General features: G+C 42.0%; 59 protein-coding genes (2 of these 59 only partly in view). 35 read left to right on the top strand and 24 right to left on the bottom strand.

What is annotated here, in order from left to right; translation table 11 throughout:
- Positions 1-292 carry the 5' end (the start) of a tellurite resistance TerB C-terminal domain-containing protein gene (locus HUW51_RS01235; RefSeq protein ID WP_228466582.1) on the bottom strand. The gene continues 1814 nt to the left of window position 1, outside the view, so 292 of the gene's 2106 nt are visible here — the first part of the coding sequence; its start codon is at positions 290-292; its stop codon lies off the left edge, out of view.
- A 420-nt stretch (positions 293-712) separates the two neighbouring features.
- On the opposite strand from HUW51_RS01235, the gene HUW51_RS01230 reads away from it, so the two are divergent.
- The 3 genes from HUW51_RS01230 (at position 713) to HUW51_RS01220 (ending at position 4803) form a co-directional block, all read left to right on the top strand.
- Positions 713-1048, top strand: coding sequence for a PadR family transcriptional regulator (locus HUW51_RS01230; protein WP_185269970.1), 336 nt, complete (start codon positions 713-715; stop codon positions 1046-1048).
- Entirely contained in the window at positions 1045-3720 is a 2676-nt protein-coding gene (locus HUW51_RS01225; RefSeq protein WP_228466580.1) for an ABC transporter permease, read from the top strand. Before HUW51_RS01230 ends, HUW51_RS01225 begins: the two co-directional genes overlap by 4 nt.
- 789 nt (positions 3721-4509) lie before the next feature.
- Positions 4510-4803 carry a putative quinol monooxygenase gene (locus tag HUW51_RS01220; protein WP_185269969.1) on the top strand — a complete coding sequence of 98 codons (294 nt, stop codon included), beginning with the start codon at positions 4510-4512 and terminating at the stop codon, positions 4801-4803.
- Positions 4804-5261: 458 nt separating this feature from the next.
- On the opposite strand, the gene HUW51_RS01215 is transcribed toward HUW51_RS01220, so the two are convergent.
- Positions 5262-6251, bottom strand: a complete 990-nt coding sequence (locus HUW51_RS01215; protein ID WP_185269968.1) for an IS110 family RNA-guided transposase — start codon at positions 6249-6251, stop codon at positions 5262-5264.
- A 498-nt stretch (positions 6252-6749) separates the two neighbouring features.
- Between HUW51_RS01215 and HUW51_RS24490 the strand changes: the two genes are divergently transcribed.
- Entirely contained in the window at positions 6750-7016 is a 267-nt protein-coding gene (locus HUW51_RS24490) for a hypothetical protein (protein WP_228466578.1), read from the top strand.
- 459 nt (positions 7017-7475) lie between these two features.
- On the opposite strand, the gene HUW51_RS01205 is transcribed toward HUW51_RS24490, so the two are convergent.
- A complete protein-coding gene (locus HUW51_RS01205; RefSeq protein ID WP_185269967.1) occupies positions 7476-7817 on the bottom strand; it encodes a winged helix-turn-helix transcriptional regulator in 342 nt (113 codons plus the stop codon).
- A gap of 169 nt (positions 7818-7986) precedes the next feature.
- Here HUW51_RS01205 and ilvB point away from each other — a divergent pair, with 169 nt between their 5' ends.
- The 3 genes from ilvB to HUW51_RS01190 all read left to right on the top strand — a co-directional run bounded on the left by ilvB (position 7987) and on the right by HUW51_RS01190 (position 10665).
- A complete protein-coding gene (ilvB, locus tag HUW51_RS01200; protein WP_185269966.1) occupies positions 7987-9726 on the top strand; it encodes a biosynthetic-type acetolactate synthase large subunit in 1740 nt (579 codons plus the stop codon).
- 124 nt (positions 9727-9850) lie between these two features.
- Complete coding sequence (locus HUW51_RS01195; protein WP_185269965.1) at positions 9851-10501, top strand: Rossmann-fold NAD(P)-binding domain-containing protein; 651 nt, start codon at positions 9851-9853, stop codon at positions 10499-10501.
- A gap of 98 nt (positions 10502-10599) precedes the next feature.
- Positions 10600-10665 (top strand): hypothetical protein, encoded by a 66-nt coding sequence (locus HUW51_RS01190; RefSeq protein WP_262891279.1) that lies wholly within the window; start codon positions 10600-10602, stop codon positions 10663-10665.
- Between the two features lie 41 nt (positions 10666-10706).
- Here HUW51_RS01190 and HUW51_RS01185 read toward each other — a convergent pair whose 3' ends face one another.
- The gene (locus HUW51_RS01185) at positions 10707-11546 is read right to left on the bottom strand and encodes an AraC family transcriptional regulator (protein WP_185269964.1); all 840 of its coding nucleotides are present in this window, start codon (positions 11544-11546) and stop codon (positions 10707-10709) included.
- A gap of 108 nt (positions 11547-11654) precedes the next feature.
- Here HUW51_RS01185 and HUW51_RS01180 point away from each other — a divergent pair, with 108 nt between their 5' ends.
- From HUW51_RS01180 to HUW51_RS01115, 14 genes are all read left to right on the top strand, one after another.
- Positions 11655-12224: a DapH/DapD/GlmU-related protein gene (locus HUW51_RS01180; protein ID WP_185269963.1), complete on the top strand. Its 570-nt coding sequence runs from the start codon at positions 11655-11657 to the stop codon at positions 12222-12224.
- Between the two features lie 48 nt (positions 12225-12272).
- Positions 12273-13391 carry an alpha/beta hydrolase gene (locus HUW51_RS01175; protein WP_185269962.1) on the top strand — a complete coding sequence of 373 codons (1119 nt, stop codon included), beginning with the start codon at positions 12273-12275 and terminating at the stop codon, positions 13389-13391.
- Positions 13392-13421: 30 nt separating this feature from the next.
- Entirely contained in the window at positions 13422-13907 is a 486-nt protein-coding gene (locus tag HUW51_RS01170; protein WP_185269961.1) for a cupin domain-containing protein, read from the top strand.
- Positions 13908-14010: 103 nt separating this feature from the next.
- On the top strand, positions 14011-14496 hold the full coding sequence (locus tag HUW51_RS01165) for a cyclophilin-like fold protein (protein ID WP_185269960.1): 486 nt from the start codon (positions 14011-14013) through the stop codon (positions 14494-14496).
- Between the two features lie 110 nt (positions 14497-14606).
- Complete coding sequence (locus tag HUW51_RS01160) at positions 14607-15356, top strand: SDR family NAD(P)-dependent oxidoreductase (protein ID WP_185269959.1); 750 nt, start codon at positions 14607-14609, stop codon at positions 15354-15356.
- Positions 15357-15391: 35 nt separating this feature from the next.
- Entirely contained in the window at positions 15392-16030 is a 639-nt protein-coding gene (locus HUW51_RS01155; protein WP_185269958.1) for an NAD(P)H-binding protein, read from the top strand.
- 140 nt (positions 16031-16170) lie between these two features.
- Complete coding sequence (locus HUW51_RS01150; protein WP_185269957.1) at positions 16171-16566, top strand: (R)-mandelonitrile lyase; 396 nt, start codon at positions 16171-16173, stop codon at positions 16564-16566.
- Between the two features lie 78 nt (positions 16567-16644).
- Positions 16645-18273 (top strand): DUF1593 domain-containing protein, encoded by a 1629-nt coding sequence (locus HUW51_RS01145; protein ID WP_394353932.1) that lies wholly within the window; start codon positions 16645-16647, stop codon positions 18271-18273.
- A gap of 265 nt (positions 18274-18538) precedes the next feature.
- A complete protein-coding gene (locus HUW51_RS01140; protein WP_185269956.1) occupies positions 18539-19180 on the top strand; it encodes a (2Fe-2S)-binding protein in 642 nt (213 codons plus the stop codon).
- Complete coding sequence (locus HUW51_RS01135) at positions 19177-20160, top strand: FAD binding domain-containing protein (RefSeq protein WP_185269955.1); 984 nt, start codon at positions 19177-19179, stop codon at positions 20158-20160. The genes HUW51_RS01140 and HUW51_RS01135 overlap by 4 nt, the downstream gene beginning before the upstream one ends.
- Before the next feature lie 5 nt (positions 20161-20165).
- On the top strand, positions 20166-22415 hold the full coding sequence (locus HUW51_RS01130) for a xanthine dehydrogenase family protein molybdopterin-binding subunit (RefSeq protein WP_185269954.1): 2250 nt from the start codon (positions 20166-20168) through the stop codon (positions 22413-22415).
- Between the two features lie 288 nt (positions 22416-22703).
- Entirely contained in the window at positions 22704-23603 is a 900-nt protein-coding gene (locus HUW51_RS01125; RefSeq protein WP_185269953.1) for an IS982 family transposase, read from the top strand.
- 636 nt (positions 23604-24239) lie between these two features.
- Positions 24240-25019 (top strand): hypothetical protein, encoded by a 780-nt coding sequence (locus tag HUW51_RS01120; RefSeq protein WP_185269952.1) that lies wholly within the window; start codon positions 24240-24242, stop codon positions 25017-25019.
- 632 nt (positions 25020-25651) lie between these two features.
- Entirely contained in the window at positions 25652-26905 is a 1254-nt protein-coding gene (locus tag HUW51_RS01115) for a DUF1036 domain-containing protein (RefSeq protein ID WP_185269951.1), read from the top strand.
- 186 nt (positions 26906-27091) lie between these two features.
- Here the strand turns inward: HUW51_RS01115 and HUW51_RS01110 are convergent, their stop codons facing one another.
- The 4 genes from HUW51_RS01110 to HUW51_RS01095 all read right to left on the bottom strand — a co-directional run bounded on the left by HUW51_RS01110 (position 27092) and on the right by HUW51_RS01095 (position 29121).
- Positions 27092-27781 (bottom strand): recombinase family protein, encoded by a 690-nt coding sequence (locus HUW51_RS01110; protein WP_185269950.1) that lies wholly within the window; start codon positions 27779-27781, stop codon positions 27092-27094.
- Positions 27782-27796: 15 nt separating this feature from the next.
- Positions 27797-28219: a hypothetical protein gene (locus HUW51_RS01105; RefSeq protein ID WP_185269949.1), complete on the bottom strand. Its 423-nt coding sequence runs from the start codon at positions 28217-28219 to the stop codon at positions 27797-27799.
- A 112-nt stretch (positions 28220-28331) separates the two neighbouring features.
- Positions 28332-28778, bottom strand: a complete 447-nt coding sequence (locus tag HUW51_RS01100) for a helix-turn-helix domain-containing protein (protein WP_185269948.1) — start codon at positions 28776-28778, stop codon at positions 28332-28334.
- Positions 28779-28788: 10 nt separating this feature from the next.
- Entirely contained in the window at positions 28789-29121 is a 333-nt protein-coding gene (locus tag HUW51_RS01095) for a type II toxin-antitoxin system HigB family toxin (protein ID WP_185269947.1), read from the bottom strand.
- Positions 29122-29381: 260 nt separating this feature from the next.
- On the opposite strand from HUW51_RS01095, the gene HUW51_RS24485 reads away from it, so the two are divergent.
- Genes HUW51_RS24485 through hxsC form a run of 4 tightly spaced genes read left to right on the top strand, consistent with a single transcriptional unit; the run spans position 29382 to position 33134 of the window.
- Complete coding sequence (locus HUW51_RS24485; RefSeq protein WP_228466577.1) at positions 29382-30140, top strand: peptidoglycan-binding domain-containing protein; 759 nt, start codon at positions 29382-29384, stop codon at positions 30138-30140.
- Positions 30130-30492 (top strand): His-Xaa-Ser system protein HxsD, encoded by a 363-nt coding sequence (hxsD, locus tag HUW51_RS01085; RefSeq protein ID WP_185269946.1) that lies wholly within the window; start codon positions 30130-30132, stop codon positions 30490-30492. The genes HUW51_RS24485 and hxsD overlap by 11 nt, the downstream gene beginning before the upstream one ends.
- Positions 30489-31994: a His-Xaa-Ser system radical SAM maturase HxsB gene (gene hxsB, locus HUW51_RS01080; RefSeq protein ID WP_185269945.1), complete on the top strand. Its 1506-nt coding sequence runs from the start codon at positions 30489-30491 to the stop codon at positions 31992-31994. The genes hxsD and hxsB overlap by 4 nt, the downstream gene beginning before the upstream one ends.
- Positions 31995-33134, top strand: coding sequence for a His-Xaa-Ser system radical SAM maturase HxsC (hxsC, locus tag HUW51_RS01075; protein WP_185269944.1), 1140 nt, complete (start codon positions 31995-31997; stop codon positions 33132-33134).
- Positions 33135-33245: 111 nt separating this feature from the next.
- Here the strand turns inward: hxsC and HUW51_RS01070 are convergent, their stop codons facing one another.
- Entirely contained in the window at positions 33246-36743 is a 3498-nt protein-coding gene (locus HUW51_RS01070; RefSeq protein WP_185269943.1) for a GEVED domain-containing protein, read from the bottom strand.
- A gap of 957 nt (positions 36744-37700) precedes the next feature.
- On the opposite strand from HUW51_RS01070, the gene HUW51_RS01060 reads away from it, so the two are divergent.
- Together HUW51_RS01060 and HUW51_RS01055 are read left to right on the top strand one after the other, a co-directional pair.
- Positions 37701-37904, top strand: a complete 204-nt coding sequence (locus HUW51_RS01060; RefSeq protein ID WP_185269941.1) for a hypothetical protein — start codon at positions 37701-37703, stop codon at positions 37902-37904.
- Between the two features lie 494 nt (positions 37905-38398).
- Complete coding sequence (locus tag HUW51_RS01055; protein ID WP_185269940.1) at positions 38399-38785, top strand: response regulator; 387 nt, start codon at positions 38399-38401, stop codon at positions 38783-38785.
- 18 nt (positions 38786-38803) lie between these two features.
- On the opposite strand, the gene HUW51_RS01050 is transcribed toward HUW51_RS01055, so the two are convergent.
- From HUW51_RS01050 to HUW51_RS01035, 4 genes are all read right to left on the bottom strand, one after another.
- Entirely contained in the window at positions 38804-39187 is a 384-nt protein-coding gene (locus HUW51_RS01050; RefSeq protein ID WP_185269939.1) for a response regulator, read from the bottom strand.
- Between the two features lie 136 nt (positions 39188-39323).
- A complete protein-coding gene (locus HUW51_RS01045) occupies positions 39324-39818 on the bottom strand; it encodes an RNA polymerase sigma factor (RefSeq protein ID WP_228466575.1) in 495 nt (164 codons plus the stop codon).
- 485 nt (positions 39819-40303) lie between these two features.
- A complete protein-coding gene (locus HUW51_RS01040; RefSeq protein WP_185269938.1) occupies positions 40304-40495 on the bottom strand; it encodes a cold-shock protein in 192 nt (63 codons plus the stop codon).
- 80 nt (positions 40496-40575) lie between these two features.
- A complete protein-coding gene (locus tag HUW51_RS01035) occupies positions 40576-41697 on the bottom strand; it encodes a fatty acid desaturase family protein (RefSeq protein ID WP_185269937.1) in 1122 nt (373 codons plus the stop codon).
- 349 nt (positions 41698-42046) lie between these two features.
- Between HUW51_RS01035 and HUW51_RS01030 the strand changes: the two genes are divergently transcribed.
- From HUW51_RS01030 to HUW51_RS01010, 5 genes are all read left to right on the top strand, one after another.
- Positions 42047-42322: a hypothetical protein gene (locus HUW51_RS01030; RefSeq protein ID WP_185269936.1), complete on the top strand. Its 276-nt coding sequence runs from the start codon at positions 42047-42049 to the stop codon at positions 42320-42322.
- Positions 42323-42337: 15 nt separating this feature from the next.
- Positions 42338-42589 (top strand): hypothetical protein, encoded by a 252-nt coding sequence (locus HUW51_RS01025; RefSeq protein WP_185269935.1) that lies wholly within the window; start codon positions 42338-42340, stop codon positions 42587-42589.
- A gap of 61 nt (positions 42590-42650) precedes the next feature.
- A complete protein-coding gene (locus HUW51_RS01020; protein WP_185269934.1) occupies positions 42651-42938 on the top strand; it encodes a hypothetical protein in 288 nt (95 codons plus the stop codon).
- A 221-nt stretch (positions 42939-43159) separates the two neighbouring features.
- The gene (locus tag HUW51_RS01015) at positions 43160-45913 is read left to right on the top strand and encodes a T9SS type B sorting domain-containing protein (RefSeq protein ID WP_185269933.1); all 2754 of its coding nucleotides are present in this window, start codon (positions 43160-43162) and stop codon (positions 45911-45913) included.
- 390 nt (positions 45914-46303) lie between these two features.
- Positions 46304-46969, top strand: a complete 666-nt coding sequence (locus HUW51_RS01010; RefSeq protein ID WP_185269932.1) for a recombinase family protein — start codon at positions 46304-46306, stop codon at positions 46967-46969.
- Between the two features lie 72 nt (positions 46970-47041).
- Here HUW51_RS01010 and HUW51_RS01005 read toward each other — a convergent pair whose 3' ends face one another.
- Positions 47042-47878: a hypothetical protein gene (locus HUW51_RS01005; RefSeq protein ID WP_185269931.1), complete on the bottom strand. Its 837-nt coding sequence runs from the start codon at positions 47876-47878 to the stop codon at positions 47042-47044.
- A gap of 117 nt (positions 47879-47995) precedes the next feature.
- On the opposite strand from HUW51_RS01005, the gene HUW51_RS01000 reads away from it, so the two are divergent.
- Together HUW51_RS01000 and HUW51_RS00995 are read left to right on the top strand one after the other, a co-directional pair.
- A complete protein-coding gene (locus HUW51_RS01000; protein ID WP_185269930.1) occupies positions 47996-48361 on the top strand; it encodes a GIY-YIG nuclease family protein in 366 nt (121 codons plus the stop codon).
- 27 nt (positions 48362-48388) lie between these two features.
- Positions 48389-48547, top strand: a complete 159-nt coding sequence (locus HUW51_RS00995) for a hypothetical protein (RefSeq protein WP_185269929.1) — start codon at positions 48389-48391, stop codon at positions 48545-48547.
- On the opposite strand, the gene HUW51_RS00990 is transcribed toward HUW51_RS00995, so the two are convergent.
- Genes HUW51_RS00990 through HUW51_RS00980 form a run of 3 tightly spaced genes read right to left on the bottom strand, consistent with a single transcriptional unit; the run spans position 48540 to position 50782 of the window.
- Complete coding sequence (locus tag HUW51_RS00990) at positions 48540-48983, bottom strand: beta-barrel fold lipoprotein (protein ID WP_185269928.1); 444 nt, start codon at positions 48981-48983, stop codon at positions 48540-48542. The two genes, HUW51_RS00995 and HUW51_RS00990, sit on opposite strands and share 8 nt — an antisense overlap.
- Positions 48984-49001: 18 nt before the next feature.
- Positions 49002-50108 (bottom strand): DUF3991 domain-containing protein, encoded by a 1107-nt coding sequence (locus HUW51_RS00985; protein WP_185269927.1) that lies wholly within the window; start codon positions 50106-50108, stop codon positions 49002-49004.
- 11 nt (positions 50109-50119) lie between these two features.
- A complete protein-coding gene (locus HUW51_RS00980) occupies positions 50120-50782 on the bottom strand; it encodes a DUF4099 domain-containing protein (RefSeq protein ID WP_185269926.1) in 663 nt (220 codons plus the stop codon).
- Positions 50783-50931: 149 nt separating this feature from the next.
- On the opposite strand from HUW51_RS00980, the gene HUW51_RS00975 reads away from it, so the two are divergent.
- The gene (locus HUW51_RS00975) at positions 50932-51552 is read left to right on the top strand and encodes a M23 family metallopeptidase (protein ID WP_185269925.1); all 621 of its coding nucleotides are present in this window, start codon (positions 50932-50934) and stop codon (positions 51550-51552) included.
- Here HUW51_RS00975 and HUW51_RS00970 read toward each other — a convergent pair.
- The 7 genes in view from HUW51_RS00970 to HUW51_RS00940 are tightly spaced (at most 20 nt apart) and all read right to left on the bottom strand, a layout consistent with a single transcriptional unit that may run on beyond the window.
- Positions 51549-51914, bottom strand: a complete 366-nt coding sequence (locus tag HUW51_RS00970) for a helix-turn-helix domain-containing protein (protein ID WP_185269924.1) — start codon at positions 51912-51914, stop codon at positions 51549-51551. The two genes, HUW51_RS00975 and HUW51_RS00970, sit on opposite strands and share 4 nt — an antisense overlap.
- Positions 51911-53878, bottom strand: coding sequence for a type IV secretory system conjugative DNA transfer family protein (locus HUW51_RS00965; RefSeq protein ID WP_185269923.1), 1968 nt, complete (start codon positions 53876-53878; stop codon positions 51911-51913). The genes HUW51_RS00970 and HUW51_RS00965 overlap by 4 nt, the downstream gene beginning before the upstream one ends.
- 7 nt (positions 53879-53885) lie before the next feature.
- Positions 53886-54677 carry a conjugative transposon protein TraN gene (gene traN, locus HUW51_RS00960; protein WP_185269922.1) on the bottom strand — a complete coding sequence of 264 codons (792 nt, stop codon included), beginning with the start codon at positions 54675-54677 and terminating at the stop codon, positions 53886-53888.
- 1 nt (position 54678) lies between these two features.
- Positions 54679-55839 (bottom strand): conjugative transposon protein TraM, encoded by a 1161-nt coding sequence (gene traM, locus HUW51_RS00955; RefSeq protein WP_185269921.1) that lies wholly within the window; start codon positions 55837-55839, stop codon positions 54679-54681.
- Entirely contained in the window at positions 55826-56212 is a 387-nt protein-coding gene (locus HUW51_RS00950) for a hypothetical protein (protein ID WP_185270020.1), read from the bottom strand. The genes traM and HUW51_RS00950 overlap by 14 nt, the downstream gene beginning before the upstream one ends.
- Positions 56190-56798 (bottom strand): conjugative transposon protein TraK, encoded by a 609-nt coding sequence (gene traK, locus HUW51_RS00945; RefSeq protein ID WP_185270019.1) that lies wholly within the window; start codon positions 56796-56798, stop codon positions 56190-56192. The genes HUW51_RS00950 and traK overlap by 23 nt, the downstream gene beginning before the upstream one ends.
- Positions 56799-56818: 20 nt before the next feature.
- On the bottom strand, positions 56819-56824 hold the end of the coding sequence (locus HUW51_RS00940; protein WP_185270018.1) for a plasmid transfer protein. Its footprint extends 987 nt past the window's final position; 6 of the gene's 993 nt are visible here — the last part of the coding sequence; its start codon lies off the right edge, out of view; its stop codon occupies positions 56819-56821.

The following is a 56824-nucleotide window of genomic DNA, read 5'->3' as shown; positions in this document are numbered from 1 at the left end:
TAGAATTAGACATCACTCCATTATCAACTTTTTTAACCCATTCTTCTTTGGCTGGCTGTTCCGTGCTAGGTTTTTCGACGAAAGGCGGATTATGGATAATATTGGATCTAACCTTAGAATCTTTTTTACGCTTTCTTCTGAAAACAGCTTTTGCTATTGGTGGCAAAAGGAGTAAGCCAAGTGTTAACATGAATAAAGCAGGTCCAATATCCCCACTAGCAAAACCTCCAATGGATACTAGGCATAAAAATATTCCCAAGATCCAGCGGAAAATAATTAATAAAATCTTCATTAGTTAATTAGGAAGGTGTAAAAGTATTTACAAATCCCAATATAAATGAAAATTAGATATTTACTATCTACTTATTGAAGAATAAAGGTAATTGCATTTACTTTTAAAAATTGCAGCGTAAAATAGTGTGGAACATTACATTGATTAGAAAAGAAACATCCTGTGTATTTAACATAAAATTAGTTATCAGGACAAATATAACCTTCTACTCATCTTACCCTCACAGTTTCCTTTTTTATTCTTGGGCTGCCTCAGTATCGAACAACTAAGTGTTCGTTTTTGGAACAACCTGGTTGTAATCTCACTCCATAAAACAGGCTTTAGGGGAGCCTAATAGCTGTTTTATCTTCTTGGTTCAGTATTTGGTATGCAAATGAGTAGGATATTAAATATTTTACATCAACCCGCATAACTAGTAACATGAAAGGAGAACAGTTAGGGGAATTCGAAGAATTAGTTCTGCTCACCATTGCCTACCTCTATGAGCGTGCTTACAGCGTTGCGGTAGTAGAAGAGCTCAGTCAACGCCTGGAGCGGCCGCTCAGCTTAGGGGCCGTGCACCGGACCATGCAACGGCTCGAAGAAAAAGGCATGGTCTCCTCCCATTTAGGAGAAGCCACCGCCGAACGGGGTGGACGGAGGAAACGATTATTTACCGTCACGGCTGCCGGCGAGCAAGCCTTACGCGACCTGCGGCGGATTCGCCACGAGCTATGGACCGGTATTCCTACAGCCGCTTGGGGAGGACGTTTATGAACCGGAAAGACTCTTCTCCCCTAGATTCCCAAGACAAACCAGGTGCTTTACCTTCCTGGGCCGAACGTCTTTTGAAACGAATCATGGCGCCCCACTTACGGGAGGAGCTACTCGGGGACCTCCAGGAGATGTTCTACCAACGAAGACAACAGCACGGCTCCTTCAAAGCTCGCTTGTTTTACCTGTGGGAAGTGCTGCTCTTGTTGCATCCCCGACTCTGGCGCCGGGAAGCTGCCGTAACTTCTCCTTCTTATCTGTCCCATTTAAATCACTATCCTAAACCTGCTTTAACTACCATGTTCCAAAACACTTTTCTAGTTGCCTGGCGAAAGCTCCGCCGGCATAAATCTTATACCTTGATCAATGTTCTGAGTCTGAGCCTGGGTATGGCCAGTGTGATCCTGATCTTCACGCTGGTGAAATATCACCTGAGTTTTGATAACTTCCACGCCAACAAAGACCGGATCTATCGCATTACGACCGAGTTTCACGAAGATAAAATTCGCTTGAATACGGGCGTACCCTCCCCCTTGGGCGAAGCTTTTCGCCAGGATTATCCAGTAGCTGAAAAAGTAGCCCGAGTGGCTTTTTTAACCAAACGGGTGGTGACTCCATCGCCACAGAAGAGATTTGAAGAAGATGTGGCCTTTGCCGAACCGGCTTTTTTTGACATTGTCCACTTGCCGCTGGTACTAGGTAGCCCAATGGGCAGGTTACAAGAACCGCATACTGCCCTGATCACCGAGCGCTTGGCTAAGAAATATTTTGGCGAGCAGAACGCCGTGGGGCAAACCATCCGCATCGATGATTCGCTAGTGGTGGCAGTGGCGGGTGTTCTGCAAGATCTACCCCGCAACACTGATTTTCGCAGCGAAATCTACGTGCCTTTTTCGCACTTAAAGGAACACAGTCCGGGCTTAGTAGAAAAAGACTGGTGGTTTAGCGTCAACAAACAGATGCAATGCTTCATCCGGTTAAAACCCGGTGTATCCGCCGCTGCGGTTAATGATCAGGTGCTGGCAGCTATTTCCAGTTCGTATTATGATGAAAAGATGGCCAAGTTTTTCCGGTTTAAACTTCAGCCGCTGGCCGACCTGCACTTCAACCCTAAGTTAGGGGGTTATACCGAAAAGAAGAATTTGTGGGCTTTTGCTTTCATTGGTTTTATTTTGATTGTCACCACCTGCGTCAACTTTGTCAACCTGGCGACGGCCCAAGCATTAGGAAGGGCCAAAGAAATTGGCATCCGCAAAGTTCTGGGCAGTCAACCCCGTACCTTATTTTGGCAGTTTATTGCTGAGACAACTCTGCTCACGGGATTTGCCTTGCTGCTGGCGGGTACGGTGGCCTACTTGACTTTGCCCTTGGTGAACCGGCTCTTTGAGCTGGAGCTAGCGTTAAACCCCGGGCAGGATGTTTCCTTGCTCGTCTTTCTAGCGGTGTTGATGCTAGTGGTTATCTTTTTAGCGGGTTCTTATCCCGGTTTAATTCTGGCCCGCTTTCAACCCATCGCGGCGTTAAAAGGAAAACTTTCCCAGAAACAAATTGGTGGTTTCTCTTTAAGAAAAGGATTGGTAATTACCCAATTTGCCATTTCCCAGCTGCTGATCATGGGTACTTTGACCATTGCTCATCAGATGCGGTACGCCCGTCGGGCGGATCTGGGTTTTGATAAGGAGGCCATCGTGTTGTTACCGGTGCCGGATGTGAATAAAGCGAAAAGCAATGCTTTAGGAGTGCAGTTCTCGCGGGTAGCGGGCGTGGAAAAAGTAACCTTTTGTTACGAAGCCCCTACCTCTGAATATTCTCCCACGACTAGCATACAGTTTGATGCCCGTCCGGAAGCCGAAAAGTTTTCCATTATCCTCAAGCACGGCGATCACCAGTACGTACCAACCTTTGGCTTAAAAATCGTTGCGGGTCGAAATCTATATCCCGCCGATACCACCCGGGAATATTTGCTGAACGAAACCGCGGTAAAAGCCTTGGGACTTACTTCCAACCAACAGGTGCTGGGCAAGCAGGCCAGCATTAATGGCCGCAGCGGCACCGTAGTGGGAGTGGTAAAAGACTTTCATAATAAATCTTTTCACGCGGCCATTGATCCGCTTTGTATTACGACGCTTTCAGAAAACTATGCCATGTACGGTATAAAAGTAAACCTAAGCAGTCTGGCCACCAGCTTGCCGCAATTACAAAAAGCGTGGGATTTGACTTTCCCCAGCGCTATCTTCACCTATCGTTTCTTAGACGAAGACATTGCCCGTGCTTACCAACTCGACACCATGATTCAGTGGCTCATTCAGGCTTTTGCGGGCATTGCTATTTTCATAGGGTGTTTGGGTTTGTACGGTTTAGTGTCGTTTATGGCCGTGCAGAAAACCAAAGAAATCGGGGTGCGGAAAGTATTAGGGGCTAGTCTAGGAAACATCCTGTGGCTATTTTACCGGGAATTTTTCCGCTTGCTCTTGTTGGCTTTCATCGTAGCGGCTCCGCTGGCCTGGTGGCTCATGAATGATTGGTTGAATAACTTTGTCTACCGGATAGAGCTCGGCAGCAGTATTTTTATTCTAGCTATTGTACTAACCGGTGGGATAGCCCTCTTAACAGTGGGTTACCAATCGCTGAAGGCCGCTTTAACGAACCCGGTGCAATCGCTCCGTTCTGAGTAAGAGAGTGTAAGAATGAATCTCATCCTTTGATCTCAGCAATCAAATTAGTGCCTTGATTGCTGAGATAGGTAATTAAGATAAAACTAAAGCTAGAAAAGGCCTATTGTGAGTAGGTCTTTTTTAGCTCTTTATTCCGTCGTTTAGTGAGACAGCTGGTCAACGTATTTCCGGATTAAATAAGGTCTGGTACTTACCAAATTTTCCTTCCACAAGGCACTTAGCCGATTACTATCCGTTTATTAAACGTTTATAAACGGATATATCCGCTTATAAACGCGGCTCTGGCTTTTAGAAGGGCTATTGCAACCCCTTTATTCCCTTTCGTTCGGATGAAACACCTTTTTAACTGCGGAGAAAAGCTATCCAGCAAGCAGTGATAAACCTTAAAAAGAGAATATGTTCCAGGTAGAAGCGGATTTTGAAACAAAATGCGTAGCTGGCAGGATAATTGGATAATTATATATATATTAGATATTAGATGGAAAAACTAGCTTTAAACCGTACAAAAGCCATTACAAGCCTCATTAAAGCAGGTATACCTACTCCATCCATAGTGCAGATAACCGGAATAACTCCGTTTATCCGGTAGTTGGTGGCAATTTCCGTGAACGTGTAGACCAATATTGTACCCAACTTAAACCAATCTTTTCATGTCGTCATTACTACTTTGTTTTAAAAACAGTCAATATGAACTTCATTTTCTGTCTTTTATATGTTTAATACATATTTAAAGGTTACCTTTAGTAAGAGATTGATTTTCAACTTTTAATAACATTTAAATTTTAACTCATGGAAAAGTTTGCAATATTAGCTAGATTAGAAGCAAAGCCAGGTAAAGAAAGCGAAGTAATGGAATTCTTGAAGTCAGCTTTACCGCTAGCCCAAGACGAGCCTGGAACGATCCGATGGTATGCTTTACAAATTGGACCTTCAACTTTTGGTATATTCGACACGTTTGAAACGACAGATGGTAGAACGGCTCACTTAAATGGGGAAATAGCAAAGGCATTGATGGCGAATGCTTCTGAGCTACTGGTTAAAGACCCAGTACTCGAAATGGTAGATTTATTAGCGATAAAATAAAAAATTAAACATTAATTATTAATTTTAAAAACTTCAAATAGATGGGGCCAGCGATAGCTTGAGCCCCTCTTTTTGCAGATACATTTGTGCAAGGTGGAAGTTAAGTTATTTGAAAAAGGTCAACCGTAAGACTTCTCGGCATCGCCGCCTGAAACGATAAGCGAATAAATATAGGCTTAACTAAAGTAGAAAACGCAACCAAATGGTCAGCGAATTTATCTCGGCTGCACAATGCTTTGGAAACCTATAAGAACAAAATAAGCAGCAACTGCCACCAACAGCGGCTAAAAAAAAGCGCTCCATTTCGGTAGTTGGGTCATTCATTTTTTAAGTACTTTTACGTTCAACAGACACAACTATCTGCGAAAGACGCGCCTTCTTTTAGCCGCGAAACGTTAATTATTGAATTGTACAAAAGCTAGAAAACACTTCGTATTTAACATGAACTGTGTTAAAAATCAAGGTTTTGGGGTTGAAATATGCATATAATTAGGATGGTAAGGAATACCCGATTTTACGATGGCAAAAGCTTGCTTGAGCAATTTATTACAAACCGCTATTAAAGCTAATTTGCCATTCTTCCCTTTGGCCACCAACCGCTCATAAAGGGCCTTGCAGGCTGCATTCGATTTCTTGGCCGAAAAGCTGCACACATATAATTTGCTTCGGATTAAACTCCCACCCATTTTCGTAATGCGCACTTTCCCTCGGATACTCGTCCCGGAAGTATATTCGCGGGGCGATAAACCGGCTTTGGCAATCAACTGGCGGTAATTATCTAATTTTTGGAAGTCACCGGTAAATAAAAGCAACATCCCCGCCGTCTTTCGGCCAATTCCCGGAATTGAAGTAAGTAGATTAAGCTCCTTGGCAAAAGCCTTTTCTAAAGTTTCTAGTAGCTTTTCCTGAATTTGCTTAACCTGCTTGTCAAGCATTTTTAAGGTTTGAAGCAGGCTTTTGGTAGCCAAACTGCTGACAACAGGTTGCAGTTTTAAAGCTTCCAATGCATTGATAACCATGGTTCTTTGTTTGATGAGCTGCTCGGCAACCTGCTCTAATTGGCGGCATTCCACAATCACCGGCTGCTCTGGTTGCCAAGAGGTTGCTTGGCTTTGTTCTCCGTAGCGCTGTATCCATTGGGCATCTTTCTTGTCGCTCTTGCCTTTGCCTAAATGCATTTGAATAAACCGTTTTATGATAACTGGATTTACCACAAATACTTGTGCTCCTTGCTCATAGAGGTAATAGGCCAGTTGCAAGTAATAGATGCCAGTCGCTTCCATCACATACAGGCAATCAACGCCACACTGTTTCACCAGCTTTTGAAAACCAGCTTTATCATTACTCACCTCCAGGTGCTGGAGCTTATTGGTCAAGGAGAAGCAAACGGCCAAAGAATCTTTACTTACATCAATACCAATTACCTTTTGTTTTACGGGTGAGATCATAACTTGTAACGTTTAGTAAGAAGAAACTAAATAAGTAAGTTAAAAGAGCAGACTATGGAGGCTTTCTCTATCCTGATGCAAGCTCGAAGGCTTTATGGAACTGTTCAAAGTAGCCATAGAAAAGGAAGGGGATTCTCATGTTAAACGGGTTCTTTACACCTGATAATACTAGGAATCTTTATCCTTCCTTTCTTCTCTTTTTATCCCAATATAACCTTTTAGGCAAACATAGGATAATAGTAGTTATCAGGACAATTAGTTAGTAAACCAGAGCTTCCATTTTTCAAAAAGAAGCTTTTCTTAAGGTTCTCTGGATTGATTATTCTGGCTACCTTGTGGCTACCTATGCTCTTGAAGACTTTCTATCAATCCGATTTTTACCACATCCAGGTAGACAGCACCCATCATCTACTTCTCGCTCGGTGGCAACGACCCGTTACCACCCAAGAAGTCATCACTGGGGGCACTAAACTCTACGAAGCCCTCCAAGCGACGCACTTGGAGCGAGCTTTAGCCAATGCCCAGGCGTTTACCACCCTTTCCCCAGAAGCGAAGCAATGGATGGCGACCACTTTTTACCAATTACTCTCCCAAACGCATCTAAAAAAACTAGCCCGCGTATTGCCGAGCAGCTTGTTTCATCGGCTCGCCTTAGAGTCGGTGGTGACCCGGGCCGAAGCTTTGGACGTGACAAAATTTGACGTGCAGAATTTTGCTCAAGAGCCCGAAGCTCTGAGCTGGCTTTTAGAAGAGCAAGCCCCATAAAACAGAAAAATTAGCTCCGTATGGTTTATGGGAGAATACCTTCCTTGGACCACCCGGTGCTTTACCCATTATATGAGTATTACTTATTCGTATTTTCAGAATCCAACCGTTACGATTACTTATGAGGCAGAGTGGGAATTAGGAACGATTGCCTTAGAAATATTTCCAAAAAAACCAAGATCCCTCCGAAGTGTATTTGGAAGTTGATTTTGAAAACCTGTTTCACTTTGCTTCGCTTTCAAAAAGCAATTTTGGTTATGTACCGAATGAGCTAGCAAAGACACAATTAAGGGTTGAGCGTTTTTTCATGTATTTTGTTTTAAAATGTACAAAAATGAAGAAATGCTGCAACAGAGTCACCGGAGCTTTTCAATGCGAACAAGAAAAAGTATTAGCAACTCTATCCTACTACTCGGTTGTTTTATAAGGTTAGACATTATATTGTTAGTACAACTGGCTCTAGGATTCTAACGTACCGGAAATTGTTTCCCGGTGATTCTTCCCCCAAGCAATCATCTCATTAATCATCCGTGTTAAGGTTTTGCAATATTCCGTTAACGTATATTCCACAGTTGGAGGGGTAGTCGATTGTACTGTACGGGCAACCAGCTTGTTTTCCTCCAGATTCTTCAACTCCTTGGATAAAACGCGGGTGGTAATCGGCAACACACTGCGGTGTATTTCTCGAAACCGATGATTACCCTGTAGAATGGCAACTAGAATTGGAAGCTTCCACTTGCCACCAATTACAAATAAAGTGTCTTGAACATATCTGATCTTCTGTGCCTTAGTCATCTCCATAGTGGTATACTTTAGGATACTAGCATTAAAAGTATATCAACTTCTTCATACTTTTGTAGTTGATTGAAAAAAGTTTATAGTTATTTAAAGTTTGAGAACTCTCACCTTGCGGATATAGCTTTTTCTATCAGTATCTATTAACTGAAACTCAATATTATTTAACTTTTAAATGAGTACTCTCCTGACATTTGAGCAACCAGAAAGTATTTTAACACCTTGTTCCCCAATGAGTGGAGCGCAAGCTGTCTTAGAATGTTTAGTTGAAGAAAACGTTGATATAATTTTCGGCTATCCCGGGGGAACGATCATGCCTGTTTATGACGCGTTGTTTGATTATAAAGATAAGTTAACCCATATTTTGGTGCGGCACGAACAAGGCGGTATTCATGCGGCGCAAGGGTATGCTCGCACTTCGGGCAAAGTAGGAGTTGTATTGGCAACTAGTGGCCCTGGTGCTACCAATCTAATTACTGGTTTGGCTGATGCGATGATCGATAGCAATCCCATTGTTTGTATTACGGGCCAGGTATCGGCTTCTCTGTTGGGCACCGATGCTTTTCAAGAAACCGATGTTTTAAGTATTTCCATGCCCGTAACCAAATGGAATTATCAAATTACCGATGGGGAGGAAATTCCAGCCATCTTGGCTAAAGCTTTTTACATGGCTCGTTCTGGACGCCCTGGCCCGGTATTAATTGACATTACCAAAAATGCTCAACTTCAACTCTTGGAGGGATTAAATTATACGCCGTGCCAACAGGTCCGGAGTTATCGACCCAAGCCTATTGTGAATAAAGAGTATATTGAAAAAGCGGCGACTATTATTAATCAGGCAAAAAAGCCCCTGGTAGTTTTCGGACAAGGAATTATTTTAGGAAAAGCGGAAAAAGAGCTCCAATTATTCCTCGAAAAAGGCGGTTTCCCAGCCGCTACGACATTGCTGGGAATAGGGGCATTAGCCACAGATCATCCGCAACACGTTGGATTATTAGGGATGCACGGCAACTATGCACCCAACATAATGACCAATCAATGCGATGTCTTAATTGCGATTGGGATGCGGTTTGACGATCGGGTAACCGGAAGACCGGATAGTTATGCCAAACAGGCAAAGGTGATTCATTTGGACATTGATCCCGCAGAAATGGATAAAATAGTAAAGACAACGATATCCGTTTTGGGCGATTGCAAGGAAACTTTACCTCTACTAACCCGTCTTATCGTACCTAACGATTACATTGAATGGTTAGCTGCATTTAAAAAGTTAGAGCAAGAAGAGATTGTTCAAGTAATAAATCCGGAACTGATTCCTACTTCTGACACTTTGACCATGGGGGAGGTAATTAATGGGCTAAACGAACTAACGACCGGAAAAGCGATCATAGTTACGGATGTGGGCCAACACCAAATGGTAACGTGTCGGTACGCGAAGTTTAATACCTCTAGACTAAATGTTACCTCAGGCGGTTTAGGAACAATGGGGTTTGGCCTGCCGGCCGCTATTGGGGCTTGGTATGGTGCTCCTGATAAAGACGTTATTGCGATCGTTGGAGATGGAGGAATTCAAATGACCATTCGGGAATTAGGTACTATTTTGCAATTTGGGGCCAAAGTAAAGCTACTCATCCTTAATAATGGTTTTTTAGGAATGGTTCGCCAATGGCAGCAACTATTTCTTGATGAACGCTATTCCGCCGTAAATATGGTAAGTCCGGACTTTGTAGCAGTAGCCCAAGCCTATCGTATCCAGGCAAGCAGAGTAAAGGATAGAATAGATTTACCACAAGCCTTAGAGACTATGATGGCCCACGATGGGCCATACGTGTTAGAGGTGATGGTTGGCCGAGAGAATAACGTTTTCCCGATGGTGCCTCAAGGAGCATCGGTATCTGAAATTCGGTTATATTAAAAATTTAATTTTCGGAATACGAATTGGGAAAAATAAAAGATAATCGAACATAGCCTCTCAGAAGATTATCTAATTCCTATTGGTAAAATGCTCCGGGTCAAGACAGTTTAAAAAATTGCATGAAATGAAAGTTATAATTGCTGGCAGTACCGGAATGGTAGGTAACTTAGTATTAGCGAATTGCCTTAGTTCGGACCAAATACAGGAAGTAAGAAGTTTGGTTCGTAAACCGACCGGACTTAAACATCCCAAATTAACGGAGATTGTTACTTCAAATTTTGCCAATTACTCTAGCCACTCCCATCTGTTTCAGGATATAGCCAGTGCTTTCTTTTGCATTGGCGTTTATACCGGGCAGGTTTCCGATGAAATATTTAAAAAGACCACGGTGGATTATGCAATTGCCTTTGCTACTGCTTTAAAACAAGAAAGCCCCGGTGCAACCATATGTTTACTCAGTGGCGCGGGAGCAGATAGTACAGAGAAAAGCCGAACTCCTTTTGCCCGCTACAAAGGAATGGCCGAAAATCAAATTTCTAATTTGAATATGAAGTTCTATGCTTTTCGACCAGCTTACATTTATCCAGTGGCCCCCCGTCAGGAGCCCAATGCCGGTTATAAAATCTTAAGAGTATTTTATCCACTACTTAAAGCATTGGGCAAGAAATATAGTATTACTTCAACTGAGTTAGCAAGGGCAATGTTCCACGTTGGATTGTATGGTGCCGAAAAGCAAATTTTAGAAAACCAAGATATATTGAATTATGTAAAATGAACTAATATCGTATATTAAAACAATAAAGTCAGGCAGCAATTGGTAGTTTTTAAAGTTGCCAAAACGTTGATTTTATACTGTATGGTTCTAAAACATTAGTGCTTTTTTATAAAACATTTTCGACTTCTTACACCTGTACTAAGCTGGGTCGATTAGTCTTATAAGTTCAATTAAAATAAATTAGTAATTTAATGTATGGTAAACTTTATATTACTATCAAGCGCTGGCGATACTCTCTTGGAGAAACACCCAGAACCTTCCGTACATAACGGGTGAAAAAGGATCGACTGGAAAAATTCATTTGATCGGCAATTTCGGAAATGTTTAAATTCTTGTTTTGCAGGAGTATAGTAATTCTTTCTCGGGCGTAACGTTGTATCCAACCTGAGGCAGTAATACCGGTATTTTGTTTACATATAAAATTTAAATACTTGGCGGTAATATGAAGCCTAGTGGCATAAAATTGCACTTCACGCTCTTTGATACAATGTTCTTGTACCAATCGCATAAATCGTTCATAAAGCGATCCACTTTCTAAGGTGCGTTTCCGGCGTTCATATTCATTAGCAAACGTGTGCCACATTTCCAGAATAAATAACTGCATTTGCAACTTCAATATCTCAGCATAGAAAAGGTGTTCTAGCTCCGAAAATTTAGCGTACAAGAGTTGAAAATTGGAGAGCACTCTTTGCTTGTCGTTTTTGTCCTTCAAATGCAATATAGGGTTTTCTTTAGAATGTAATACCACATCAATACTCCAACTCTGGTCGGGAATATTAGCCAACAGAAAATCTCTTTCTACCAATAAAATACTTGCCTTAATTTTCTTTGAGAAAGTCAGATTAGTCAGCTGGCTCCCTGAAAACCAAAAAACAAATTCCCCAGCGTTACAGGTATAGGGCTTGTCATTAAAAAGGAAGCTTATACTTCCTTGATGGCAATAGATATGCGTATGAAAATGCAGTAGGAAATCCTCCGGTAATTCAACAATCCCCTTTGCCTGGAGCAAAATAATGCTATCCTCTTTTACTTTTTCCAATTCCATTAATGAATGGGTAAATAATATGTAATATGTGACAGTATATACGTTAAAAGTGTAATAAATAGCGCTAATTAAATGGGATAAATTTATAATCTTTAACGTTTAAGGTATATGAAAATGCAACCCCCAGATATTTTCCAGAGACTGCTAGATGGCGAACCGATTTCTTTTATCGATGCGGATTATTCTAAAATAGTAAAGGCTTGTGATGACACCCGCAAATTGCTCCTTCAATTAAACAATGAAGCCGATTCAGACGAAATCAGAAAGCTTTTAAGCAAAATATTCGCTTCAGAAGTGGATGCAACTACCGTGGTTTTTACGCCATTTCAAATTAATTATGGCAAGAACACCCAAATTGGTAAAAATGTATTCATCAATTTTGATTGTACTTTTTTGGATTTAGGTGGCATTACCATTGACGATAATGTCATGATTGCTCCTAAAGTGAGTCTGTTATCCGAAGGACATCCTATTTCGGTTAACGATAGACAAAAGCTAACGGCTGGGAAAATCCATATTAAAAAGAATGCCTGGATTGGGGCGGCAGCCACCATTTTACCAGGGGTAACCATTGGCGAGAATGCCGTAGTGGCCGCTGGAGCCGTGGTATCGAAAGATGTTGCGGCTAATACCGTGGTAGGCGGGGTGCCTGCCAAATTCATCAAAACAATAGATTAATTATCAATAGGTAAGCGCCGTAATGCGGACAAATTTAAATTTAAAAACATGAAAAGAATAACCCTTGTAGCCCTTTCGTCCCTGATGATTATGGGACAGGTCTTTGCTCAGATAAAACCAAAAGCTAATTCAGAAAAATCAAAAACAATGAAAGAAGCAGGAAAAACAAATCACTATACTTTTTCATTAAGTGATAAGGTAACCCGGCAAGAAGTAACCTTTCAAAACCGGTATGGCATTACGATTGCGGCCGATTTATACCTGCCGAAGAACAGGGCCAACGAAGCTTTAGCGGCCTTGGCCATTAGCGGCCCATTTGGGGCAGTAAAAGAACAATCCTCCGGATTATACGCCCAAAATATGGCCGAACGTGGTTTTGCTGCCCTGGCCTTCGATCCGTCTTACACGGGCGAAAGCGGGGGGCAGCCTCGTCATGTCGCATCACCCGACATCAATACGGAAGATTTCAGCGCCGCCGTGGACTTTCTCGGCTTGCAGTCTTCCGTTGACCGGAACCGCATCGGCATCATCGGTATTTGTGGTTATGCCGGCATGGCGCTGAACGCGGTGGCCGTGGACAAACGCGTGAAAGCTGTTGCTACTACCAGTATGTACGATATGTCACGGGTGATGGCCAAAGGCTATTTTGATAAACTGACCCCTGAAGAACGCACCAAAACGTTGGAACAAATGAGCCAGCAACGTTGGGCCGATGCGGAGAAAGGCACACCTGCTCCTTCCACCAATAATCTACCGGAAAAATTGCAAGGCAACGAACCTCAGTTTGTAGTGGATTATTTCAATTATTATAAAACGCCGCGGGGTTTTCATCCTAATTCGATTAATTCCAATGGTGCCTGGACAGCTACTAGCCCGCTGTCGTTCATGAATATGCCGCTACTGACTTATATTAAAGAAATAGCCCCTCGTCCGGTTTTACTGATTGCCGGGGAAAAAGCCCACTCCCGGTATTTCTCAGAAGATGCTTACCAGGCAGCTACCGGGCAAAAAGAGTTAATGATCATCCCCAATGCTAGTCACGTTGATTTGTATGATAAGGTAAACATAATTCCCTTTGATAAACTAACCTCTTTCTTTAACGAACACCTGAAAGCAGGTAAGCCGGCGCCAAAAGAAAAGGTCACTGCCTATGGTTCTGTTAATTAATTATTTGGTAGAACGTAAAATGGCAGTAGTATGAAATATTCATTTTTTGCAGTCTTTGCCTTTGCAGCCCTCTTTAATATGGGCTGCAAAGAGCCGGTTTCCACGAAAGCAACCGATGGTGAAACAAACGCCATTTTTCCTAAGGGGAAATTAGGACCAGCGGCAAACTTCACGGGTAAGGCCTGGAACACCGACTTAGTGGCTAATGATACTAGGTATAATACGGTGGTTGGCAATGTTTATTTTGAACCGGGCGCCAGAAGCAACTGGCATATTCATCCGGCCGGACAAATCCTGATTATTACCGATGGAGTTGGTTACCATCAGATAAAGGGGCAGCCCCGGCAAACCATCAAAAAAGGCGATGTGGTGAAGTGTCCGCCTAATGTAATGCACTGGCATGGCGCCAGCCCAGATACCGGATTGCAGCAACTTTACATCGTGCCGAATACGGAAAAAGGAATTGTAAAATGGTTGCACCCTGTTTCGAACGAAGAATACAATAACTCTAAATAAGATGCAGGATGGAAGCTTAGGATGATTACAAAAATAAAGGTAGCAATATGCAGTCTTGGATACTGTAAAATTTTGATGCAACAGCAATAAAAGTACAAAGGCCATGAAACGTTCACTTATAATTATTTTCTCGCTATTCTCGTTATTGACAAGTTTTGCCGCTTGTGATAAAGACGACTCCACAACCAATAACCCTGATGTGGGAACTAATAATGGGAATACTAATGCAAATCCAACCGGCAGCAAAATGAAAATCATAATCGGAACCCGCACCTTCACGGCTACGCTGTATGACAATGCCACAGCCACGGCATTTAAAGCTCTATTACCTATCACTGTCAATATGAATGAGCTAAACGGGAACGAGAAATTTTTTGATTTAGCAGCCAGCTTGCCGACAAACGCATCCAATCCCGGAACAATCCAAAATGGAGATTTAATGTTGTATGGCTCTAAAACCTTAGTTCTCTTTTATAAAACATTTTCTACTTCCTACTCCTATACCAAGATTGGACGGATTGATGACGTTACTGAACTTGCTGCTGCTGTCGGCTCGGGAAATATAAGGGTTACTTATGAAGTAGAGTAAAGGAAGGCTTTTGGACAGTGGGAGAAAGGTGATGTGAAGCACCGCTTTATGATCCATATTACCGGACCAAAAATGAATTATGTAAAAAATACCTTTAAGTAGAAAGACTGATGAAAGAACAAGTGGTATTAGTAACCGGTGCCGGAAGCGGCATGGGTGAAGCAGCAGCCCTGCTGGCGGCTGAAAGAGGTAATAAAGTAGTGGTAGTCGATGTTAATGAAAATGCTGCTCAAACTGTAGTAGACAAGATAAAATCAAAAGGTGGAAACGCCATCGCTGTCAAATGCGACGTTACCAGTGCGGAAGAAGTCAAAGCCATGGTTGAGCGCAGCGTTGAAGTGTACGGAAGATTGGATGCCGCGTTTAACAATGCAGGAATCATGATGCGTTCAGTAGACACCGCTAATCTGGATGAGGAAGAGTTTGATCGTATAATTAATATAAATTTAAAAGGTGTTTGGCTTTGTATGAAGTACGAACTTCAGCAAATGGCCAAACAGGGAAATGGCGCTATAGTTAATAATTCGTCTATTGGCGGTTTAGTTGGCGGCCCCGGTCGATCTGCTTACCATGCGGCAAAGCACGGCGTGTTAGGGTTAACCAAATCTGCTGCCGTCGAATTTGCCGCTAAAGGTATACGTATTAATGCTGTTTGCCCGGGTACCATTGAAACGCCGATGGTGGATAACATGATCACCGTGGGAGACCTTTCGGAACAAGAGTTTAAGGATTGGGCACCGATCAAAAGGTTTGGTAAGGCAGAAGAAATAGCCGAAGCCGTATTGTGGCTATTTAGCCCCGCAGCAAGTTATGTAATCGGACAACCGATTTCTGTTGATGGCGGGGTAAGTATCATTTAAATATTAGCAAGCTTATTATTATAAAAAGAACGGCAATGACCAACGTGTTAATTCTGGGGGCTGGTGGACAAGTTGCCCGACATGTGATAGAAAGAGTGATAAGCAATGACTCAATTCATCTCACTTTATATATGCGTGACACCTCCCGTTTAAATTATCTTGAAGCTAGCCAAATCAACCTAATAGAAGGTGACCTGCTGCATACCGAGAAGCTTCACGAGGCAATGCAAGGACAGGACCTGGTATATGTAAACATAAACGGGCAGGAGGATATTCTAGCTGAACAAACGGTGCAGGCCATGCAGGCCACAGGTATAAAGCGTATAGTCTTCATTGCAGCAATAGGTATTTATAGTGAAGTTCCCGGTGCTTTTGGACAGTGGAACCAGCAGATGATCGGCCCTATCTTAGAACGTTACAAAAAAGCGACTAACCTTATTGAGTCTTCAAGCTTGGATTACACCATCCTTCGTCCGACTTGGTACACCGATAAAGATGAAGTCGATTATATAATTACTCAAAAAGGTGAAACAGTTATTGGAACCGAAATATCCAGGAAGAGTGTCGCTGACTTAGTGGTTAAAATCATAGAAGATCTGAACTTGCATGTGGGTGAAAGCCTTGGATTGGAAAAACCGGGTACTGAAGGTGATAAACCTGCTTTCAAAAGTTAAAATAATCACGGAATAAATTCAACCAGGTAGTTGTAACTGACACCTTTACAGGTCATTATCAAATTAAATATAACTAATAATTAATTTGGTTCTCGCTGTTTTTAGAAAAACAGCGTTTTATTATAAAAAAATAATTTAAAATGGAAATAACAAGAATAGGCTCCAGGCCCTCCGGTAAGGGTCCTGAAGATTGGTTCACCGGAGCCGTGCGCATAGATCCTTTGTTTGAGGCAAACGAAGCAAGACAAGGTGCGGCCGCCAGTGTCACCTTCGAGCCCGGAGCGAGAACTGCTTGGCATACCCATCCTTTGGGCCAAACTTTAATTGTTACAGCCGGTTGCGGTTGGACACAGCGGGAAGGTGGCCCAGTAGAAGAAATACACCCTGGTGACGTGGTTTGGTTTGCGCCCAACGAAAAGCACTGGCATGGTGCTACGGCAACTAATGGGATGACTCATATTGCCATTCAGGAAAACCTAAACGGCAAAGTGGTAGATTGGCTGGAAAAAGTAATGGATGAGCAATACAGAAAATAGGATAGCAGGAGGCATACTTGCCCAGACGGTAATTACCGGTTTCGGTACCAGGACCTGAAGTACACCCAAATTCCATATATGATTCGATTACTTAAAATAGTTAACGTCATTACCGTAGTCTTAAATGGAAAAATCGGCTTATACGCCTATGGGTTATTGATCATGTGCCTGTTGGCCAACTATACAAGCGCTCAATCTTCTTTCGAACAAGTACGCCCACGCATTGTTGTTACGGCTGATCCGGAACTCGACGACAACAATTCGCTCATTCGTTTCCTACTTTATAGCAGCGACCTGCAAATAGAAGGTCTTGTTTATGCCAGTAGTCAATTTCACTGGAAAGGCGATGGAAAGGGAACAAAGTGGGCTGTTCCCGGAAGAGAATATTCCCGTTTCGGATTGAATCTCTGTCCCTGTGCGTCCTGGCGTTGGTCGAAAGACGAACGTTTCATTCATGATGCTGTAGCAGCGTATGCGAAAGTATACCCAAACCTGAAAGTGCATAACCCTAACTTTCCGGATCCGAAGGTATTGAAATCAAAAATCCGCTACGGAAACATTGATTTCGACGGAGATGTTTCTAAAGATTCGCCGGGTTCCGGCCTGATTAAATCGCTGATGCTGGATGATAAGCCAGGCCCCCTGTTTATTACCGCCTGGGGAGGGCAGAGTACGATTGCCCGGGCACTCAAATCCATTCAAGAGCAATATGAGTACACCGTGCAATGGGAAGCCATCAAAAAGAAAATCTCCCATAAAGTCGTGTTGCTCCCATCCGGCGATCAGGATGACACGTACGCGCTCTATATTAAACCTAATTGGCCCGGTATTGATTACCGACAATTTAGAGGCGGCCCTAACTATGGCTATGGTGCGCAGTTGGGAGCGAAAGGAGAGGACGCGGTTTATCTGACTGCATCGTGGATGAAAGAAAATGTATCCAAGCAGGGGCCATTAGGAGCTCTATACCGGGTTTGGGGTGATGGCAAACAGATGGTAAAAGATGACAAGTTGGATTTTTTTGGTTTAGCCGGCTACACCAATGAACAATTAAAGCAAATGGGCTATGTGGTATGGATGCCGGTGCAAGAGAAAGGTTCCTGGTTGGGCGAAGGTGACAACCATACCTTTATGAATATGCTGGGCAACGGGCTACGGGCATTTGAAGTAGGTTCTTATGGTGGATGGGGTGGCCGGGAAACAGGAAATAAGGAGGGGATGAATTTTTCGCTTAGTGATACCAGTACCAATGCCTTAGCAACAACCCTAAGCACATTAAACAGCCAGTTAAACCGAAGTGCAAAGGAGTTGGCTTACCCAAATTTCTTTCCTTTAGCACAGCGTGATTTTGCTGCCCGGCTGAAATGGTCGGTAACCCCTAAGTATACAAATGCAAATCATGAACCGGTGGTAAAAATTGAAGGGCCGCTACAGGTAGTAGCATCTGCCGGCGATAAAATACGGTTAAACGGAGCTGTTTCAGACCCGGATGGGGACGCTGTCTCAATCAATTGGTGGCAGTTTCAGGTTGGTAGTTATCCTGATAAAGTTGATATCTCCAATCCTAACCAGGCGCAGGTTGAAGTTCTTATTCCTAAAGATGCAAAGGGTGGCCAAACGATTCACCTGGTTCTGGAAGCAACCGACCAGGGTGCTCCAGCACTCACTAAGTATCAGCGCGTAATTATTACGATAAAGGATAAATGACTAATGGCAAGTTTGTCAAAATTAGAATCTATTACCAGCAATTTAACTTTTAGTAACCTAATTAGCTGTGAACTATCGAGATAATCAACATTCAGCAGATTAATGAAGCTTATGAACGATTATTGAAAGGAGATGTCAAATATCGTTTTTTTATTGATATGTCCTCTATAAAAAGTAAACGCTCCTAGTCAGGAAAAAACGTGGCTTTGAACGAGGTAAATAAATAGGTACCCGTATAAATAAAAATAACAAAACCAGGAGTAATATGGCCCGAAAAAAATCACCGAACCATCAACAAGAAGGGCAGCAGCCCGAAGAAGGTCGCAGGAACTTTCTAAAGCAATCTACGCTCCTGACCGCTCTGGCTGTTACACCACCTTCTCTACTGAAAGCCGCTGAATTAAGATGGGATGAAAAAGCAGCATCTTATTTTGAGAAGGTACCACTGGCCCTGGAGATAAACGGCAAAGCGCAACAACTATCTGTAGAGCCGCGAGTTACTTTGCTCGATTTGCTCCGGGAGCACTTAGCACAAACCGGCACCAAGAAAGGCTGCGACCATGGCCAGTGCGGCGCTTGTACGGTGCACGTAGATGGCAAGCGGGTTCTTTCCTGCTTATCGCTGGCAGTAACCCTGGAAGGCAAAAAAGTAACCACCATCGAAGGGTTGTCAACTGGCGACCAGCTGCATCCCATGCAGGAAGCCTTTATTAAACACGATGGATTTCAGTGCGGCTACTGTACGCCCGGCCAGATTATGTCGGGAGTGGGTTGTATCCGCGAAGGGCACGCCAATTCCGAAGAAGAAATACGCGAATACATGAGCGGTAATATTTGCCGGTGCGGCGCTTACCCCAACATTGTAAAAGCTATAGCCGAGGTTAAGAAAGGAGGGCAAAAAGTATGATTAACTTTGGATATACCCGGGTAACCACTCCCAAAGCGGCCGTAGAGGCCCTGGTAAAAAATAGCAACGCACAATGGCTGGCTGGCGGAACCAACCTCGTGGACCTCATGAAAAAAGGCGTAATTGTTCCGCAAAACCTGATCGACATTAACAACCTGCCTTTAAAAGAAATTAAAAAAGATAATGGCAAGCTGCACATCGGGGCTTTAGCGCTAAACAGCGACGTAGCCGAAAACGACCTGGTACGTCAGCAGCAACCCTTGCTTTCCTTGGCATTGCAAGCTGGCGCTTCGCAGCAAATACGGAATATGGCTACAATAGGCGGCAATATGATGCAGCGTACCCGGTGTTCTTATTTTTATAACCCCGATATGCCTTGCAACAAAAGGGAACCTGGTACAGGTTGCGGCGCCTTAAAAGGATTTAACCGGATGCACGCTATATTTGGCACTTCCGAAAAATGCATTGCCGTACATCCTAGTGATATGTGTATTGCTTTAGTAGCCCTGGATGCTACCGTACTTATCACCGGGCCCAAAGGGGAACGCCGGATAAGTTTCCAAAATTTTCACCGCTTACCCGGCGATGCGCCCCAAAGAGATAATACTCTGGAAAGAGGCGAATTAATAACAGGTATTGAAATACCCGATAATGCCTTTAAAGATCACTTCCATTATTTAAAAATCCGCGACCGTACTTCTTATGCTTTTGCTTTGGTGTCCGTAGCGGCTGCGGTGAGCTTGCAAGGAGATACCATTCAGGATGTGCGTTTAGCCATGGGGGGAGTGGCCCACAAACCCTGGCGCCTCGTGGAAGCCGAAAATTTTTTAAAAGGAAAATCGGCTTCCGAAGCTAATTTTCGGCAAGCCGCGGCGGTAGCCATGAAAGGTGCCCAAGGATTCGGGCATAACAATTTTAAATTAAAGTTAGCTCCTAATACATTGGTAGAAGCTTTAAAAACTGCCACCGGAAAAGCCTAAAAAGAATGAATATAGAAAAGGATTTCTTCTTCGATAAGAAACAAAACAATCCTCTAAACCGGGTAGATGGCCGGGCCAAAGTAACGGGCACTGCTACCTACGCGGCTGAGCACCAGGTATCGAACCTGGTTTATGGCTTTCTGGTAGGCAGCACCATTGCCAAAGGCCGTATTAAAAGTATGGATACCAAAAGCGCGGAACGAGCCGATGGGGTATTAGCGGTTATAACGCACCTGAATGCTCCTAAAATACCGGGGTATCAAACAGGTAAAGACCCTTCCAAGCCACCTACGGCCGGTCAGCCACTGCGCATTTTTTACGACAACCAAATCTATTACTACGACCAACCGATTGCCTTAGTAATTGCCGATACTTACGAACGCGTACTGGATGCAGCCAAATTGGTGAAAGCGCAATACGATAAAGAAGCACACCAAACCGATTTGGAAGCTAATTTAAGTAAAGCTAAAGCACCTTCCGGACCCCGCAAAGAAGATTACAAACGCGGGGAATTAGACGCGTATAAAAAGGCGCCGGTAAAAATAAAGCAGGAATACTATCATCCTGTGGAGGTGCACAATCCAATGGAGTTAGGAAGCATTATTGCGCAGTGGGAAGGTTCGGAAAAAGTAACCGTTTATACTAAAACCCAAGGCGTAGAATCTACTCGTAATTCTATTAAGGATGCTTTTAAATTAAAACCGGAAAACATTACGGTGCAGGCCGAACACATCGGGGGTGCTTTTGGGATGGGTTTGCGCACCTGGCCTTACGAGATAGCGGCTATTATGGGTGCCCAGAAAATAGGCAAGCCCCTGAAACTGGTTTTACACCGGGAGCAGATGTTCACCAACGTGGGTTACCGCCCCGAAACCATCCAGAAAATAAGTATGGGTGCTACCGCCGACGGGAAACTAATAGGCATCACCCACGAAGCTACTGCCAATACCTCGGCTTACGAGGAGTTTACCGAAGCTACCGTAAACATTACCCAGTTTATGTATGCCTGCCCCAATGTGGCTACGCGATACCGGATTGTTCCTTTAAATGTTTGTACCCCCATCTGGATGCGGGGTCCCGGTGAAGCTACGGGCGCTTTTGCGCTGGAATCAGCCATGGACGAGCTGGCCCATGTACTAAAGATTGATCCGATTGAGTTTCGCTTGCGCAATCACGCGGATGTTGATCCGGAGCACAACCGGCCTTGGTCGAGTAAACATTTAAAAGAATGTTACCAGATGGGTGCCGAAAAGATTGGCTGGAAAGATCGTAAACTGGAACCCCGGACCTTAAAAGAAGGCGATTGGCTCATTGGCTACGGCATGGGTACGGGTTCCTTCGGAGCCATGCGTTGGGTAGCTACTATTAAGGCTAATCTACAATCAGATGGCAGGTTGTTACTGCAATGTTCCGTTAACGATATGGGCCCGGGCACGGCTACCATGATGACAGCGGTCGCCTCGGAAGCCATGGGGCTGACACCGGATAAAATTACCATCCAAATGGGTAGTACCAAGTTGCCCCCCGGACCCATGCAAGGTGGTTCCAATGTAACTTCTACGGTAGGTTCGGCGGTACACGATGTTTGCGCCGAATTGAAACAACAGATTGCCGCTTTAGCCAGCAAAGAAGGATCTGCTTTTCACAAAGCAAAAGCAGTTAATGTTAAACCAGAAGACCTTATTTTCTCCAGCGATGGTGTAGCTTTAAAGAAAAAAGATTCCGTTAAAATAACGTACAATGAATTGTTCCGGCAAAACAATTTAAAAACCCTGGAGCTTACCAAAGAGTCCAAAGGGCAGGAACAGCCGTATTCCATGTATTCCTTTTCCATGCATTTTGTAAAACTGCGGGTTCATCCGGCCACGGGGCGCATCAAGATAGACCACGTAGTTTCCTGCGCTGATGCGGGTACCATTATCAGCCCGAAAACGGCGGCCAGTCAAATGATTGGTGGGGCCGTGGGTGGCATTGGCATGGCTTTAATGGAAGACTTGGTTGTGGATCATCGGTTTGGACGCCCCATCAACAACAACTTAGCTGACTACCACGTGCCGGTTAATGCCGACATTCCGAATATAGATGTGTTATTCGTGAATAAAAAAGATCCTTTTACCAACCCGATGGGTTCGAAAGGCTTGGGCGAAATAGCCTTGGTAGGAGTGGCTCCGGCCATTGCCAATGCGGTATTTAATGCCACTGGCAAGCGCATCCGTACTTTACCCATTACCCCGGATAAGTTGATGGAAGTTTAAAAGAAGGAAAGAGAGTTTGGTAAACTTAAAAGGCCAGTAAAGGTTTTGTGAGCAGACTTTACCTGCTGGCCATCTCTTTCCGTATCTGAAACTAATAGTGCATTCCATTGAGTTATTCCTATAACCAATTATATGTTCAATAGAATATTGTATCACTTTAGCAGGAATAAATAAACTAACGTGAGTTATGGATATAAGTGATTGATAAATAATGATATAATTAGCAATAGGTCCTAAAAAGTTAGAAATTTGGAGTGCGAACAACAAACCCTTTAACCATTAAGACCTATGCTAAGCGAAGATAAAGAAAAAAAATTAATCGAGTTGTTTATTGCTCTGGATGATTTTTGCCTAGCCCTTTATGCCTGGCAAGCCAAACAAGTGCCCATTCGAAAAGTTTCTGTGCACAAACCAGTCATGAGCGATAGTGAATTGTTGACCATACTGGTTTTCTATCAATTCTCCGGTTACAAGTGCTTTGAATATTATTATCATGAGCTATTGGCAAAAGAACTCTACAGCTACTTTCCTTATCAAGTCAGCTATGAACGGTTTGTCGCGCGGATTCCCCGCCTACTTCCCGGTTTGTACGTGTTTTTGAAGTGGCGCACGCTGTTGAGTCAGCGCACGGGCACTTACTTTATTGACTCCAAGAAGCTGCCCATTTGTGATAATCACCGCATCCACCAAAACCAAGTCTTTGGCCAACTAGCTACCCGAGGTAAGTCTTCCACCGGCTGGTTCTTTGGTTTTAAGCTGCACTTAGTGATTAACCAATATGGAGAAGTGGTGAACTTTTTGTTCACGCCAGCCAACGTAGCCGATAATAACCAACAAGTACTCTTGGCGCAACTGCAGGGTTTAAAGGGCAAGTGCTATGGGGATAGAGGCTATCTAACGAGTTTATTTGAGCAGTTCTATGAACAGGGATTGCACCTGATTACCAAAATTAGAAGCAAGATGAAAAACAAACTCCTGCTCCTAGAAGATAAACTCCAGCTGCGGAAAAGAGCTTTGATTGAATCAATCCATGACATCTTAACGAGTGTGTTTGACCTGGAACATACCCGCCATCGTAGTCCACTAAATGCTTATGCGCACATGCTCGCTGCCCTAACCGCTTATTGCTTCTACGACCATAAACCCGCTGCCTTTGTCCCCAACACCAAACATCTACTCCTTGCTTAACCCATAACTCACGTTAAACTAAAATATTCATCTGCCTTTTATAAATAATACATATTCATTAATAAATAATGCGTAATAAATAATCTATAATAATTAATACATATTATGTAAATGATGCGTGTTAATTTATGGAACTAATAAATTACAAAAGTAGATCTATAGATTAACAGAGTTTTCTAGGGTTAATATAAGCAGCCAGATAGGCGAACAACAATTGTAAAAGACTATCAGGAGTGATTTGTTTTTGGTTAGAAGCTGCTAGGGGAGGGGCTTAAAAATACCTATTAAATATTCTATATTTGTGAGAACCAGAAAAGGTTTTTTTTCCCCTTTTGTTTATTTGGTTAAGACTGCAACATAAAATGTCAAACTGTTAAAAGACTAGAAACTGGTTAGCCCTAACCGGATTTGTCAACATGTATAATATTCTATTATTTATTATAATTAGATGATAAGTATAATATCAATATTATATTTTAACGCGAGATTTGTCAACAACAACAATACGAATATTATTGATGTTTAGGCAATTTAGTAATAAATATATTGCTAATATTTGCATTGAATGCTGGTATATTCTATAAAAATAATACGTAAGTATTTATTATATTTATAGTCTAATGCACATTTAATAATATGAAAAAAGAGTATTTCGAATTACTTAAATGTTTAGGTATTGGCCAAACCGAAATAGATGCCAATCGGTATAAGTCCGAGATCATGCGACCTTTAATTTCGGATTATGCCGCCAGGCACATGGAGCAGTTTGGGGCCAAGAAAAAAGATGGATTTGTAGTCCGGCCGGTTGTGTTTTTAAATAGTGAAAGAAGGCCTGGGTTTTACATTATTGAGAAAAACGAACCGATATTGTTGCCCATGGATTTTGGTAATCGCATCAGCCGCGCGGCCGTTCGCAAATCCATTGATGAATTAAAACCAGGGGAAACCCTTGAATTCAAAGACATTGATGCCGGCTTATTAAGCTTTGTCCGAACGTATTGCAGCAAATCCGGGGAATACTCCGTTCGAAAAAAAAATGACGGTTTAACGGTGGAGTTTGCTGCTGAAAAGGAATCCTTGAGAAGTATTATCGTCAATGGTTTAACTAATTATACCGGTTTACTTGTTGTGGGTGAACTCAACAAGATAAATTACGTCCGATCTTTGGTATCCCTGGTAAATGCGGCGCAGAACGCAAACTATTCGGTAAAAGCCAATGGCAAAGAAATTCTTATTGGCTTACGTTCGGACATTGAACATTATTCCAATTCGGGTGAACCTCAAATGCCTGCTAAGTGGACGGCTGATGATTGGGCACGCGGGTTTATTGCAGCCATGCGGCGCAAAGGCTTTGGCGGGCGTGAGATCCGACAAAAACTAGACGAATATATTACCGCCGACAACGAGTTATTTTAGATAAAATACTTGTACTTATTAGTCGAACTTAATTCATCTTTTAGATTGGTGAAAATTAAGCTTTTTTACGGATTGGCAGCTCATTAAATCTTGAAAAGCGTTTTCGCTGCTTAATGCTTTGGAGCTTGGTGATGAGTAATACGGCTTTCTTTTTCAGCTTAATTGTTAGCTTTATACACGTAGTGTAAAGCTGTTTCAGGAGTTTATCTTTTGTCCTATAATTTACCTTATGTTAAATAAAAGTTTTTAATCCTCCTCCAAAAGAGGTTTAAAATCAAAAGCAAATCACTCCAGGTAGCCTTTTATAATAGTTCTTCTCGTATCTGTCTGTATAAATCCATATTAGAAAATCCTGGCAACATACAGCACTAAATAAAAAGTATTGTATATTCCATTCTATGGGGTGCATCATTTACATAATACGTATTAATTATTGTTTATTACTGATTATGTATTATTTATAGCGGAATACCTAGCCATCCTTTTGTTTTGTTTCTGCTAAAGTAATAGAATTATTCTTAAGTATTCCTATAAACCTAAGTAGGGTTATTTAAAAATATTCAGCTTGTTATAACTTTAACTATGAGTGGATTATAGTGAATCGTAGTTTTGCATATTGCAACAACGAATATATGAATAAACTATTACTCGCACTTCTAGTGTCTTTATCTTTTTTACCTTGTATGGCCCAATTAAAAGTTGTTAATCCTTCCGACTATCCTATTTCTTTGGCTGTAGGGTATTATGCCGATAAAGGGTTGATTAAAGGTTGGAGTACTTTAGGCTGGGTGAACATTGCCGCCCATGATTCTACTAACCTGTTGCCCAGAGGTGTTGCGGGTGATTCATTCTACTACTATGGACGTGTCAGTGGTTGCGACCAGGTGTATGAAGGTCAATATGGCTTATTTATTCATCCTACGGATGCTTTTCAAGTAAGTAATGCCGCTTCTGAGGCACCTATATCTTTAACGAAGGGAGTTGCTAAAGTACCTTTCGTTAAAGTAGATTTACCAGCTAATTCTCGGAACTATCGATTGGTATTACCCAAAGTAAATTGTACCCAAACCGGAAAAAGGCAGGGAAACTGGACCATCTATTTAGACCGGGACAAGGAAGAAACCAGCACTCCGGAGGATGCCTCCTATATTCGAAATGTAAAGTATCAAAATGGAGAGCCCACAGGAATTGTTCGGGATTATTATTATCCTTCTAAAAAATTACAATGGGACGGTAAATTATTAGGTAATAATCTAGAAATAAAACATGGGACTTGTTTTACCTACGATGAGAATGGCAAAAAAAGGGAGGAAGCAACTTACCAAAATGGTCAATTAGTAGGTGAAATTAGGCGTTGGAACGAGATGGGAAAAGAGGTTGTCGTGCGGAAATCTTATAAAGCCGTTAAAGTTCTAGACCCGCAGAAGGGATACTTGGTTAGTTATTATAACCCTGGTAAAAGCCGGACTGTTATTCCAGTTAAATTACCAGCAAATACCGTAGCGTGGTATTACGAATTCACCGCTTCTCGTAATCAGGCCGAAGTAGCCGCTTCTCAAGCAAAGTTTCAATTATTATCTCAACTAACCACTTTAGTTGATGAAACAGGTATTACCAAGCTAGCAGTAGCTAGCCTTAGCACGCCTCCAGGAGGGAGCATCTGCAACGTTTACTTAATGAAAGAAGTAAAGCAAGCAGATTCGTTTGAAGCTAAAAAAGAGTTTTATTATGATCGAGAAGGTTCTCGCACAAGCTTAAGTTCTGCGGTAGTACCTATTAAGAGCAACGAGGCTAAGTATGTAAGTTTAGGACTTCAGAATCCTGATAACTTATACGGCGTTCATTATGCACTAGAAGTTATAGCTATTGTAGAAGAGAGCAAATAAGTTGTTTTGTAGTACCATTTTTACTTATCCTTATAATAATATTCGAAGATGGAGTAAATAAGTACCAGCAGCATTAGTAAAATGAACAGGAGTAATCCCTGCTTTCCCGCCTTCGTAGACAGATCCAGGAATCTACCGCTACAATTAATACAAACGTGCGCCAAAAACATGAGTATAGCCATTGGATTAAGCAGAAGGAATTGGGAAAGAAGAAATGGTAACTAGCTGCTGGTATATCCGCTGCACTTGAACGGCTTGAAACATCCCTCCCCGGCTCGTTTTAAAACCCGCCTCATTTAACTTCTGCGCTATAGCTAGCCAAGTGAAGCCTTGCTGCCGGTATACTTGAATCAGGGCGGCCGCTCGCTTGTTATTTTTATTTGTAATGGCTTTCTGCTGCCTAACCTGGAGACTGGTTAGGCGCGCCTGATCGGTTAAGTTCTCGGGAGTACCCAATTTGACTCCTTGTTTTTTCTTCATCTGAAGCGCGGCTTTGGTGCGACTGCTAATCAGCTCCCGTTCGTGCTGGGCCAGTACCGCAAAGATGCCAATGGTTAAGGTATTAGCATCGGGCATATCGGCACAGACAAAATCAACCCCACTATCCCGCAAGGTAAAAATAAAAGCGGCATTGCGACTGAGCCGGCCGAGCTTAGCGATGAGTAAAGTGGCTTTTTGTTTCTTGGCTTCCGCAATGGCCAAAAGCAGTTGGGTGCGGTTGTTCTTTTTACCCGATTCCACTTCCGTGTACTCCGCCACAATCTGAGCCGCTCCCTTTACAAAAGCGTTGACAGCGTACTGCTGGGCTTCCAGGCCTAAACCCGAGATGCCTTGCTTGGCGGTAGAGACCCGGTAATAAGCAACGTACTTTTTCATCTCTTCCCTGGTTTTTTAAAAGGCATGAATGAGCTGAGCCGGAGCTACCGGTAAATCGTGGTTTTCCGGCCGCTGGAGAAATTGAATCTGCTTTTTGATTCTTTCCAATACCTCGGTGATATCAACGCCGGTAATTTGGTGTACCCCGTGCATCAAGGGTCCAAGATCGACTTTTTGGCGAATGAAGTCCCGAACCCGGTAAAGCTCCAGTTCTCCCAGGTCGGTCACGTCGTGGTGCTTAATAAAAAGATCCAGGTCTAATTGATGGAGCGAGTATCCGGGGTGCCGGCGCACAAAGGGTAACACGACACAAACAGTATTCTGCTGGACTGCCGGATCCTGAAACTGCTGTTCCAGGTAAGAGGCCTGGTGAATGATCGGCCAAATTTCGGTGTCATCGTAAAACTGCTCGATATAAGGAGTAATCTGTTCAGGCATCGTCCGGTTCGCTTTTAAGAGGAAGGCAGATGCTGATTAGAAATGGCTGCCTTACTTTAACGGTAAAGATAGGGGAATTTAGTGATTTTACATTTGTTAAACTACCCTTTAACTAATGTAAAATACCTTCTTTGGTAGTGTTCATGACACTTGCATTTCTAATATGTGAATTTATCGTGGCCTGTAATTTATATGGACGATTAAAGGCTTCCTGAGATAATTTAAAAAAGCCAGCCAAAGCTCTAATAACTTCTTTAGAAAGACCTTTTTTATAATTGAGAATATCTGAAACTAACCCTTTGCTTATTCCTAATATTTCTACTAAATCTTTAGCTTTTAAATGCCTCTCTGCCATTAATCCTTTTAATAATTTTATTGGGTCAGCTTCTTGGAAAGTATTATGATCCTGATCCCATTTCTCAATAAGAAAGGTTAAAAGCTCTATCTCATCGTTTACTGTCGGCGTTTTAATTTCTGTGAATACTAGATCCTCCAACTTCTTGCAATAGGATTGGTATTCTTCTTCAGTCTTAATTACTTTATACTTTAATGTTTCCATTTTAAATCATTTAAAATTGATCTACCGTGTACTGCTCATTAGCAGCACATAATTTGGTGTATTCAGCGTGAGTCCCCAACCAGCAGATAAACAGGTGCACTTGCTTTTCTCCAAAAGAATACTTGCAGATCATTCTATAATGGTTGCCTCCAATATCAAAAACAACCCGACTACTACCATTTCCTAATAAATCTGCCGATCCAAAAGTACTTTTAATATCTCCTGGTTCTTGCCAATCTGCATACTTTAAGGTTGTAAGCCACATACCAAAAGAAGTCTTACTTCTTGCCTGTTTTAAGACATAATCCTCAATAGTTTGCTTCTTTATTAGATGTATTCTCATTAAAAATACGATTGAAAACAAATATAAGTTCACATTTTGTAAACTTATAGCAATTTGAAAAAAAATGATAGACGTTAAACATTATTAAGCTGTATTTAAACAACTTAATAAAATTTTATATACATTTAATTAGCAAAGTTTAAGACGGAAAAAATACCTAAAATTAGGTATTTTTTCCGTCTTAAACTTTTCCTATCTTAGGCAAGGCTGGATCAAGTTAGCAGTATTATTGCTTTTACATTACTATAATCATAGAATATATGAGTAAAATTAAAAAAGGGTTTTTTAGCCTGGCTCAAAAATCATTAGCACTTATTACCGCATCAATAAGTGCTCTTGCTAGCAACCAAACAGAAGCAGCAAGTAGCTTTTATGATATAAAAGATAACCCAGATCATAATTTAAACATTGAGCAGGTTACCAAGCAAGTTATAAAACCACGGCTTGTATTAAAACTAAACATGAGCAATCCGGATAATAGTTTTATGGCGATGCATACTTCTCATCGTTCTCATAGTTCTCACCGATCACACAGTTCCCATAGCTCCCATAGTTCTCATTACTCATCTTCAGCTACTTATTCTTCTCCAACTTACAGTTCACCGGCGCCATCTACTACCCCAACTTATAAACCTAATCCTACCTATACGCCGGCCCCTAGTTCGTCGCCAGCTCCAACTTATACCCCTTCAAAAAGGACGGCAGATCCCATTAGTAATTCTCCTGCAATTTATCCTACCAATTCACTGGATATTGATAGCAATTCTAATACATCAATAAGCGTAGATACAGAATACTATTTCTACCGGGTTCTTTTTAAAGGTTGTGAAGGAGCAGATGTTCAGATGCTTCAGGCTATGTTAACTGCTATTGGCTACGATACCCCGATAACGGGTTATTTTGGTGATAAGACAGAAAAAGCGGTTAAAAATTTTCAGAATGAAAATGAGCTTAAACCAGACGGAAAAGCGGGAGACTCAACAATTACAACATTGAAAAGCTTACAGGATGAAAATTGATAGGATTGATGATACAATTATTTTAGAGGTTAATAAAGAGATATATACTTTAGACACCCTATACAAATGTTTTTATTGGTATGGTGCCAATTTTGAGGTAAATATTATTAACTATTCAGCTGAGGCTTTTCAGGTAATACTGAAACCAATGCATGTTGCGATGGATTTCGAAGAAGTTGTAACTAAAGTTAAAAGAGACTTAGTTGATTTTAAACTGCGGGATATTGTTACAAAAGAAACCCAATCTATTCGAGAGCTAGTAATTGCCAAGGCATTTGCTTACTACGAAGTTGATGACACTCCCCAATCTGAGTTGTCCGATCCAGTAGGCTTCAATCCGCAAAGCATATGATAGCGCTTGATATTATAAAACCTAATGCAAGGGCTTCTAGAAAATTTAAAGAACTTGAATTCTATGATGCCAACCCAGATGATAAGTACTATCTGTTACCTTTTAGGTTTATCCGTCTTAATCAGGAAAAAGAAATAATCGTTAATGAAGTAGGTGATTTCCTAGTTGTTCCTACTGGCACTGTCGAAAAGATTGTTAGCCGAAGAATCTCAAAACTTACGGATGAAGAACTATATGGGGATTTAATTTCAGGCTTCTTTATAAGTGAAGAAAGAATTCCGGCTTTATTAGAGGTATTGGCAACGCGATATCGCACCAAAAAGTCGTTCCTCGATAATTTTACCTCCCTTCATATTTTTGTTATTACCCTCCGTTGCGAACATACTTGTCATTACTGCCAGGTGTCCCGGGTTAGCGAGGATAAAAATACCTTCGATATGAAAAAGCATCATATTGATAAGGGTATTGAGCTTATGATGCAGTCTCCTAACCCAAATGTAACAATGGAATTTCAAGGAGGAGAAGCTCTGCTGGCATTTGATCAAATAATATACGCAGTCCAAAAGGCTAAAGAAGAAGCATTGCATTATGATAAGAAAGTAACCTTCGTTATATGCACCAACCTAGCTCCTTTAAATGAATCCATCCTTTCTTTTTGCCGTGAAAACAACATCTTAATTTCTACTTCCCTAGATGGCCCGGAGAATATTCATAATCAGAATAGACATAAAAAGGGCAAAGACAGTTACCAATTAGCGGTACAGGGTATAAGTAAGTGCCGAGAGTTTTTAGGAAATGATAGAGTGTCCGCCCTACTGACAACTTCTACTTTATCCCTAGATTACCCAACCGAAATAGTAGATGAGTATTTTTCGTTAAATTTTAACAGTATTTTCTTAAGGCCAATTAGCCCCTTTGGATTTGCCGTTAGGAATGAAAAAAAGAACAAGTACGATACAAATCGCTTCTTGGAATTTTATAAGATAGCCCTTAATAGAATTATTGATTATAATCTTCAAGGGTATTTCTTTAGGGAGGACTACGCAACCATCATTCTACGCAAAATACTTACTCCTTTTCCAGTGGGATATGTGGATTTACAATCTCCAGCAGGAATGATAAATAATGTCATAGTTTTTAATTACGATGGGAAAATTTATGCCTCGGATGAAGCCAGAATGTTAGCGGAAATGAAAGATACTACCTTTCTGCTTGGAGATTTAGATACTAGTACTTACCAAGATATATTTTACGGAGAAAAGGTATTTCAATTGGCAGAATCCTGGACAAATGAATCCCTGCCTGGTTGTTCCGAATGTGCTTTCCAAGCTTATTGTGGTACAGATCCCGTTTTAAACCATGCAACTCAAGGAGACATCTTTGGCTATCGTCCTACGAGTGTGTTCTGCCAGAAAAACATGGAAATAATCCGCTATCTGTTTGAATTGATGGATAGCGACAAACGTATTTTTAAAATTTTTAATAGCTGGGTTAGAAATTAGATGCTACTAAAAACCAAAGGCAAGCCTTTAAATATCCTGAAACCAATCGTAGCAAAAGTTACTAGAAATGCTTTTGCTCTAGATTCAAATTTAATATTGATTATTGATGATCAATATATTGGATTTGTAGAAAGGGAGTTCAAAGTAATTATTACTACCCATAACCTTTCGTCCGATAGGATTGATACTCCTTATGTTCATTCCATAACTAGCTTAGAGCATTTAAGAGAGGGCGATATTATTGTTGTGAATACAGATGGCGTTATTAATACTTTATATCGGGCGGAATCGAATCATAATTTTATTCTAGTAACGGAAAGATGCAATAGCAACTGCTTGATGTGCTCTCAGCCACCAAAGGACAAGAATGACATAGATTATCTTTTCGAAATTCATAAACAATTGATCCCTTTAATTCCAAAGAGCTGTTTTGAATTGGGAATTACGGGAGGAGAACCCACCTTAATGGGAAACTCATTTTTTGAGTTATTAGAGCTTATAAAGTATGAACTACCAGAAACCGAAGTGCATTGTTTAACCAACGGGAGATCTTTTGCCTGGCGGAGTATTGCTGATCGGCTCGGGGTCTTGGATTTTAATCGTTTGATGTTAGGCATTCCTCTTTACTCGGATTATTACCTGACCCATGACTATATTGTACAGGCAAAAGATGCCTTTAATCAGACCATCCAAGGATTATATAATTTAGCAGCAAACAACCAGCGTATAGAGATTCGTGTAGTTCTACAACAGCAATCTATCCCCCGATTAGTAAAGCTGGCAAAATTCATTTATAAAAATTTGCCTTTTGTAGAGCATATTGCTTTTATGGGTTTAGAGAACCAAGGTTATACGCCTCATAATATAGATAAGCTCTGGATAGATCCGGTAGATTACATGAATGAATTAGGAGAAGCCGTAGAATTTTTATCCAGTAAAGATTTAAATGTTTCTATCTATAATTCGCAACTATGCTTGATGCCAAAAGATTTATGGGACTACAGTAGAAGATCAATTTCCGATTGGAAAAACATCTATTTTGAAGAATGTACTAAATGTGCCGTAGTTAATGAATGTGGAGGCTTTTTTGCTTCGGCAGAAACAATGCGTAGCAAAAATTTAAGAGCAATAACTTATTAATATAGCCTGTAAACTGTTAAATTTCTATTTAACATAAAATTAGTTTATTAGGACATTTTAAAAAGCCAGAAATGAGGTTTCATTTCTGGCTTTTTAATTAAATCTTGATGCTTATTGACTTAGTAGAAGTTTGTGTTGGCTATGTTTTGTCGGAGTGAGCAGTTGTAATATGTAAATGCCTGCCTTCTGTTTGTTTACTTTCCATTCTACGGTATACTCCTTCTTTGCTTCTGCCTCCTCTTGAAACAAAGTTGTTATTTCTCTACCTTGTAAATCGTACACTTTAATTGTTGCGGATTGCGTATCAGGTAGAGTAAAGCTAATCGTCACCTTATCGGAGAAGGGGTTCGGGTGCGCGCTTATTTGCAGCTGTGTGGCGGAAACCAGTAATTCTTCTGCCTCGTTTGCTTCTCGCTTAGCGACTATCGATTTAGCGTCCGGCGCTACTTTCACCAGCCAGAAGTCTGTTTTTCCTTGACTAGGCTGCGTTTTATCACCGCTCGCGCCAGATTCGGATTTTCCGGCTAGAAGCAAGCCGCCATCACTAGTTTGCGTTACCGCGCGTAATTCTTCGGCTCCACTGCCGCCAAAACGTTTATCCCACTGGTACATACCATCCTGGTCCGTTTTAACAATCCAGTAATCACTAGATCCCTGGCTGTTCTGGGTCTTATTGCCCCCTTTATCCGAAAACGATTTACCCGCTAGAATGAAGCCACCATCGCTGGTCTGTATACTCGCCCGAAGTTCTTCGTCTTTGCTGCCGCCAAACCTTTTATCCCAGATTTTAACACCATTATTGGCTACCTTGATAAACCAGAAATCTTTTCCACCCTGACTTACCCTGGTTTTATCTCCTCCCGCAGGAGAGTCACTTTGTCCAGCTATAAAGAAGCCTCCTTGCCGGATGGTACCTAAAGAAAAAGCATCGTCTTGGCCACTACCACCATAGGTTTTATCCCATAGCTTTTTACCATTTTTATCAATCCGCACCAACCAAAAATCTTTATCACCTCGACTTACCTCGGTTTTATCTCCCCCCTTGCCGGAAACGGAACTGCCCCCTAATACAAAACCTCCATCCGCGGTTTGCACAATCCCAGATAAAATATCATTTAAGTCGCCACCGTAATTTCTTTCCCAAAGGAGAGAACCGGTACTACTTACCTTTACAATCCAGTAATCGGTCCCCCCCCGGCTGGGTTTGCGCTTGTCCCCGCTGGCGGGCGAATTGCTGTAACCCGCTAAAATATATTCTCCGGTAGAGAGTTGTAGTACTTTTTTCAGTTCTTCGTAACCAGAACCGCCGAAGCGTTTATCCCATTGCTTTACGCCGGTGCTATTAATTTTTACAATCCAGTAGTCGCGGTCTCCCCGACTATTTTGTGTTTTATCACCACCGGTACCCGAAAGGGAGGAACCAGCCAGCAGATAGCCCCCATCGATTGTTTGAATGACGCGGTTCAAGTAATCGTCCGCTGCTCCACCGTAGCGTTTATCCCAGATTTTTTGACCATTAGCATCCGTCTTGATAATCCAGTAATCATTTTTACCCCGGTTATCTTGCGTTTTATCGCCACTCATTCCGGAGGTAGAAAAGCCGCCGGATAGATAGCCTCCATCAGCCGTTTTCAAAATAGTGGTAAATCCTTCCTGATCCTTCCCCCCGTAACGCAGATTCCATTGGGTACTACTTACCACTGGATCCTGAATGGTAATAATATAATCCTCGGTTTCGCCGGCAAAAGCCGCGCACTCTTGATTACTGGTTAAAGTTGCCTGGTACTGAGATCTTACCCGTAAACGCTTCGTACCTGTTGTTGTTTCCAGGGGAATAGTAATGGTTGCATCGTAAACCTGCGTTCCAAAAGTAGGGGAACTGTAAATAAATTCACCCGCATCACCAAAATCTTGATCGTTGTTATAGTCAATCCAAACGCCAAAACCTTGGGCGCGGCTAGCGCCGGCTTGTACACTAAGCTTATAAGTTTGGCCGCGTGATACAGTAGTAGTAAAGGTACCCGTAGGAAGGTAGTCCGTATAGCCAGCAGCCTGGCCACCGCAGTCAGAATTATAATTTACCAGATTATGGAAGCTAAAATTATTGATTATATCTCCGGATTTACAATCGTTCGCCAGGGCGGGAATGCAGAATGTTGGAATGAACCCGGCAATAGAATACTCCCCGAGCGAACCATAGTTAGACGTAGCGCCCATATCTCCGGTAGCACCATCAATATATAAATAGTAGGTACCCGCCGCTAAAGTGACATTCAGCGCAGCAGACATACCTGTGGAATCAGATTTGGCAATGGTTTTAAGAGAGTCATTCTTTAAAGTAAGGAGCACATCCAGATTGGGATAACTTGGATTGGGATTTACTTGTAAAGATACTTTGCCCCCATCCGTTATGAAAGAAAAAACATCCGTGTCAGTATCAGTTGTAATTATTCCTTTATTATAAGCCGGCAACACTTTTCCTTCTGCATCTTTAGTTAAAACCGTGGCACTATCGGTCGTATTACTATGATCATCGGAGCGATACTTAAAACCATTGGTCGCCATGATGGATACATCATCTTCCTTATTGTTAGCTGCTGGATATTCCCCCTTACTCCACTGAGCTTGTTCCCGATAATAGGATGAACCCATAATGGGAGCCCAGTTTCCCTGACCATAATAATAGGTTTCAGCCGGGGAGCTTCTTCCATCATGCCTTAATTTTAGCGTATGCCCTACTTCATGAGATCCCACATCACCGGCTGCTTTTACGCCTGAATTGAACGCCCAGCAGGGTGTATCACTATTCCAGTTAAAAGATCCAATATAAGCCACCCCTCCCACGTAACCATACCATTGCCTGGTAGGAGTGAAAATAACCCGCATGCGACGAGTCACCGCTGCTTGGGCAAATACTGCTTCATTCGTCGTAATATTAAGCTCATACGGGCGAAAATCTTCACTTATTATTTTCCAAACTTCTTCCATTTCCAAGGAAGAGAACTGAGCGGGAGCTGCATCAATGGCTTTTCCACCATTCCATCCCGTCCCACTGACGTACTCGCCATCAAAATCGAGTAAAACTACCGCGCCTGCCCCTGGTAAACTTTCCAGCAGGGGCACTTTCACTGCCGGAGCAAGCACCTGGTTGTTAGCGATTCCTGGTGGTGAACTAACCAGTGGCAAATCCACGCAAATTACTTTATTGATATCCACTTCTTGCAGATAGGCTTGTCCGTTAGTTTTCGAGGAATATTGATAAGCTCTTTTCTCATCTTGTAGAATGAGATAACCGGAAAGGTTCGTACCATCCGCTTTTAAGAAGTAGGAACTGTTCTTTCTGGCGACCACATTCCCGATAAAAACCTCCGCAGACCCTTCCTTTTTACTTGTATTTATATTTAGGAACAAGGTTCTTTGCCCGGGTACGGCTTGTTTAATTTGATTATTTAAGGCAGTGACCTTTCTGGAATTAATAGAGGCTTTCGCTCGGAAGGTAGCTATCAGGTCTGTTGTTTTGCCTAAATTGATTGGTGTTTGCGCTTGCAGGCTTGTTGGCCACCCAAGCCAGTAGATAAACAGTATTAAGCAACAGTAGAGTTTTTTCATAGAGGCACCATTAAATTACTAGTAAGTATAAGGTAGGTAAAAACTTATTTCAGAACTCTGCTGGCTATTATCAGGCAGAGGCGCTTTTACTAGAAGTAAGGTATTAAATGCTAGGTAAATCTCTTGCACATATACCTATTCGTTGTTTCTCTATATATTCTAGTGAAAAGCATTGTGTTACCTTATTCGTTGTTAATATTTAATTAGAATTATTATACCAGTGAAATTTAAGCTTTTATGCGGTCTATCTCTGATTTATTTTTAGAATACCATCTCAGCAATCATAATTGAAGCTTGAATAATGAGATGCTCTTTTGAGATAGGTATTTAACAAAAAAGACCTGGCGTAACCAGGTCTTTTTCAGTATCAACATTCCGTCGTTTCGTGAGATAACTTGGTCAACGTATTTCCGGACTAAAAACGTTAGCCAGGTAAATATTTTAATAATGCATTGACTTGGACAACCATCCAACCTATGCTAAGCATAAGCGCTATTCCAAAAACTTCCATTTTATTCTTCATGTAGTATTATATCAATCTACGTTTTTCCGTACTTCACTCTCTATTAATCCGTAGTTAAGCCACATCTCAATTTTAACCCACTCGTAAACTAATACTATTTACTTTCTTTTCCTTAAGAATGTATGGTGGGCTTATTAGACAGTATTTTTGCAGAAAAGAAAATAGAGGGCTTCAGTCAAAATGAAGTTTATGAACATCTTAGCTTCATCAATGAAATTATTTTGCAGGAGCGGCTAACAAGTCGTCAAGCACAATACCTGAAATGGAAGGCTAAGTTAAATCAGCGCCTATTAGATTTAAATAGACCACTCTAGTTTTTATTTCGCGTACGTTGTTTAATATACTTAGTATATAGGCTAGAAATTACTAAATTTTTAATTCGTTTTTCGCTATTTAGGTTAGTATATTAGGGGTAAATTGATTAGTTATCTTTAATGACGAGCCTTTTAACTAAAGATGAAGGCAATTTTGCCCACATCCTGCCAGCCCAACAAGAACGGGTAAAGCAATATAAGGTAATAATTGGAATACACATTATTACCGGGTTTACCAGTTTCTACGAAGCTTATCAATTCGCCTTGCACCGGTATTATCCTCGCAACTTCTTAGTTGTTGACTATTGGCACTTGCCAGAATAATCAACATTTTTTTACTTACGAACCTTTTTCCAACGGATTTGCTGCCACAATCTCTAACGATTCCTGGCTGCAGTTAAATTTTTAAACAGTCTGTTGTTAATAATGTACTAACCTAGCTTCGATTTGTTAATCTTAGTGTCCAAACCATCCACTGAGCCCTTACTTTATTTATGGCTGACTAACCAAGCAGTCTTTTAAAAGTAATCCTGTTAGTACGTTCTTATATGTCAATGAATTTCCTTACATTTATTTAATTTATAATCAGCCTCTTCAAAGATCCTGCGCAAGTAAAAAATGATCCAACTGAGAGACAGGACAAGTAGCCCTAATCAAATTACATCCTCTTAATCGAGTATTGCCAAGGGTGCACAAATGCGTTATTTCTACTAGTAAGTCTTACTAATATTACTTTCTCTGGAAATAACTATTATAATGCGTTCATTGACTTCTAATAAGCCGGCGTTATAAATTAATTATTCACCTTAATAATAGCTATGGCCTTGCTCCACAAAATTTTAGTAGTCGATGATGATGATATTTCCCTCTTTTTGGCGACTAATCTCTTAAAACTGTTGACCGTTGACGTAGAGGTACAAACTGTTAGCGGAGCACAACAAGCCTTAGACTATTTACAAGCCGCCTCCCAATCAGGTTCTTACCCCGAACTGATGTTAGTAGAAATAATTATGGAGCCAATGAACGGTTTTGAATTCATGCAAGCCTATAGAGATTCCAACCGACTCAATCAGTTACCTATCCAAATTGTTTTTGTTAGCTCCAATCGGCAATATCGGCATTTAGAGCAGGCTCAAAATTTTCTTGACCTTGATTTTATTGAAAAACCCCTGACACCCAAGAATCTCGCTAAATATCTAGCCTGATTGTGTCACACTGAAAAGTTATTCTATGGCAAGGATTAATTTTTCGACGGTAAGCGGTTTTTCCATGTATCCTACGATCGGAAACCGCAACGCTTTTCTTACATCAACGGGATTAACAGAAGAAGTTAAAACCACAATATGCAAGGGTAGTTTAGCTAATGGGGTGTCTTGTATTGCATTCAGAAATTCAAATCCATCCATTACCGGCATGTTAATGTCGAGTAAGATCAAGGTAGGGCAACGTTCAATAAAACAATGTTCGTGGAGGATTGTTAAAGCCTCCTGTCCATTATTTGCGTATAGTATTTGCCGGTTGGCAATCGTACTTTTAATAATGCGAGTCATCAAAAAATGCGCAGTAGAATCATCATCCACGATCAACACTTTATCTACTGAAATCATATTAGAGGGGTGTTTTTAGTCAAAAGGTTATTTATTTTAACTAGCAAATTATCAAAACACACTTGATTTTCAGAGTAGACTTTCTTACAACTTGAAAGCTGGAGCATGTTCTAAATTTCTGCTAATGATTTAGGAATTAAACTAGTGACTTTAAAAGTTGCAGGCCTTTTCTTGCCCGGGATTTAACCGTTCCTAAGGGCAGACTTAGCTTTTTAGCTATTTCACTTTGGGAGTACCCCTCGAAATACATCAAGTCAATAATCGTTTTATTTTCGGCTGGTAATTTGTCCGTCAATGTTTTTATGCCAATATGATCTGGCCTAAAGGTGTGGCAGCAATATTTTTCGACCCGAGCGTTGATTAACAACGCCCTAGTTTTCTTGCCTTCTAAATAGCTGCGGGAACGTATTTTATCAATGGCTAAATGGCGCACAATGCTAACCAACCAAGTAAAGAGCTTGCCTTTACTACTGTCGTACTGATAGAAGGAATGAAAAATTTTTAGAAAGGCTTCTTGCAACAGATCCTCCGCAACTACGCGGTGTTTGACAATGCGGAGTAAAACACCGTAAAGAACCGGAGAGTAAGCATCGTATAAGTAGGAAAAGGCCTTGCAATCCGCCTGTTGCAAAAGTGCAACTAAGTTTTGCTCTCTGATTTTAAGAACCGGAGAACAAACAGGTGGCCTTTCTATGACAAGGACATGAGTAGGGGTTAGAGCCAAAATATAAAGGAGCTATTGGTTCGAAACTATTATTTATTTTTCCAATAGCTGTTATGCCATAGGGCCCAATACCTCTCCTGCTATATTGCCTCTACAAAAAAGAAACGTGGTATTTAGTTATACGTAGGTAAAAATAAAGGTTGTAGCATTCACTCTCTTAAATTCTGCAATGCGCAACAAATTTAAATTTTGGTCATTTCTCACCATGAAATTCAGCGTGCAACATAACCACTTCGCCGCGTGGCTTGAACAACATCGCTGCTATTTTTTTCCAGTGCAGCAGGGAAGCATGGATGTAAATGACGCAGAATATTCGTTATTAGAAAATACGGCGACCAATAAAAAAGCCTTACTGGTGGTAAGGCTTGATGGGATTGACTTATATGCTAAAACTAGGCGCGTTTTACATTCACCGCGTTGAGTCCTTTTTTTCCTTCCTGCAGATCAAAAGTTACCGCGTCGTTTTCCCGAACATCATCCATTAAGCCGGAAACGTGGACAAAATAATCTTGATCTGAATTTGTTTCTTTGATAAACCCGAATCCTTTCTGGCCATTAAAGAATTTTACTACTCCGTTATTCATGTGTTATAATTAGTTATACTTCTACCACATTACTTACTCCTTTTAAGTTCATTATTTTTTTACAACTTCAACTTAAAATTTTACAATAAGCTACCGCGGTATTTTTCTGCTTGCAACCGGTACGCTTCCGGACCGAACTTCTGGAGCATCCGGTAATGGGATTGCAACGCCCGCCAGAACGTCGCATTCTCCAGGTAGGGCAGATTAAACTCCCGCGCCGTTTGCTTGATAATAGCCCCGATGGCGGGATAGTGTATGTGACAAACCTTGGGAAACAGGTGGTGCTCAATTTGCTGGTTCAAGCCCCCGAGTAAGAAGCCCGCCACTTTATTGCCCGTGGCAAAGTTGGCGGTGGTACGCAGCTGGTGGGCCGCCCAAGCTTCTTCTATGTTTCCTTGCGCGTTGGGTACCGGGAAGTCGGTCCCTTCTACCACGTGGGCCAGCTGAAAGACCAAACCCATAACAAATCCTTCCGCCAAGTGCAAGGCTAAGAAGCCAATTATAAACTGCCACCAGGTAATATCCAGCACCAGTAAGGGCAAGACCATATACAGGCCATAATAAAGGGCTTTATAGAAGAACAAATTAAAATACTCTTGTTTGGGGTGGTTCAAAGTGGGGTGTTGCCCGATTTTCTTTTGAAAGAATTTTACGTAATCCTTCCGGAAGACCCACGACAAAGAAGCCAAGCTATAAAGACCAAAACCATACAGGTGCTGAAACCGTTGCAGCTTATTTACTTTCTCGGCGGTATCTAAGCGGATCAAACCCGGCGCGATTTCAATGTCTTCGTCGTGTCCGGGAATATTGGTGTAGGTATGGTGTACCACATTGTGGGTCAGGTTCCAAACGTACGGACTTGCTCCAATAAAAGGGAAAATAAAACTAAGGGCTTTATTGATCTTGTTATTACGGGAAAAGGAACCATGCAGGGCATCGTGGCCAACATTAAACCCCAGACCGGCGTGACTCACGCCCAAGAGCACGGCCAGCCCGAACATGGCGCCGGCGCTAAATTGATTGGACAGGATCAGCCCGTAGAGCCCCAAAGAAGCCAGCATGTAAAAAAAGGCTTTGCGCCACATGGCCCCGTTGGCGTGTTTGGAAATACTTTTTTCCTGAAAATAATCTTCTACGCGTTGGCGAACGGTGCTAAAGAAAGGAGCATGGGTACTATTTAAAAACTTAACTTTTTGATTCATAAAACGATACTATTCTTTCCTTGCAACGTAAATAACGCCCCCGGGTTCGTTCGGTGTTTAGTGAAGATATAATGGCCGGAGCATAACTCTCCCTAAAAAGAGTAAGCGACAGCTATCGCAGTGCCCGCATCATCCGTATAAAGTCCGCGTATTTTCAACTAGTTTTCCCATAAGACTACATTAAGAATATTTAAGCTCAACAGAAGCCTTGCTTTGCCCTTAGAACTGTGGTTATATTTGCATAAACAGAGCGGTCTTTTCAAGCAGTCAAATTTATTAATTGGGGAATTTCCGGTTTATCTACTACTTCTGCCGTATAGGTAATTCCACCTTATAGAACCCCTTCCTTATGCTTCCTTCCAAACCAATTTTACCCGCCGAGCAAATGGCGAACGTTCAACAACAACTCTCGGACCTTGATTTTACCCGCCGCCAATTGTTCCATTTTGTGCCAACGGAACATAACTTAGTGATGACCTTTACTTTGCCCGATGGTCAGCCAGTTAACGTGCCCATCGAAAACCCTTATAAAACCCGGATGTTGTTGGCCGAAGTGCGCACCTACTTAGGAGAACAGGAACTCTTACAGGAACGCCAATTAAACCGTCTGAAAGCGCAATTATAAAGATTATACCGGATTATGAATGCTATTAACAAACATTGGGAAGCTGATCCCAATGCGCCTTGGCAACAGAATCTATTTGGATCCGTGGATATTAGGACAGAACAAGCGGAAGAAACCTTAATTGCTAGTTACTGGCCCTGGAAGGAAAGTTGGCAATGGCGTATCTATGTCTTTAACAATGTACCGGATATGCAGGAATCCGGTACGTGTGCTACCGAAGAAGCCGCCCGGCAAGCCATTCAGTATTATATTAGCTTGACTCATTAATATTGGAAGCACCAGTAAGTATTATAGCTCACCACTACCACCTAAAACCACCTTATCCCTTATGAAAGCCGAGCAAGCTAAAAGTATTGCCGAAGAAGCTATCCGATTAGCCAATGAAGCAGAACTAAAAGAATTAGAACCGTTATTTAACGATATTAAACAAGCCGCTAGTACGGGGAAAACGAGCATAATGGTCGAGGCGCTTTCCCCTTTAATCCGCAAACACCTCAGCAAACATGGGTATACCGTTCGGCCAGCAATCAAACCACAGAAAGCTATACGATTGATTGGGCGAATCCGCATGATCCTGCCCCATAAATCAATTAATAGTGATAATTTAAATTTATAACCACTTTTATGTAAAAAGCTTCCCTCCTGCTCGTTCAGCCAAGTCCTATAAGTAGGATTATGTAAAATCAGGCACAATTAAACAAAAGGCACTAGATTTTATTCTTTTTTAAAGGAGAAATAGATTTGGTGTGTTTAAAACTATTTTACTTATATTCCTTCCTTTTTACGCTTCTGCTGGTATGTTTCATCCCGCAGCTCTTTGGTCTTATTTAGTTAGCTATGCTACACTTAAAATGGCACTATCCGCAGTTATGCAAGCAAAGTGCGATTCATATCCAACTTATAATTAAAAGTTTTATTTTCTGCTTGTTCTTCCTTCTAGCCTTAAGCGGGCATAGCCAAAATGAAGCCTCTATTTGGTATTTAGGTAAAGGCTATGGCCTTCAATTTGACCAAGCAACACCTAAGATTGTTCAAAAAGGCCCCTTAGAGGAGGGAGCGGCCGCTACCTATTCTAATCCAGCTGGCCAAGTACTGCTTTATGCTAATTACAGGGGTGTTTTCAACAAGGACAACGTACTACTAGAGAATGATACCTGGCAACCATTAACTTCCAGTCCGATTTATATCATTCCTAAACCCGGCTCCCCTTCCCTCTTCTATATTTTTTATGTGGGTCCTAATACAGCTAGTTCATTTGCAGAGTATTCGGTCAGGTATGTTACCGTCGATCTTACCGCGAATGGTGGACAGGGAGCAATCATTGAAAAACTTACCGTTCTCTATAAAGATTTACATGGCTCTTTTACCATCTCTGGCCAATGTGTAAATAATACTTACTGGTTGGTAGGAGAAACCAATACGAATGTTACCAGCCAAAAAGTAGATCAGTTGCTAGCTTTTAAGATTACCCCGGATGGAGTAAGTTCCCGGGCCATTCGCTCCGAACCCGTGCCCATTGGCAATTCTAGTAATTTAAAACTCTCTCCCAAAGGTGACAAAATTGTTTTTGGTTATGATGGCATACCCGGATACGAAGGAACCGGATTAGCAGATTTTAATGCCGCTACCGGAGAAGTAGCAAAATCCTTTGTCTTGGAAAGCCGGGGATTCGGCATGGAGTTTTCTGCTTCAGGTAATAAATTGTACCTCCTTGATTTTAGCGGGAAAAAACTATGGCAATTTGATATTAGTTCCGGTAACCAAGTGGCCATTTTGGCTTCTAAGAAGTTGATTTATGATGGCCCAGTTCAGTTAACCAGCCCCCAGCTAGCTCCCGATGGTAGAATTTACTTTACCCAACCAGAAAATACCCGCGCGTTGGCAGTTATCAATTACCCTGAACGAGATGGTACAGCCTGTGATATGGTTCCTAATGCGCTTATTCTACCTACTGATGTTTATCCATTCCTTCCTACTTTTGCTGCTAATTTTTTATACAGCTTTCCAGGAAAGCCGGACGCCGGTCCAGATAAAGAAATCTGTCCCAGTCAGCCGGTCAAGCTGGGAGGCACTCCCAACAGGAACTACACCTACCGTTGGGAGCCTGCTACTTATTTGAGTGATCCGGCTTCACCTACTCCGGTTTTCTTATATCCCAATGCCATTACCCAAAAGAAAGACTTTGTTTATACCCTTTATGTAAATGATGGGCTTTGCGAATTGGCCGATGGAGTAACCATTTCGGTGATGCCCACACCTGAAAAAGAAAAAATTACAGGCAGTCAGTCCGTATGCCCGGGAGTAGAAAAAGTAGATTACAGCGTTATTAAGCGAGAGGGATATACTTATCGGTGGGCGGTTTCCGGAGGGCAGCTTATTAGCGGACAAGGTACCGCAGCCATTCAAGTAAATTGGGGTCCATCTAACACTCAGGCGCAAGTGAGCTTAATTATTTTAAATGAAAGCGGCTGTGAAAGTGAGCCAATAATCCTACCAGTACGCATCAATGTAGTCTTGATACCCGAAAAGCCTCAAGGTCCAGAATTAATATGCCAGAATCTAGCGTTCAATCAACTTTATACTGTTACCTACACGACAGGCTCTTTGTATACCTGGGGAATTCAAGGGGGGGTTATTACTTCGGGGCAAGGAAGTAACCATGTTACTGTTGATTGGTCTGGATTAGGTAACCACCAGTTATGGATTCAGGAGCAGAGCACCACCGTAGACACTGTCTGTTACGGGGTGTCAGACACGCTGATGGTAAAGGTATATCAGGATAATACCACTATAACTATTGAGAACATTAGCTTAAACCCTCAAGATGAAAAACAAGTGCAAATAAGCTGGTCCAGTTCTGACAATGATCGCCTGCAGGAACCATTTGATTTGTACCGCCGGGAGTATGGAAAAAGTAATTGGCACCTGATCAGCGATTCTGTTTCTTTCGTAACTCCAATTCTGGATGGTGGCCTGAATTCAGACGAGTTTGTCTACGAATACCAGATTAGTACGAGGAATGGCTGTCAACAAATTATTACGAGCAACCAGCATCATACTATCCAGCTCCAAAATAAGAGTGGTGAAGAAGATAAAAACATTACGCTCAGCTGGAACGCATATGAGGGTTGGCCTAACGGAGTGGAACGGTATGAAATTTGGCGGCGGCTAGATCAAGAATCAGATATGAAACTCGTAGGTCAGCTGCCGGGTAGTTTGCTGACTTTTGCTGATCTTTCTACTATCGATGGGTTTGAACATGTGTATTGGGTTAAAGCTATAGCGAAAGGTAGTTCTTTCGCATCCTGGTCTAATTCTATCCAATTAACTTTTAAGCATCCCTTACTCCCACCCAATGTTTTTACACCTAATAACGATGGAGTAAATGACTTGTTCGAAATTCGTAACTTGGAACTCTACCCGGCTAATCAATTAAGAATTTACAATCGCTGGGGTCAAGAAGTATATAAAGCTTCCGGTTATAAGAATAATTGGTCTGCGGAGAACGTAACGGAAGGCACGTATTTTTATCAACTCCTACTTCTTAACTCCGGTCAACAGATCAAAGGTTGGATAGAAGTTGTTCGCTAAAACTACTTCTATCCCTCTTTTGCAGGACTTATGGTGCTAAAGTAGCAACATCTTGCATGTAAATAAGTGAATGGCTACTAACTGAACATCGCCTTTTTTCATTGGCTTATAACCACTTTTATGTTCAATAGAAATTGCACATTCTTCTATCTTCCCTTTTATATAATCAGTTCCTGTTTCTTGCTTAACTATTTTCTTATCCAGCTATAAGTTCACAGGCAAAGTAGCAATCGACTTAAAATAGCAATTAAAAGAAATGGTTTACCCGATTACTAGAATATATTATAAACTAGATATGGACAACCAGCGTAATTATTTATCCATTTTACAAACCACAAACGCTCGTTTATGATTTGTAAAATGGGTAATTTTTCGTATTTTTAATACAAGATGGAGAAGAAGTACGTAGCTTATTACCGGGTGTCCACGGCCAAGCAGGGGGCTAGCGGTTTGGGGTTGGAAGCACAGCAATACGCCGTGGCCAGTTTCTTGAAAGGCCAGAAGATTACCAGTGAATTTATTGAAGTGGAAAGCGGGAAGAAAAACAACCGCCCCCAGCTGATTGCGGCCATCGAGCAAGCCCGAAAAATTAAAGGCACATTAGTAATTGCCAAGCTGGACCGGCTGAGCCGAAACGCTTCATTTATTTTTACCCTGAAGGATAGTGGGGTTGATTTTGTCTGTGCCGATATGCCGGATGCCAACACTTTAACGATTGGCATTTTTGCGGTGCTGGCTCAACACGAACGGGAGCTGATCAGCAGCCGGACTAAAGCAGCGCTTCAGGCCAAGATTGCCCAGGGCGCTAAACTGGGGAGTCCCCAAAATTTAACTTATGCAGACCGGGTAGCTGGTGCCCAGGTATTAAAAGAAAGAGCATTAACTAATCAGAATAATAAACGGGCGGCCGCGATGATTAAACTTTACCGGAAGCAAGGATTAAGCTGGATGGGTATTGCCGCGCAATTAAATGAGGATGGTTTTCGGACCAGCCGGGGCCGGGAGTTCCAAGCTGTGCAGGTGCAAAGGATTTATAACAGAATGATGCTTATATAATACGCAGTATAATTGTAAAACAACGCCTTCACGATTATACTACGTATTATATAGTTCATTACAGAAAAAAAATTACTTGTTAAATCTAGGTTTGTTCTTAGGCTCAATATTGCTAGTAGTAGATGTTTTCGTTAGAATGGTATAACCAAGCCCTACGGAAAACCAAGATTTTCCCTGATAGCGCCAATCTATGTTTTCTTTCTTGGATAGGTAATCCATGCCAGTGAAAAGACCTACTTGAACATTATCAAACTCAAGTAATAATCCAAAAGAAGGAGTTACTGCAAATCTATCTGTATTTGCTTTCAAAGCTCCATCTGTTGAGGCACTATCTAAGGTAACAGAGGTAACCCCAAAGCCAAGCATTGCATTTAGAAAGTTGTCTGTATGCTTAGCTATTCTCCATCTAACTCCTATAGTTGGCCCCAAAGTAAAGTCTTTGTTGAAGTCAAAATTGTTGAATCTAACTTTTATAGGAATGATAGCTGTTCCAGCCGTAAGAGTAGTTTTCCATCTAATGTAGCGCGGAATTGCTTTATTTTTCAAGTTCGCAATGGAAACCCGAAAGTATTTTCTTTCACCTTTTGTATCTCCGCTATAAGTATAGTTAAATGTTTTTGATAAATTGCTTTTGTCAGCCCAATCCCAAAAATAGATAATTACACTTGTGGCATCAACTTGGTCAAAAACATAAAAACTAGAATTAGTAGGGGCTGCTATTTGCTTTGTTACATCTGCAACATTACCATTGATGTCACATTCCGTTACTTTAGTGCTTGAGGTAAAAGTATAACTATGGCCTATTCTGATAACATACCCATCATCAGGGTCGTCTTGTGCCAGAGTTATAAATGGCGTTACCATAAGTACACTAAATAATGCTAGGAGGAAAGTTATAGATTGTTTCATAATTATAAGATGATTAAGTGAATCTTTAATTATGAAGTTATTCTACATATCCTTAAATACTGATTATCAATAATTTGTTACCTATTCTATTAGCTAATACAAAAAATTACTATGTAAATGACCACTCTTTCCCAACTCCGCCTACACGATTGGTACTCCTTCCGGATGGAGATGAGCCGGTATTGCCGAAAGCACTTACTTAAGCGGTGGAAGGAAGTTAAAGCCAAGCATTACGTTTATTTTATTTTCGACCAGGAACCAACCTCGGCGCACGTCCGGCCGGTGTACATTGGGTGTACCAGTTCCCTTTATTGGCGCCTGGTGAAGCACTCCCGCAAAATAGCCGGTGCCAGCTGGGTTTATTTTAAGGAGTTTACCAGTAAAGAAGAAGCGTTACGCTATGAGAAGCGGAGCATTAAATTATGGAAGCCCCGGTTAAATATAAAGTATTCGGACTGGTGGCAATTGGATTTATTAGAATAAAACCCTTTTCCTCCCTTTTGTAAAACCATGAGCAATAAACACGTGCTTCGCTCGGTGGCCATGGCCGCTCAGATATGGATTGATCAACAGGTAAAATACTGGTACCCGGTTTTATCAGAAGAAGAATACAAAAGGGAAGAGAAGTGCCGGCAGGAAAGAGCAATAAAAAAGGCTAATGTTACTTAGCCTTATACGTTAAATCTTCACTTTTATCTTTGGTGGCATCCGTGTAAGTAAAGGTTTTCTCCTCCAGCAAGGTGCCATTCCGGAAAACAGAAAATTTCATAGTCATAGTGGCCGGGGCATCTTCTACCGGTGAGAAATCCGTTAAAGCGGAAATCTTTAATTCCCGAACATTGGAAGCCTCCACCGAAAAGCCAGCGGTATTTAAATCATCCCCGATTAAAGCAGCTGGCACGATATCATTGGTGCCACGGTATTTAAACTCCCCGCCGCTAATGGTCAGGATTTTAGTAAATTTCTGGTAATCGCCTGACTGAGAAAAATCTACCCGAAAAGTGGCGGTTTCATCTACCGGATCCGGATCATCCTTTTTATCGGAACAACCGGCTAAAAACAAGGTAAAAAACAACAATCCGAATAAGTAATTTAAAGTTTTCATATTGCTAAAAGTAAATGGTTAAAGCCTAAACGTCTTTTGTTGGCTTGTCGTGTTATTCTTTGGATGAATAATGTCATTAAAATCTTTGAAGGGTACCCCGTTGCTTTGGCCGGTGGCCTTATGCACAGTAATTCCGGACCTTATACCGGAGGCGGTTTCGAAAGCTTTCAGACTAATTTTATCTATTGCGATTTCAAACTCTTTGCCTGGTAGTTTAAATAATAAGCTGTCGGCTTTCTTCTCGGGCAAAGGAATATTTTTATTGCTCAGGTGTACGGCCATGGCGATATCGTACATCTTGCCTTGGTAGTCATTATCAAATATGGTGTGCTTTTTGGCCTCGGGCCAGTAGCTAAGCGCTGCTTTCATCTGGCTCTTAGCTATACCGCCGCCGAAGCTGATAAAGGCTGCATTCTCTACGTCCAGCTTATTTTTATAAAGTTGGTAGAAGCTCATTAAATCAATCGGGTTTTCACCAAAATAGACATGCAGCGTTCGCTCTGGCTTACCGGCAAAATCAGCAATCCACATCCCGTTTTGGCGGTCACTGCCGGCGGCTACACCCTTAAAGCCATAGTTCCTTAAATCCCACCCAACTACTTCATTACTTCCGGGTTTAGTTAAAGGAAAGCCTATGTTTTCGTATGGCCGGCCGCTGGCCTGGGCAGTATCTTTAACCAGGTTGATAAATGGGGCAAAGTGTTTAATTGTTTCCGGGTCCAGGCCCCGCTCCTGCGACAGATAGTGCAACTTAAAGAGAGAAGATTTAGCCACTTCATAACGGCGATGGTCAAAATTTCTTGACTCAGGAACATGGTAGTTTCTTGCTGGAGCAGGCCCTTCATTGGCGTAGGATTGCAGCACCTTATTAATGCCTACAATCTCGTGCTGAAAAGAAACGTTAAAGCGGGTTAGCCGGTTTTTTACAAAAGCGATCACATCGCCCCGGTCATTGGTACCATCACGGTTATAGTAAAGCTCCTTCACCGGGTCAATCAAAACAGTATCCCCATCGGCGTGTTTAAACTCCAACGGGTTACGGCCTTTTTTCAAGTTAACCTGGTAGCCTAAAGATTCTGCTACCGACGTAATGGGAATGCGCTCTTTATATTCTTGAAAATTCATGGCCAGCAGGTTTACATTTTAATAGTGGTCCGTGGTGTTTCCTTGATACTAAATTCTTCCAGCGGTAAATTGGGCTTTATGCCTGGCGCCTGCTCCATAGATTGCTCCCGGGTAAGTAGTTTGTAGCCGCGGGCTTCGTTTAAGTCCAGGCGAATAACAAAGCCTTCTTTAGCACTCTTGCCCTCCAGCTCAATGGCCTGGCCTTGTTTTAATTGTTCTTTTTGCTCCGAGGAAATAGCGATGCCCTGAATAAAATTAGGAACCTGAATGCTGTTTACCCGGGCTGAAAGGAGCTCGTTGGTTTGTTTATCTAATTGGTAAAGATGCGGCTCCACGCTCCCATTGAAAGTTTTAGCTTCCTTAATAATTATTTCCCCTTTAAGAAGCTGCTCCCATTGCGCCGGAATAGCGCCAATGGTGTTTTTAGGCTGGTTTTGTATCGGGTGTACATTCAATGAAACCGTATTATCCGGGTTGCGGACCAGGCTTAATTTTACTTCGGCTTCAATTGGGTTTATTCCATTTCCTAAAGCAATAGTTAAAGGTATCAAGTTCGTTCGACCGCCATTTAGCATGCTGGCTAAATCCTGGGGATTCATTTTAATAACGTCTCTTTTGCTCATACCCAACTGCTCAAATTGAGAATAAGGCAGGTCTTTTATGTCGAACTTCATAGAAAATATTATTAAATGTATATTTTTTTAGTGTAATTAAGTAAATATACAAATTCGCCCTAAATAATAGCTATTATTACGTAACAAATGATATTTGTATATTTTTTAATGTTAAAAATTATATTTATATACATTAAAAAGATATTAAAATGAAACTCTCTTTACTTTTAATTCTTTTCTTTTTAATTGCTTCTTCGACCCAGGCGCAATTTAACACGGTTAAAAAGCAGAAGCCTTTGTTAGAGATACAGGCAGACACGGTAAACCAACCAGGTACAACATCAAATCCGGAAAATTTGCCTAAACCCGCCTCCGTAAAGCCAGATTATCTGGCCGCCTCCATGCCGCTCACCGCTCCGTACATTAATAGTGGCTACGGTAACCGGATGGATCCATTAACCGGGAAAACCAGGTTTCACGCGGGCATTGATTTTAAAGGAGCTTCGGATTCAGTAATGGTAATTTTACCCGGCAGGGTTAGTAAGGTGGGTTATTCTGGTGGGCTGGGGAACTACGTGGAAGTAACCCACGCTGATTTTACTACGGTGTATGGCCACCTGTCAGGTATTGCAGTAAGGGAAGGGATGTATATCAAAGCCGGCACTCTGATTGGGTTAACGGGTAGTACCGGCCGCAGCACCGGGGATCACCTGCACTTTGCCCTAAAATATAAAGGCAGGATTGTTAACCCTACCCCTTTTTTAGATGAAATTTATCGCGCTACCGAACTCAACTACCGCAGAAAAATAACGGCATTGGGTAACAATTAATCTTCTTTGGTTTCCATTAAATTAATGATTTCCGCTACCTCTTCTGTTTTTTCGGCCAGGTCGTTTTTTAAAACTTTCAGCCGCTCCAAGGCAATCTTATTGTAAATGGTATTACCGGGCACATCTTCCCCACGCTTAATTACTTCAAACTGATCGGCAAAAAGCGAATAAGCCAGAAAGTGCCCATCGAAATAATTTACCAGATCCAGAAGCAGCTCCAGGCTTCCCCCCGATCCCTTTTCAAACCGGGATATCGCATTTTGCTGCACATTTAGCGATTCAGCTATGTCTTTTTGCGTGAACCCTAATGTCTTTCTAAAGGTCTGCAACCGTTCTCCGATTTCTGGTAGCGTTAATTTCATGCGTAGAAATAATCTTTAAGTGATTCCATTTCTTTATTGATTCTGGCGAAGTTTTTTTCTAATGTTTTATCCCGCTCCGACGGTGTTCCAAAATTATAAAAGATTGGCGTATTTATGTATAATTCCTCTTCTTTTGCAATCTGTTTTACATCTAAATTCACTTTACAGTTATACGTACTGTTTACGTGCTGGCCATCGTAATTATTGCTATCAAGTGCCACTTGCCCAACGACTTCCCCGGCAGATAAGGTAGCAATTTTTGAAGCAGGAATCAAGGGGCCCATCTCTTCATTCATAGAAATAGATGTCCGGCTCCGATCGATGCTAACCCCCTGCTTCTGTTGCCTTACTTTGCCAAAAAGTTTTTCCAGCCAATCCAAAGTATCTTTGTTCCGCACCGACCCGGAAATAACATTGGCAGCGACCGAGCAGATAGTATCAGCCGCTTCCCGGCCGTACTGTTGCTTCAACTGCGGCAACTCCTGAAGGCCTAAAAGAACGGCTATTTTATTGCTTCTGGCAGTAGCAATCAAGTTTTCTACCTTATGCACGTACAAGGTAGGAGATTCATCTATGAGCAAGCCACAGGGCAGGTTCCCCTTTGAATTTATAAGCTTGGTCATGCGGTTTAATATCAGGGCGTTGCAGGCGCTATTAATACTCTGGGTGGCCGGGTCATTGGCAATGATTAAAATAGATGGGTTTTTAGGATCCGTTATTTTTAAATTAATATCATCCCCGGATAAAACCCAGTAAGTTTCCTTGGTGGCCAGGCGGCCCACGTTAATCCGGAGCGTACCTATCTGGCCCTCCAGCTGATCAAAAGCTTTATTCTTATACGCGGACCGGAAAGGGGCAAGCAAACTGGTTAACTGCGGCTCAGAAAAAAGCATTTCAAAAATCTCATCATAACTTAAATTGATAAAAGACAGCACGTGCGGGAAGGTAGAATATTTACCGTCCTGGTAGCGGCTTAAAAAAAAGATGCAACTGGCCAGAAAGTTTACCGCCGACTGGGTAAAAAACTGGGCGGCGCCGGACTCTTTATCATTCTTGGTTAAGCTTTGCAATAAGGCCTCCGCGGTTTCGGTGGCATCGGCCAGGGTGGGTAGATACTCCGGTTTTAATGGGTTAAACCGCCGGCTATGTTCTACGCTGTTAAAGTTGATGGTGTGAAACTTAAAATCTTTCATTATGCCCTTTTTCTTATTAACCAGGTAATGGTAATAAGCCACTTTGCCTAAGTCCGGAAACTTGAAATCATACAGGGCCATGGTAAAACCTTTTGCCATCATTTGCTTGATAAAGGGCACTACCACTGAAAAAGATTTACCCGAGCCGGGTGTACCAATCAGCAGCGTAGCACGGAAAGGGTTTACAATGTTGATGAAACCGGGGTTTATCTTCTTTTTATAGTAAAAGAGCATGGGTATGTTTACGCTGTATGGCGTGTTGATCAGCTCCTGGCTTTGCTCAAAAGATTCATTCTCGACGTTGAATTTATCTTTCATCAGCCCGCTTTGAATGTGCTTGGAAATATTATCCAGGGCAATATTGATCAGCACCGCGCCGATAAGTGAGCAAACCATATACACGGCCTCCGTAGTGGTTACCCCATCAAATAAAATCTTACTGCTGGGATGGTAATAAAAGTAGCCACTGCCAAAAAAGAAAATAAACCCGAAGAACAAGGGTAGGTAAACGTGTTTCACCGGATTGTACTCCAGATCCTTTCGGGCTTTGGTGCCAATGGCCACGATCAAAATCAAAAAGAAAGTAAAGGCTTTGGATAGATAGATGTGCTGGTAAATGGTTATCCGCTGCAGCCGGTGGAGCACCAGACGGAAGCTCTCCGTAAATGCCGCATCCTGTAAAAAGTATACTATAAACTCCACAAACAGCGTGAAATAAACCACCGCCTGCAAAAAGGCGTAAATCTTTTTTTGTTCGCTTGATTCTTCCATCGTTTTATCAGAGAGTATCGGCTTTTAAAACATCTTTATAGTCTATTTTCACGGAAATCGTGCGGCCGCTTACCTGTTTTTCAGCTACTTCTATGTTAAATACTTTTTCATCCGGGAAGGTGAATTTCTGAAACACAAATACATTGCGGTACTTATGTTTAAAGCTGTCCAGGTACTGCAGCTGGTGCACGGGGTGTACTTCGAGTTGCTGGAAGTTGGTGGCCTTCACCTGTTTTTTACCTTCGATTTTAAAGCGGATCTGGTCTATATCATATTTGATATTACTTTTATTTCGCATCGACACATCAATAAAAAAGTAGTCTCCGATAGTATAGATATTATTTACCGTCGCTACCATTTTATTGCTTCGGGAAACCGCCACATTCTTTTTAGGTTGCCGTTGGATGGCCAGAAGGGAAAAGCGCTTCATATCCTGCTGGCTCATGGATACGCCGGGGTTTAAATAATCATCTACCAGCGTTGGGTCAATTCTAACTTCTGTGGATGCTTGGTTGGTAGCCGCGTAGCTGAGTTTATACTGGACCATGTACCGTTCCCCCACGATGGTAACAATGCCGGGTTTAGCGTTGGCGTGCTTGGGCTTTATCCGGAAAATATTATCCACCGGTATATCGCCGGCAATTTCATCTGTGGAAATATCGACGTACTTGATGGGCTCCGGGCTGATAAAGTGCGTGGAAATACTTTCGTTCACATAAATAACCGGAGTGGTTTTAGTTTGGCAGAAACCGGGAAGGCCGATAGCCAACGCGATTAAAACAGATAAGATGTTTTTCATTTTATTTCTTGGCTTTATTATCAATTAAGTAAACTACAGTGTTGTATTTGAGCTTGGCCTTGTTCTGCCGGGCCGAACGACTAACGGCCCTGGTAGTGGTTTGCGCCATTTTCTCCAGCATAGAAAAAACCATTTGATTGGTGTTGTCGGGGCCATTGTCCAGGTTGATACTTTGGCCGCTGGTGGTGTTGGAGGCAAGTTCTTTGGTAAACTCCCGGAACTGCGAGGCTGGAACGTACAGGCCACCCAAACCATCGTTATCATAAATACTCAGGTTCACCGGTATAATCTGGTTACCGTAAAGCAGCGAACTGATTGTAATTTCTACCCGCTGCGCCGAAAACCCGCTTACAATGCCGTAGAGGTAACTCCCCTTTTCGATTTCGTAATCACTCACGTAAATATCATCCAGCAGCCGAACCCGGATCCGGCCACCTTGCCTTAATTTTAAACCTTCATCCAAAATAGCTTTGATGAATTGTTCCGGGCCATCATTTTTAACCGTGTTAAAGTAAGCGGTGTTGGGGTTCGCTGTTTTGCGAACAGCCATTGCTTCCGAAACTTCTTCTTTGGGCGATACTGGTTCTTGCATGCGATTTTGCAGAGTGGGTTTTGCCGGAGCTTCAGAGGCCTTGCCCAAACTATCAATGTATTTCATCTGGGCTTTAAACAGGCGCATTTCCCGTTCTTCGGGCGTTTCTATTCGGCGGGGTCGGGAGCGGGCACCGGGGGAAGATGCCAGGTAACGGCTGCGGTCTGTGCGCTGCCGTTTTTCCACCTGCCCCATAAAGTCAGCATTGGGTTTATTGGTCAGCGCAGCGGTGTTCATGCTGTCAATAATCCTTTTTTCTTCTTCTGTGTAAACGCTGCGGTAAGTGCTCTCGGGGGCTTGTTCCTCTTCAATTTCCCGGACTGCCGAATAATCCCGGTCGTGTTTATGTTCTGCTAACCCGGCGCCCAGTTTATTGTTAATGTCTTTTTTTGCTAGTTCCGGGTCCGGTAGCGCCGTTATGATTTGTTCTTCTTCCTGTAAAGTGTGCTTCGGATCTTTCGCCTTGGCCGCAGGAAAGAAATCCAGACATACCCAGTTGATGATGCAGATAAATGGCAGCACAATGATGGGGAGCACGTACTTCGGTTTTTTAAAATCAATCTTGTTCATCTAAAATACGGTTTAGGTCTTTATCAATTTCTTTTAGTAAAAGGCTGTCTTTGGCGGTGATACTATCCGGATTAATGGCGCTGGCTTCCCGGTAAGCATCCAATACATCTATCATATCCGAACCAAGGGAATGCCCCGGCTTTGTTACGGGTTTATGGGGAAGGCTAAGCTTATCGGAAATAAAATGTATGGAGCCGGCATAAGAATTTTTATGGGTTGCTTTGGAAATGAGCAGCGCGGCCACCGCAAAGAGCAGGATAATAAACATGCCGGCAATAATCCGCTCCGGGTACCGGGCCGCATATTGCTGTACCCGTTCCCGGGCGTTAGCATACCAATCAAAAAGGTGGCTAAAAGGATTTCTTGGCTTCATGCTCCAGGTCTTTATTTATGACGGTTTTCCAGTTTTTGATAATAAAGCCATGGGGGTTGTTTTCGGTGCGTGGCACATCCTGTAAGTCGCCTTCCGTTACCAGCAAGCGTTTAAGAATGGAAGTTTCCCGCTCTAAGCGCTGCTTGGCGTAGTAGCGAAAATGACGGTTCGCATCAATTACAATGCTATCGGTTTGAATGGTTAGCAGCGCAGAGCTGGCCAGGATGGAGTTGTAGTACCCTTTTTCTTTTAAGTTATTGTACTGGGCCAGGCCGGTTTCATCCACCAGGTACATTGCTTTCGTCAGGTTATTTTTAATATAAGCATCATCCGGGGGCAGGGTGAAAAATAAGAGGTGGAACATATTAATATGGCTTTCCATTTCTACCTGCCGGTTTACCCCTAAATTGGTTTGCTGCACCAGAAGAGGTACGTTATGATCGAGCACGTATATTTTTTTGCGCTGGTCATTGATCAGCGAATAGGCAAAGAAGCAAACAAAACCAACGACTGCCAGGCTGGTAATAAAGCTGCCGACGCTTACGGCAAAAGCTAATTTTATCTTGTTTTCTAATGTTTTAATCATGGTTTTATGGGATTAAAAGTTTACTG

This window comes from Adhaeribacter swui, assembly GCF_014217805.1.
In the GTDB taxonomy this organism is placed as follows: Bacteria; Bacteroidota; Bacteroidia; order Cytophagales; family Hymenobacteraceae; genus Adhaeribacter; species Adhaeribacter swui.
The sequence above is the reverse complement of the archived record's forward strand: the minus strand, read 5'-3'. Positions and strand labels throughout refer to the sequence as shown.

What these genes read in the sequence shown, in the direction of transcription:
- HUW51_RS01125 (WP_185269953.1), top strand. Translation starts at nt 22,704, where the DNA reads ATGCTAAGCGAAGATAAAGAAAAAAAATTAATCGAGTTGTTTATTGCT.
- HUW51_RS00995 (WP_185269929.1), top strand. Translation starts at nt 48,389, where the DNA reads ATGAGCAATAAACACGTGCTTCGCTCGGTGGCCATGGCCGCTCAGATA.
- HUW51_RS00970 (WP_185269924.1), bottom strand. Translation starts at nt 51,914, where the DNA reads ATGAAATTAACGCTACCAGAAATCGGAGAACGGTTGCAGACCTTTAGA.
- HUW51_RS01100 (WP_185269948.1), bottom strand. Translation starts at nt 28,778, where the DNA reads ATGGAAACATTAAAGTATAAAGTAATTAAGACTGAAGAAGAATACCAA.
- HUW51_RS01050 (WP_185269939.1), bottom strand. Translation starts at nt 39,187, where the DNA reads ATGATTTCAGTAGATAAAGTGTTGATCGTGGATGATGATTCTACTGCG.
- HUW51_RS01145 (WP_394353932.1), top strand. Translation starts at nt 16,645, where the DNA reads ATGATTCGATTACTTAAAATAGTTAACGTCATTACCGTAGTCTTAAAT.
- HUW51_RS01060 (WP_185269941.1), top strand. Translation starts at nt 37,701, where the DNA reads ATGACGAGCCTTTTAACTAAAGATGAAGGCAATTTTGCCCACATCCTG.
- HUW51_RS01225 (WP_228466580.1), top strand. Translation starts at nt 1,045, where the DNA reads ATGAACCGGAAAGACTCTTCTCCCCTAGATTCCCAAGACAAACCAGGT.
- HUW51_RS01150 (WP_185269957.1), top strand. Translation starts at nt 16,171, where the DNA reads ATGGAAATAACAAGAATAGGCTCCAGGCCCTCCGGTAAGGGTCCTGAA.
- HUW51_RS01130 (WP_185269954.1), top strand. Translation starts at nt 20,166, where the DNA reads ATGAATATAGAAAAGGATTTCTTCTTCGATAAGAAACAAAACAATCCT.
- HUW51_RS01040 (WP_185269938.1), bottom strand. Translation starts at nt 40,495, where the DNA reads ATGAATAACGGAGTAGTAAAATTCTTTAATGGCCAGAAAGGATTCGGG.
- HUW51_RS01095 (WP_185269947.1), bottom strand. Translation starts at nt 29,121, where the DNA reads ATGAGAATACATCTAATAAAGAAGCAAACTATTGAGGATTATGTCTTA.
- HUW51_RS01135 (WP_185269955.1), top strand. Translation starts at nt 19,177, where the DNA reads ATGATTAACTTTGGATATACCCGGGTAACCACTCCCAAAGCGGCCGTA.
- HUW51_RS01015 (WP_185269933.1), top strand. Translation starts at nt 43,160, where the DNA reads ATGCTACACTTAAAATGGCACTATCCGCAGTTATGCAAGCAAAGTGCG.
- HUW51_RS01175 (WP_185269962.1), top strand. Translation starts at nt 12,273, where the DNA reads ATGAAAAGAATAACCCTTGTAGCCCTTTCGTCCCTGATGATTATGGGA.
- HUW51_RS01070 (WP_185269943.1), bottom strand. Translation starts at nt 36,743, where the DNA reads ATGAAAAAACTCTACTGTTGCTTAATACTGTTTATCTACTGGCTTGGG.
- HUW51_RS00975 (WP_185269925.1), top strand. Translation starts at nt 50,932, where the DNA reads ATGAAACTCTCTTTACTTTTAATTCTTTTCTTTTTAATTGCTTCTTCG.
- traM (WP_185269921.1), bottom strand. Translation starts at nt 55,839, where the DNA reads ATGAACAAGATTGATTTTAAAAAACCGAAGTACGTGCTCCCCATCATT.
- HUW51_RS00980 (WP_185269926.1), bottom strand. Translation starts at nt 50,782, where the DNA reads ATGAAGTTCGACATAAAAGACCTGCCTTATTCTCAATTTGAGCAGTTG.
- HUW51_RS01160 (WP_185269959.1), top strand. Translation starts at nt 14,607, where the DNA reads ATGAAAGAACAAGTGGTATTAGTAACCGGTGCCGGAAGCGGCATGGGT.
- hxsD (WP_185269946.1), top strand. Translation starts at nt 30,130, where the DNA reads ATGAAAATTGATAGGATTGATGATACAATTATTTTAGAGGTTAATAAA.
- HUW51_RS01185 (WP_185269964.1), bottom strand. Translation starts at nt 11,546, where the DNA reads ATGGAATTGGAAAAAGTAAAAGAGGATAGCATTATTTTGCTCCAGGCA.
- HUW51_RS24485 (WP_228466577.1), top strand. Translation starts at nt 29,382, where the DNA reads ATGAGTAAAATTAAAAAAGGGTTTTTTAGCCTGGCTCAAAAATCATTA.
- HUW51_RS01105 (WP_185269949.1), bottom strand. Translation starts at nt 28,219, where the DNA reads ATGCCTGAACAGATTACTCCTTATATCGAGCAGTTTTACGATGACACC.
- HUW51_RS01000 (WP_185269930.1), top strand. Translation starts at nt 47,996, where the DNA reads ATGACCACTCTTTCCCAACTCCGCCTACACGATTGGTACTCCTTCCGG.
- HUW51_RS01220 (WP_185269969.1), top strand. Translation starts at nt 4,510, where the DNA reads ATGGAAAAGTTTGCAATATTAGCTAGATTAGAAGCAAAGCCAGGTAAA.
- HUW51_RS01110 (WP_185269950.1), bottom strand. Translation starts at nt 27,781, where the DNA reads ATGAAAAAGTACGTTGCTTATTACCGGGTCTCTACCGCCAAGCAAGGC.
- HUW51_RS01180 (WP_185269963.1), top strand. Translation starts at nt 11,655, where the DNA reads ATGAAAATGCAACCCCCAGATATTTTCCAGAGACTGCTAGATGGCGAA.
- HUW51_RS01035 (WP_185269937.1), bottom strand. Translation starts at nt 41,697, where the DNA reads ATGAATCAAAAAGTTAAGTTTTTAAATAGTACCCATGCTCCTTTCTTT.
- HUW51_RS01010 (WP_185269932.1), top strand. Translation starts at nt 46,304, where the DNA reads ATGGAGAAGAAGTACGTAGCTTATTACCGGGTGTCCACGGCCAAGCAG.
- HUW51_RS01165 (WP_185269960.1), top strand. Translation starts at nt 14,011, where the DNA reads ATGAAACGTTCACTTATAATTATTTTCTCGCTATTCTCGTTATTGACA.
- HUW51_RS01215 (WP_185269968.1), bottom strand. Translation starts at nt 6,251, where the DNA reads ATGATCTCACCCGTAAAACAAAAGGTAATTGGTATTGATGTAAGTAAA.
- traK (WP_185270019.1), bottom strand. Translation starts at nt 56,798, where the DNA reads ATGATTAAAACATTAGAAAACAAGATAAAATTAGCTTTTGCCGTAAGC.
- hxsC (WP_185269944.1), top strand. Translation starts at nt 31,995, where the DNA reads ATGCTACTAAAAACCAAAGGCAAGCCTTTAAATATCCTGAAACCAATC.
- HUW51_RS01205 (WP_185269967.1), bottom strand. Translation starts at nt 7,817, where the DNA reads ATGGAGATGACTAAGGCACAGAAGATCAGATATGTTCAAGACACTTTA.
- HUW51_RS01120 (WP_185269952.1), top strand. Translation starts at nt 24,240, where the DNA reads ATGAAAAAAGAGTATTTCGAATTACTTAAATGTTTAGGTATTGGCCAA.
- HUW51_RS01030 (WP_185269936.1), top strand. Translation starts at nt 42,047, where the DNA reads ATGCTTCCTTCCAAACCAATTTTACCCGCCGAGCAAATGGCGAACGTT.
- HUW51_RS01195 (WP_185269965.1), top strand. Translation starts at nt 9,851, where the DNA reads ATGAAAGTTATAATTGCTGGCAGTACCGGAATGGTAGGTAACTTAGTA.
- HUW51_RS01020 (WP_185269934.1), top strand. Translation starts at nt 42,651, where the DNA reads ATGAAAGCCGAGCAAGCTAAAAGTATTGCCGAAGAAGCTATCCGATTA.
- HUW51_RS00990 (WP_185269928.1), bottom strand. Translation starts at nt 48,983, where the DNA reads ATGAAAACTTTAAATTACTTATTCGGATTGTTGTTTTTTACCTTGTTT.
- HUW51_RS01115 (WP_185269951.1), top strand. Translation starts at nt 25,652, where the DNA reads ATGAATAAACTATTACTCGCACTTCTAGTGTCTTTATCTTTTTTACCT.
- ilvB (WP_185269966.1), top strand. Translation starts at nt 7,987, where the DNA reads ATGAGTACTCTCCTGACATTTGAGCAACCAGAAAGTATTTTAACACCT.
- HUW51_RS01230 (WP_185269970.1), top strand. Translation starts at nt 713, where the DNA reads ATGAAAGGAGAACAGTTAGGGGAATTCGAAGAATTAGTTCTGCTCACC.
- HUW51_RS01155 (WP_185269958.1), top strand. Translation starts at nt 15,392, where the DNA reads ATGACCAACGTGTTAATTCTGGGGGCTGGTGGACAAGTTGCCCGACAT.
- HUW51_RS01005 (WP_185269931.1), bottom strand. Translation starts at nt 47,878, where the DNA reads ATGAAACAATCTATAACTTTCCTCCTAGCATTATTTAGTGTACTTATG.
- HUW51_RS00965 (WP_185269923.1), bottom strand. Translation starts at nt 53,878, where the DNA reads ATGGAAGAATCAAGCGAACAAAAAAAGATTTACGCCTTTTTGCAGGCG.
- HUW51_RS01025 (WP_185269935.1), top strand. Translation starts at nt 42,338, where the DNA reads ATGAATGCTATTAACAAACATTGGGAAGCTGATCCCAATGCGCCTTGG.
- traN (WP_185269922.1), bottom strand. Translation starts at nt 54,677, where the DNA reads ATGAAAAACATCTTATCTGTTTTAATCGCGTTGGCTATCGGCCTTCCC.
- HUW51_RS01140 (WP_185269956.1), top strand. Translation starts at nt 18,539, where the DNA reads ATGGCCCGAAAAAAATCACCGAACCATCAACAAGAAGGGCAGCAGCCC.
- HUW51_RS00950 (WP_185270020.1), bottom strand. Translation starts at nt 56,212, where the DNA reads ATGAAGCCAAGAAATCCTTTTAGCCACCTTTTTGATTGGTATGCTAAC.
- HUW51_RS00985 (WP_185269927.1), bottom strand. Translation starts at nt 50,108, where the DNA reads ATGAATTTTCAAGAATATAAAGAGCGCATTCCCATTACGTCGGTAGCA.
- HUW51_RS01170 (WP_185269961.1), top strand. Translation starts at nt 13,422, where the DNA reads ATGAAATATTCATTTTTTGCAGTCTTTGCCTTTGCAGCCCTCTTTAAT.
- hxsB (WP_185269945.1), top strand. Translation starts at nt 30,489, where the DNA reads ATGATAGCGCTTGATATTATAAAACCTAATGCAAGGGCTTCTAGAAAA.
- HUW51_RS01055 (WP_185269940.1), top strand. Translation starts at nt 38,399, where the DNA reads ATGGCCTTGCTCCACAAAATTTTAGTAGTCGATGATGATGATATTTCC.